Origin of the sequence: Burkholderia sp. BCC1644, assembly GCF_902833225.1 — a bacterium.
Lineage (GTDB): Bacteria > Pseudomonadota > Gammaproteobacteria > Burkholderiales > Burkholderiaceae > Burkholderia.
This window is the reverse complement of sequence record NZ_CADFEI010000009.1, coordinates 287,232-338,389: the sequence shown is the minus strand read 5'-3', so window position 1 is coordinate 338,389 and position 51,158 is coordinate 287,232. Positions and strand designations below refer to the sequence as shown.

The 51,158-nt window shown below is 66.0% G+C and carries 55 protein-coding genes and 2 pseudogenes; 24 read left to right on the top strand and 33 right to left on the bottom strand.

Translation table 11 applies throughout. The features are described from left to right. Both HWX87_RS20450 and HWX87_RS20445 read right to left on the bottom strand, forming a co-directional pair. Positions 1 to 221: SDR family NAD(P)-dependent oxidoreductase (locus HWX87_RS20450; protein WP_176048807.1), on the bottom strand; the 221-nt coding region annotated here is incomplete at its 3' end. A gap of 51 nt (positions 222 to 272) precedes the next feature. Continuing rightward, positions 273 to 1,013 (bottom strand): acetoacetate decarboxylase, encoded by a 741-nt coding sequence (locus tag HWX87_RS20445; protein ID WP_124456771.1) that lies wholly within the window; start codon positions 1,011 to 1,013, stop codon positions 273 to 275. A 440-nt stretch (positions 1,014 to 1,453) separates the two neighbouring features. Here HWX87_RS20445 and HWX87_RS20440 point away from each other — a divergent pair, with 440 nt between their 5' ends. Continuing rightward, a complete protein-coding gene (locus HWX87_RS20440; protein WP_176048805.1) occupies positions 1,454 to 2,035 on the top strand; it encodes an undecaprenyl-diphosphatase in 582 nt (193 codons plus the stop codon). 26 nt (positions 2,036 to 2,061) lie between these two features. On the opposite strand, the gene HWX87_RS20435 is transcribed toward HWX87_RS20440, so the two are convergent. The 6 genes from HWX87_RS20435 to HWX87_RS20410 form a co-directional block, all read right to left on the bottom strand. Then, positions 2,062 to 2,286, bottom strand: a complete 225-nt coding sequence (locus HWX87_RS20435; protein ID WP_176048803.1) for a hypothetical protein — start codon at positions 2,284 to 2,286, stop codon at positions 2,062 to 2,064. Positions 2,287 to 2,453: 167 nt separating this feature from the next. After that, positions 2,454 to 3,275: a siderophore-interacting protein gene (locus tag HWX87_RS20430; protein WP_176048802.1), complete on the bottom strand. Its 822-nt coding sequence runs from the start codon at positions 3,273 to 3,275 to the stop codon at positions 2,454 to 2,456. Positions 3,276 to 3,313: 38 nt separating this feature from the next. Further along, positions 3,314 to 4,024 carry a PadR family transcriptional regulator gene (locus tag HWX87_RS20425; protein ID WP_176048800.1) on the bottom strand — a complete coding sequence of 237 codons (711 nt, stop codon included), beginning with the start codon at positions 4,022 to 4,024 and terminating at the stop codon, positions 3,314 to 3,316. Between the two features lie 662 nt (positions 4,025 to 4,686). Next, positions 4,687 to 5,130 carry a methylated-DNA--[protein]-cysteine S-methyltransferase gene (locus HWX87_RS20420; RefSeq protein ID WP_176048799.1) on the bottom strand — a complete coding sequence of 148 codons (444 nt, stop codon included), beginning with the start codon at positions 5,128 to 5,130 and terminating at the stop codon, positions 4,687 to 4,689. Between the two features lie 84 nt (positions 5,131 to 5,214). After that, positions 5,215 to 5,865 (bottom strand): alpha-ketoglutarate-dependent dioxygenase AlkB, encoded by a 651-nt coding sequence (locus tag HWX87_RS20415; RefSeq protein WP_176048798.1) that lies wholly within the window; start codon positions 5,863 to 5,865, stop codon positions 5,215 to 5,217. A 68-nt stretch (positions 5,866 to 5,933) separates the two neighbouring features. Further along, a complete protein-coding gene (locus HWX87_RS20410) occupies positions 5,934 to 7,442 on the bottom strand; it encodes an AlkA N-terminal domain-containing protein (protein WP_176048797.1) in 1,509 nt (502 codons plus the stop codon). Here HWX87_RS20410 and HWX87_RS20405 point away from each other — a divergent pair. Then, positions 7,441 to 7,836 carry a hypothetical protein gene (locus HWX87_RS20405; protein ID WP_176048796.1) on the top strand — a complete coding sequence of 132 codons (396 nt, stop codon included), beginning with the start codon at positions 7,441 to 7,443 and terminating at the stop codon, positions 7,834 to 7,836. The two genes, HWX87_RS20410 and HWX87_RS20405, sit on opposite strands and share 2 nt — an antisense overlap. A 64-nt stretch (positions 7,837 to 7,900) precedes the next feature. Here the strand turns inward: HWX87_RS20405 and HWX87_RS20400 are convergent, their stop codons facing one another. Further along, positions 7,901 to 8,581: a hypothetical protein gene (locus tag HWX87_RS20400; RefSeq protein WP_176048795.1), complete on the bottom strand. Its 681-nt coding sequence runs from the start codon at positions 8,579 to 8,581 to the stop codon at positions 7,901 to 7,903. 39 nt (positions 8,582 to 8,620) lie between these two features. After that, the gene (locus HWX87_RS20395) at positions 8,621 to 9,070 is read right to left on the bottom strand and encodes an ester cyclase (RefSeq protein WP_176048794.1); all 450 of its coding nucleotides are present in this window, start codon (positions 9,068 to 9,070) and stop codon (positions 8,621 to 8,623) included. A gap of 231 nt (positions 9,071 to 9,301) precedes the next feature. On the opposite strand from HWX87_RS20395, the pseudogene HWX87_RS38340 reads away from it, so the two are divergent. The 4 genes and pseudogenes from HWX87_RS38340 to HWX87_RS20375 all read left to right on the top strand — a co-directional run. Next, positions 9,302 to 9,565, top strand: a pseudogene (locus tag HWX87_RS38340) (adenylyltransferase/cytidyltransferase family protein); the annotation flags it as partial. A gap of 28 nt (positions 9,566 to 9,593) precedes the next feature. Further along, a pseudogene (locus HWX87_RS38335) lies at positions 9,594 to 9,914 on the top strand (methylated-DNA--[protein]-cysteine S-methyltransferase); the annotation flags it as partial. A 238-nt stretch (positions 9,915 to 10,152) separates the two neighbouring features. Continuing rightward, positions 10,153 to 10,356: a hypothetical protein gene (locus HWX87_RS20380; protein WP_176048543.1), complete on the top strand. Its 204-nt coding sequence runs from the start codon at positions 10,153 to 10,155 to the stop codon at positions 10,354 to 10,356. 13 nt (positions 10,357 to 10,369) lie between these two features. Then, a complete protein-coding gene (locus tag HWX87_RS20375) occupies positions 10,370 to 10,858 on the top strand; it encodes a hypothetical protein (RefSeq protein ID WP_176048793.1) in 489 nt (162 codons plus the stop codon). A 48-nt stretch (positions 10,859 to 10,906) separates the two neighbouring features. Here the strand turns inward: HWX87_RS20375 and HWX87_RS20370 are convergent, their stop codons facing one another. Together HWX87_RS20370 and HWX87_RS20365 are read right to left on the bottom strand one after the other, a co-directional pair. Then, a complete protein-coding gene (locus HWX87_RS20370) occupies positions 10,907 to 11,446 on the bottom strand; it encodes a cytochrome b/b6 domain-containing protein (RefSeq protein ID WP_176048792.1) in 540 nt (179 codons plus the stop codon). A gap of 184 nt (positions 11,447 to 11,630) precedes the next feature. Beyond that, on the bottom strand, positions 11,631 to 12,581 hold the full coding sequence (locus tag HWX87_RS20365) for a helix-turn-helix domain-containing protein (RefSeq protein WP_176048791.1): 951 nt from the start codon (positions 12,579 to 12,581) through the stop codon (positions 11,631 to 11,633). A 343-nt stretch (positions 12,582 to 12,924) separates the two neighbouring features. On the opposite strand from HWX87_RS20365, the gene HWX87_RS20360 reads away from it, so the two are divergent. Together HWX87_RS20360 and HWX87_RS20355 are read left to right on the top strand one after the other, a co-directional pair. After that, a complete protein-coding gene (locus tag HWX87_RS20360) occupies positions 12,925 to 14,523 on the top strand; it encodes a GMC family oxidoreductase N-terminal domain-containing protein (protein WP_176048790.1) in 1,599 nt (532 codons plus the stop codon). A gap of 39 nt (positions 14,524 to 14,562) precedes the next feature. Then, the gene (locus tag HWX87_RS20355; protein ID WP_176048789.1) at positions 14,563 to 16,053 is read left to right on the top strand and encodes an aldehyde dehydrogenase family protein; all 1,491 of its coding nucleotides are present in this window, start codon (positions 14,563 to 14,565) and stop codon (positions 16,051 to 16,053) included. Positions 16,054 to 16,146: 93 nt separating this feature from the next. Here HWX87_RS20355 and HWX87_RS20350 read toward each other — a convergent pair whose 3' ends face one another. Continuing rightward, the gene (locus HWX87_RS20350; protein ID WP_176048788.1) at positions 16,147 to 17,238 is read right to left on the bottom strand and encodes a porin; all 1,092 of its coding nucleotides are present in this window, start codon (positions 17,236 to 17,238) and stop codon (positions 16,147 to 16,149) included. A gap of 45 nt (positions 17,239 to 17,283) precedes the next feature. Between HWX87_RS20350 and HWX87_RS38245 the strand changes: the two genes are divergently transcribed. Then, positions 17,284 to 17,418, top strand: a complete 135-nt coding sequence (locus HWX87_RS38245; RefSeq protein WP_279612970.1) for a hypothetical protein — start codon at positions 17,284 to 17,286, stop codon at positions 17,416 to 17,418. Here the strand turns inward: HWX87_RS38245 and HWX87_RS20345 are convergent. From HWX87_RS20345 to HWX87_RS20330, 4 genes are read right to left on the bottom strand one after another with little or no spacing between them, the layout of a single operon-like run. Next, positions 17,415 to 18,137: an SDR family NAD(P)-dependent oxidoreductase gene (locus HWX87_RS20345; RefSeq protein WP_176048787.1), complete on the bottom strand. Its 723-nt coding sequence runs from the start codon at positions 18,135 to 18,137 to the stop codon at positions 17,415 to 17,417. The two genes, HWX87_RS38245 and HWX87_RS20345, sit on opposite strands and share 4 nt — an antisense overlap. After that, positions 18,115 to 19,236, bottom strand: coding sequence for a 2,3-butanediol dehydrogenase (locus tag HWX87_RS20340; RefSeq protein WP_176048786.1), 1,122 nt, complete (start codon positions 19,234 to 19,236; stop codon positions 18,115 to 18,117). Before HWX87_RS20340 ends, HWX87_RS20345 begins: the two co-directional genes overlap by 23 nt. Position 19,237: 1 nt before the next feature. Next, entirely contained in the window at positions 19,238 to 20,542 is a 1,305-nt protein-coding gene (locus tag HWX87_RS20335; protein ID WP_176048785.1) for an MFS transporter, read from the bottom strand. A gap of 18 nt (positions 20,543 to 20,560) precedes the next feature. After that, a complete protein-coding gene (locus tag HWX87_RS20330) occupies positions 20,561 to 21,094 on the bottom strand; it encodes a 2,4'-dihydroxyacetophenone dioxygenase family protein (RefSeq protein WP_176048784.1) in 534 nt (177 codons plus the stop codon). A gap of 176 nt (positions 21,095 to 21,270) precedes the next feature. On the opposite strand from HWX87_RS20330, the gene HWX87_RS20325 reads away from it, so the two are divergent. Next, a complete protein-coding gene (locus tag HWX87_RS20325) occupies positions 21,271 to 22,248 on the top strand; it encodes a helix-turn-helix domain-containing protein (protein WP_176048783.1) in 978 nt (325 codons plus the stop codon). 72 nt (positions 22,249 to 22,320) lie between these two features. On the opposite strand, the gene HWX87_RS20320 is transcribed toward HWX87_RS20325, so the two are convergent. The 4 genes from HWX87_RS20320 to HWX87_RS20305 form a co-directional block, all read right to left on the bottom strand. Continuing rightward, on the bottom strand, positions 22,321 to 23,886 hold the full coding sequence (locus HWX87_RS20320) for a GMC family oxidoreductase N-terminal domain-containing protein (protein ID WP_176048782.1): 1,566 nt from the start codon (positions 23,884 to 23,886) through the stop codon (positions 22,321 to 22,323). Positions 23,887 to 24,044: 158 nt separating this feature from the next. Next, entirely contained in the window at positions 24,045 to 25,013 is a 969-nt protein-coding gene (locus HWX87_RS20315; protein ID WP_176048781.1) for a helix-turn-helix domain-containing protein, read from the bottom strand. 262 nt (positions 25,014 to 25,275) lie between these two features. After that, positions 25,276 to 26,223: an aldo/keto reductase gene (locus tag HWX87_RS20310; RefSeq protein WP_176048780.1), complete on the bottom strand. Its 948-nt coding sequence runs from the start codon at positions 26,221 to 26,223 to the stop codon at positions 25,276 to 25,278. Between the two features lie 344 nt (positions 26,224 to 26,567). After that, positions 26,568 to 27,188, bottom strand: a complete 621-nt coding sequence (locus HWX87_RS20305) for a LysE/ArgO family amino acid transporter (protein WP_176048779.1) — start codon at positions 27,186 to 27,188, stop codon at positions 26,568 to 26,570. Positions 27,189 to 27,298: 110 nt separating this feature from the next. Here HWX87_RS20305 and HWX87_RS20300 point away from each other — a divergent pair, with 110 nt between their 5' ends. Beyond that, the gene (locus HWX87_RS20300; RefSeq protein ID WP_176048778.1) at positions 27,299 to 28,192 is read left to right on the top strand and encodes a LysR family transcriptional regulator ArgP; all 894 of its coding nucleotides are present in this window, start codon (positions 27,299 to 27,301) and stop codon (positions 28,190 to 28,192) included. Between the two features lie 48 nt (positions 28,193 to 28,240). Here HWX87_RS20300 and fnr read toward each other — a convergent pair whose 3' ends face one another. Both fnr and HWX87_RS20290 read right to left on the bottom strand, forming a co-directional pair. After that, positions 28,241 to 28,987: a fumarate/nitrate reduction transcriptional regulator Fnr gene (gene fnr, locus HWX87_RS20295; protein ID WP_176048777.1), complete on the bottom strand. Its 747-nt coding sequence runs from the start codon at positions 28,985 to 28,987 to the stop codon at positions 28,241 to 28,243. A 103-nt stretch (positions 28,988 to 29,090) separates the two neighbouring features. Then, entirely contained in the window at positions 29,091 to 29,558 is a 468-nt protein-coding gene (locus tag HWX87_RS20290) for a universal stress protein (RefSeq protein ID WP_176048776.1), read from the bottom strand. Positions 29,559 to 29,829: 271 nt separating this feature from the next. Here HWX87_RS20290 and HWX87_RS20285 point away from each other — a divergent pair, with 271 nt between their 5' ends. Further along, complete coding sequence (locus HWX87_RS20285; RefSeq protein ID WP_176048775.1) at positions 29,830 to 30,099, top strand: hypothetical protein; 270 nt, start codon at positions 29,830 to 29,832, stop codon at positions 30,097 to 30,099. On the opposite strand, the gene HWX87_RS20280 is transcribed toward HWX87_RS20285, so the two are convergent. Then, the gene (locus tag HWX87_RS20280) at positions 30,096 to 30,503 is read right to left on the bottom strand and encodes a DUF3005 domain-containing protein (protein WP_176048774.1); all 408 of its coding nucleotides are present in this window, start codon (positions 30,501 to 30,503) and stop codon (positions 30,096 to 30,098) included. The two genes, HWX87_RS20285 and HWX87_RS20280, sit on opposite strands and share 4 nt — an antisense overlap. Before the next feature lie 278 nt (positions 30,504 to 30,781). Between HWX87_RS20280 and HWX87_RS20275 the strand changes: the two genes are divergently transcribed. Further along, positions 30,782 to 31,015 (top strand): hypothetical protein, encoded by a 234-nt coding sequence (locus HWX87_RS20275; protein ID WP_034189753.1) that lies wholly within the window; start codon positions 30,782 to 30,784, stop codon positions 31,013 to 31,015. Between the two features lie 137 nt (positions 31,016 to 31,152). Next, entirely contained in the window at positions 31,153 to 32,073 is a 921-nt protein-coding gene (gene epsC / locus HWX87_RS20270) for a serine O-acetyltransferase EpsC (RefSeq protein WP_176048773.1), read from the top strand. Between the two features lie 49 nt (positions 32,074 to 32,122). On the opposite strand, the gene HWX87_RS20265 is transcribed toward epsC, so the two are convergent. The 3 genes from HWX87_RS20265 to HWX87_RS20255 form a co-directional block, all read right to left on the bottom strand. After that, positions 32,123 to 32,926, bottom strand: a complete 804-nt coding sequence (locus tag HWX87_RS20265) for an SDR family oxidoreductase (RefSeq protein WP_176048772.1) — start codon at positions 32,924 to 32,926, stop codon at positions 32,123 to 32,125. Beyond that, a complete protein-coding gene (gene folE, locus HWX87_RS20260) occupies positions 32,926 to 33,561 on the bottom strand; it encodes a GTP cyclohydrolase I FolE (protein WP_176048771.1) in 636 nt (211 codons plus the stop codon). The genes HWX87_RS20265 and folE overlap by 1 nt, the downstream gene beginning before the upstream one ends. Before the next feature lie 96 nt (positions 33,562 to 33,657). After that, complete coding sequence (locus HWX87_RS20255; protein WP_176048770.1) at positions 33,658 to 34,584, bottom strand: LysR family transcriptional regulator; 927 nt, start codon at positions 34,582 to 34,584, stop codon at positions 33,658 to 33,660. A gap of 116 nt (positions 34,585 to 34,700) precedes the next feature. On the opposite strand from HWX87_RS20255, the gene pobA reads away from it, so the two are divergent. From pobA to HWX87_RS20220, 7 genes are all read left to right on the top strand, one after another. Next, positions 34,701 to 35,933 carry a 4-hydroxybenzoate 3-monooxygenase gene (pobA, locus tag HWX87_RS20250; protein ID WP_176048769.1) on the top strand — a complete coding sequence of 411 codons (1,233 nt, stop codon included), beginning with the start codon at positions 34,701 to 34,703 and terminating at the stop codon, positions 35,931 to 35,933. A gap of 143 nt (positions 35,934 to 36,076) precedes the next feature. Further along, positions 36,077 to 36,793: a 3-oxoacid CoA-transferase subunit A gene (locus HWX87_RS20245; RefSeq protein WP_176048768.1), complete on the top strand. Its 717-nt coding sequence runs from the start codon at positions 36,077 to 36,079 to the stop codon at positions 36,791 to 36,793. 13 nt (positions 36,794 to 36,806) lie between these two features. Then, a complete protein-coding gene (locus tag HWX87_RS20240) occupies positions 36,807 to 37,463 on the top strand; it encodes a CoA transferase subunit B (RefSeq protein ID WP_006482308.1) in 657 nt (218 codons plus the stop codon). Between the two features lie 88 nt (positions 37,464 to 37,551). Continuing rightward, a complete protein-coding gene (locus HWX87_RS20235) occupies positions 37,552 to 38,925 on the top strand; it encodes a 3-carboxy-cis,cis-muconate cycloisomerase (RefSeq protein ID WP_176048767.1) in 1,374 nt (457 codons plus the stop codon). Further along, positions 38,925 to 39,710: a 3-oxoadipate enol-lactonase gene (pcaD, locus tag HWX87_RS20230; protein WP_176048766.1), complete on the top strand. Its 786-nt coding sequence runs from the start codon at positions 38,925 to 38,927 to the stop codon at positions 39,708 to 39,710. The genes HWX87_RS20235 and pcaD overlap by 1 nt, the downstream gene beginning before the upstream one ends. A 10-nt stretch (positions 39,711 to 39,720) precedes the next feature. Continuing rightward, positions 39,721 to 40,107 carry a 4-carboxymuconolactone decarboxylase gene (gene pcaC, locus HWX87_RS20225; RefSeq protein ID WP_006480129.1) on the top strand — a complete coding sequence of 129 codons (387 nt, stop codon included), beginning with the start codon at positions 39,721 to 39,723 and terminating at the stop codon, positions 40,105 to 40,107. A 149-nt stretch (positions 40,108 to 40,256) separates the two neighbouring features. Continuing rightward, the gene (locus HWX87_RS20220; protein WP_176048765.1) at positions 40,257 to 41,615 is read left to right on the top strand and encodes an MFS transporter; all 1,359 of its coding nucleotides are present in this window, start codon (positions 40,257 to 40,259) and stop codon (positions 41,613 to 41,615) included. Between the two features lie 57 nt (positions 41,616 to 41,672). Here the strand turns inward: HWX87_RS20220 and HWX87_RS20215 are convergent, their stop codons facing one another. The 5 genes from HWX87_RS20215 to HWX87_RS20195 all read right to left on the bottom strand — a co-directional run bounded on the left by HWX87_RS20215 (position 41,673) and on the right by HWX87_RS20195 (position 45,247). After that, a complete protein-coding gene (locus HWX87_RS20215) occupies positions 41,673 to 41,921 on the bottom strand; it encodes a hypothetical protein (protein ID WP_176048764.1) in 249 nt (82 codons plus the stop codon). A gap of 107 nt (positions 41,922 to 42,028) precedes the next feature. Continuing rightward, positions 42,029 to 42,646 carry a LysE family translocator gene (locus tag HWX87_RS20210; RefSeq protein WP_176048763.1) on the bottom strand — a complete coding sequence of 206 codons (618 nt, stop codon included), beginning with the start codon at positions 42,644 to 42,646 and terminating at the stop codon, positions 42,029 to 42,031. A 130-nt stretch (positions 42,647 to 42,776) separates the two neighbouring features. Continuing rightward, the gene (locus tag HWX87_RS20205; protein WP_176048762.1) at positions 42,777 to 43,511 is read right to left on the bottom strand and encodes a polysaccharide deacetylase family protein; all 735 of its coding nucleotides are present in this window, start codon (positions 43,509 to 43,511) and stop codon (positions 42,777 to 42,779) included. Positions 43,512 to 43,535: 24 nt separating this feature from the next. After that, positions 43,536 to 44,096, bottom strand: coding sequence for a hypothetical protein (locus tag HWX87_RS20200; protein ID WP_176048835.1), 561 nt, complete (start codon positions 44,094 to 44,096; stop codon positions 43,536 to 43,538). Positions 44,097 to 44,101: 5 nt separating this feature from the next. Next, the gene (locus HWX87_RS20195) at positions 44,102 to 45,247 is read right to left on the bottom strand and encodes a glycosyltransferase (RefSeq protein WP_176048833.1); all 1,146 of its coding nucleotides are present in this window, start codon (positions 45,245 to 45,247) and stop codon (positions 44,102 to 44,104) included. A gap of 593 nt (positions 45,248 to 45,840) precedes the next feature. On the opposite strand from HWX87_RS20195, the gene HWX87_RS20190 reads away from it, so the two are divergent. From HWX87_RS20190 to HWX87_RS20180, 3 genes are all read left to right on the top strand, one after another. Continuing rightward, a complete protein-coding gene (locus HWX87_RS20190; RefSeq protein WP_176048761.1) occupies positions 45,841 to 47,139 on the top strand; it encodes a dicarboxylate/amino acid:cation symporter in 1,299 nt (432 codons plus the stop codon). Positions 47,140 to 47,604: 465 nt separating this feature from the next. Further along, positions 47,605 to 49,539, top strand: coding sequence for an SMP-30/gluconolactonase/LRE family protein (locus HWX87_RS20185; RefSeq protein ID WP_176048760.1), 1,935 nt, complete (start codon positions 47,605 to 47,607; stop codon positions 49,537 to 49,539). 277 nt (positions 49,540 to 49,816) lie between these two features. Beyond that, positions 49,817 to 50,647, top strand: coding sequence for a peptidyl-prolyl cis-trans isomerase (locus HWX87_RS20180; RefSeq protein WP_176048759.1), 831 nt, complete (start codon positions 49,817 to 49,819; stop codon positions 50,645 to 50,647). A 31-nt stretch (positions 50,648 to 50,678) separates the two neighbouring features. Here HWX87_RS20180 and HWX87_RS20175 read toward each other — a convergent pair whose 3' ends face one another. Further along, positions 50,679 to 51,116: a GNAT family N-acetyltransferase gene (locus HWX87_RS20175; RefSeq protein WP_176048758.1), complete on the bottom strand. Its 438-nt coding sequence runs from the start codon at positions 51,114 to 51,116 to the stop codon at positions 50,679 to 50,681. Between the last annotated feature and the right edge of the window lie 42 nt (positions 51,117 to 51,158).

The window sequence follows — 51,158 nt, the reverse complement described above, 5'->3', positions numbered from 1 at the left end:
ATGCCGCTGTTCACGGCTTCCTCGTTCGTCACGTCCATCGCGACGCCGATCGCCTTGCCGCCTGCCTTGATGATCTCGTCGGCGACCGCGTTCGCGCCGTCCTGGTTCAGGTCGGCGATCGCGACGGCCGCGCCTGCCTTGGCGAGCTCGAGTGCGATTTCCTTGCCGATGCCGCTCGCGGCGCCCGTGACGACTGCGGTCTTGCCATTCAGGTTGCTCATTTCGAATTCCCGTGGTGAAAGGATTGACAGGGAGAAAGGACTGCGGACGTGTTACTGAGCCAGGTAATCGTAGACGACTTCGCCGAGGCCCAGCGTCAAATCTGCGACCAGGTGCCGGGCTTCGACGATTTCGAGCACGGGCAGGTCGGCCACGGGCGCCAGTGCGTGCGGCGCCAGTTCGAGCGAGGCGGGGCCCGTCCACGCGCCCTTCATCTTGATGTCCTGCATGTAATAGCGCACCAGTTCGCAGACGCGCGCGGTGCCGTCGACGTGCGGGATGATCTTCAGCAGGAAATTGGGGCCGGCGAGACGCTTCGTCTGCTCGTCGATGTCGAGTTCCTTGTGCTTGTAGCCCATCGTGCCGGTGGCGACGCGCACCTTGCCGTAGTCGAGCGTGCCGAGGATGTGGTCGGTGTTCACGTGCAGCGTGGGCGACGCGAGCTTCTTCGGGAAGCCCCACAGCTCGCGGCCGCCGGCGATCGGCGGGTGATCGTCGAGATACATCGCGAGCGTGTAGCCGCCCGGCTGGCCGTTGTATTCGACCGGGATGACCTGGCCGCTTTCGGTGTAGTCGCCGAAGCCGGTCGAATCGGCCATGCGAATGAATTCGTAATGCACGAGCGGCTCGGTGACCTGCAGCGGCTCGGGGACAATTTCGCGGAGACGGTCCGGATCGGTGCGATACGTGATGATCAGAAACTCACGATCGACGAAACGGTACGGGCCCATCGGGAAGGCAGGGCTGGTCAACGGCATCGCAAACGCTTTCGATCGGACATCGCTGGCTTTCATGCGGACTCCTTGTTGTTGATCGCTTCGTGGATGAGTGCTCGTAAGCTCGTAATCCTATGCCTGTGCGTTGCCGTTGTGCGATGCCGCATATGGAATTAATTGTTGCCGATTTCGAAGAATTCGCGACGTAAATATTGAGATGAATAACGCAAACGGCAGGGATGGCGCCCGGCGGCGCGATGGTCGCACGCGTCGATGACGCCACGATGTGAAAAAGGTGAGTCTTTACGGGAAGCCGGGTGAGCCTTTACGGGAGACAGTTGCGCGGGAATATGACAATTGTGTGAACTTGTGTTGCAGTGCAGGCTCTAAGTGCGTTCGCCGCAGCGGGATTCGCGCCGGCGGCCGCATTAAGCATCGCTTAAGCGGGTGCGTCCTAGCATCGTTCGTATCAGGCCGGGCAACCGGTCGAATTTTTTACGCCCCACGCAACCGGATTCATGCAGAACCTCAATCTCACCCTCTTTTCCGCCATCAACGCCGGGGTTGCGCCGCAGCCGGGCGTCGCCCGCCTCGCGATCTTTGCCGCCGACTGGCTCGTCTACGCACTGCCGGCCATGCTGCTGCTGACCTGGATCTTCGGCGCGCGCTCGACGCGGCGCCAGGCGATCGAAGCCGGCGTCGGCGTATGCGTGGCGCTCGTGCTCGCGCAGGTGATCGGGCATGTCTGGTTCTCGCCGCGCCCGTTCATGGCCGGCGTCGGCACGCAACTGATTCCGCACGCGCCGGACAGTTCGTTTCCGAGCGATCACATGACGTTTGCGTGGAGCATGGCCGTCGGCCTGATGCTCGGCGGCTCGACGCGCGTGACCGGGTTCGTGATGGCCGCGATGGCCGTGGCGATTGCATGGGGGCGCGTCTATGCGGGCGTGCACTGGCCGTTCGACATGGCGGGCGGTGTGCTGGTCGGTACGGCCGGCGCGCTGGCCGCGCACCTGTACGGGCAACGCGCGATCGCGCTGCTCGAACGGCTCGGCGATGCGGTACACGCGGTCGTGATGGGGCGCCGGCACGCGCCCTGAGCGAAGGGAAACCGGGCAGGACGCCGTCAGCCGGGTGTCTTGGCCGATTCGGCCGATGCGGACGGGCCGCCGCCTGCATCGTGCAGTTCAGGCGTATCGGCCGGGTGCTGAGCGGCATCGCGATCGAGGGCGCTTTCCTTCAGGATCGCGCACATCGCGACGAACAGCGCGAGTACCACCGCGGCGAGGCCGCAATAGCCGACGATCTTCAGGTTGCGAAGGAACGGCGAAGCGTGGCTTTCTTTTGTCATGACCGGGCGCTCCTGGGCGGGCTGCGGCGGCTGTCGCCTGACAGCGGCGTCGCAGACACAGGTATATACCAGCCGCGATACCGGTGCCAAGCCCGCTGGTGCGCGGACGCCACGATTGTGTCATCCGCCGGCCAACCCGGGGCCCCTTTGCCGGGCGCCCGTATCCGTCAATCTTCCAGCGTTTCGTGCACGGCCGCCGCGCCGCGCTTCCAGTAGGCCGCCGCGCGGATGCGCGACTTGTCGACGCCGCGTTCGCCGGTCAGATGCTGGCGGACCGCGCGCATCGACAGCGCTTCGCCGGCCGCCCACACGTAGCCGTCGCCCGACGGCGGCAACGGCAGGTCACGAACGGCATTCAGCAGTGCATCGCCGTCTGCCGCGTCGGCTTCGGCGCGGAAGCGCCAGACTTCATGCACGTCGGCGCGCGTATCGAACGAGATTTGTGCGGCACGATCGGCGACTTCCAGCACGACGGCCGCGCGCGCACCGGCCGGCAATTCCTCGAGACGCCGCGCGATGGCCGGCAGCGCCGTATCGTCACCGATCAGCAGATGCCAGTCGAAACCGGTCGGGACGACGAACGAACCGCGCGGGCCGCCGATGCCGAGCCATTGGCCGACACGTGCCTGCGCAGCCCATTGCGACGCGGGGCCCGGATGATTCAGCACGAATTCCAGATCGAGTTCGCGGGCGGCGCGGTCGAAGCGGCGCGGCGTGAAGTCGCGCGCGACCGGCTTCGGTTCGCCTTCCGGAAACTCGGGGCCATTCGCGCCGAGCGTCGGCATCGCGGGCCGTTCGGCGCCGGGCGGCGGGAAAAACACTTTCACGTGATCGTCGAACGACGCGGATTCGAAATCCGCGAGATCGGGGCCGCCGAGCGTGACGCGCAGCAGGTGCGGCGTCACGGCATGCACGCGCAGGACCTGCAGCAGGCGGAATTTGAGGGTATGGCGCACGCGGGTCACGGTGCGCTCGGATGTGTTCTGCATCGATCCGTTCTCCTTGAATTGTGACGGGGCGGCGCGGATCACGCGCCGGAGCCGCCTTCGATTTCGGCCGTCGCGCGGCGCATGATGGCCGCGATGCGGCGTTGTTCGTCGGCATCGGCAGCGCTCTTGTGCAGCAGCGCACGCTTGAGCGCGAGGCGTGCCTCGACGAACTCCGGCAGCCAGCCGGCCTGCGATTCGTCCGGTGCTTCGTTGCCGGCCGATTCCCCGGCGAACGCGCGGCGCATGAATTCCATCTTGCGGGCGAGGTGCGTGAGACGGGCGAACAGCGTGTCGACGCGCTCGCGCTGCGCATCGAGATGCGCGCGGCCGGCGTCGGTCAGCGCGTAGCGCTTGCGGTTGCCTTCCGCCTGCGACGCGACGAAGCCGACTTCTTCCAGATACGTGAGCGCCGGATACACCATGCCGGGGCTCGGGCTGTAGAAACCGTTCGAACGCGTGTCGAGCGCCTTGATCAGCTCATAGCCGTGGCTCGGCTGCTCGGCGACCAGCGCGAGCAGCAGCAGCTGGAGATCGTCGGAACTGAACTGGCGGCCGCGCGGCATGCCGTCGTCGCCGAAATCGCCAAAGCCGCCGCGCCCGCCCCGGCCGCCGAACGGGCCGCCACCGAACATGTCGTGGCCGCGGCGATGGCGGCCGATCGCGTACCAGAGACCGCCGAACCAGTCGGGGCGGGCATGTGCACCATGACCGTCGCAACGGTCATGGCCGCGGAAGTGGTTGTGCCGCATGATCCTGTCCTATGTGTCGAAAAACATATCTAAAGATATATATCGAAAGATAGGTCGTCAAGGGGATTTATTTGGGGTTGGATGAAATGCGGCGGGAGATCGGTGCTGTCGTTTCGAGGATCCCGTTGGCCGCTCTTCTCGGCGATGTTGTCCGAGCCGCCATCAAGGGGGCGTCACGTTGGTTCCGCAAATTGGACGGAGGCGCTGTCGCGGGATCGCATTGCACGTCCCCTCGCAGCGTGCCTTCGAACGGCACCTTCGGCATGGCTTTCCGCGAACGTGACGTACCGGCTGAATGCTTACGGGGTGCGAAAGGTTCGATTGCGGCCACGTTTGCGGTGACTTGCAAGCAATCGTTGTCCTCTCTTAAAAATAAGGATATCGAAATTATTGGGATGTGGTTCCGACATGATCCAATTGATCACTGACCGAGGCCCGCGTTGGAGTCGGGAGGTGAGCTGGTAGACGCGGTTGCTTCCCAACTTCCGTGCATGTTGACGCTGACGGACGCCAGGTAACCCGATCGACCAATTCTCGAAGGAGCGGCGCAACCGGAAGCGGCTTTATCTGGCAAGCGAGGATTCACCGGCCGGCTGTTCGATAGGCCCTTGCTTGAGTGAGTACCGAAAGGCGAGTCGATATCACCCGCTCATTCCACATCTTTACGTCTGATCGCCCTGATCAGGGCGATCAGCCAGGCTGTCGCCGGCACGCGCCACGCGGTGACCGGGTGCAGCGATGCCGACGGGATTGCGGCCCATCGTTGCGCCCACGGCGCGCGCGACTGTCGCGCAGATGATCTGGTTCAAATCTCCATAGCTGATGGTTTCGCCACGAGGGATAGCCAACAGGGCGCTTCGGACCGCTTGTTGAAGAGGTGTTCCGCGCGATACCTCAAACGGCAGGTTAAGGCCGCGGCGTTGACCGTCGAGATCGGCGAACAACTGCCGGGCGGCCTCGCGCATCGGGTGACGGGCAGGGTCAGGTTGCCGATCCTCGGTGTCGGAGTTGCTCTTCTGGCCCTCGGAACACACGTTCGCCGGGCCCGATTCGGTCGCAGTCACGCGTACGCGGTCCAGTTGAATGTCGATGTGGATGGTCTTCATGTCGAGATGTGGTGATCGCCGGCCTGCCAGGCGCGTCATACCGCGTAATCGCTCCCGTGTCGCCAGATCCCGGCGGCGCCCTTGCTAATCCCGCACGCCTTGCGCCGAGCTCATGAAGTTGACGCTGATTCGCGCGCCCTCGATTTCCGGCTCCTTGGGCACACAGTGCACCCAGTCCTGCTGGGAGCGCCCGCCCATCACCACCAAATCGCCCGAGGAGGGTTTGAAGGTCATGGAGCGGCCGCCCTTGATCGGCTTGATCAGGAACCGGCGGGTCGTGCCGAGCGTCAGGACCGGTACGATGCAGTTCAGCTTCCGGCAGGAGCCGTGATCGCGGTGCCAGCCTGTACTGTCTTGCCCCTTGCGATAGAGGTTCATCCACAGGCCGTCGTATTCCACACCGTAGTGACGCGACAGCGCACGGACAACCTGCAGCAGGCGCGCGTCGGGCACGTCCGCAACGTTCTTGTAGACCGCCGTCATGCGTGGCTCGCGAAACACCTTGTTGAACATGCGCCGATCGTGCTCGAGCCACGGGACGCTATTGCGCAACTGCTCGTAGAGCTGCGAAGCTCCCGACATCCATTCGGGCACGATTTCGATCCAGGAATGAGCGTCGAGGTCGAAACGTCGTGCCGATCGAAAGGACTCGTCTATCGAGAACTCGGTGTCGCTGCTTCCAAATAAATCGCTCTGGGCATGTACCGTATCCAGGATCTGTGTGATTGAGTTCATCGTGCAAATTGATCGCTTCCGGTGGCGACGGGTCACGCGACCCGGAGGGGCGTTGATATAAGTAGTATTCAGATCGAAGCGCTGCGATCCATGGCATGCCATGCACGCAGCACCGAATAGCCGCGCCAGGGCCGCCATTTCTCGGCAGCCTGTGCCGCGGCACGGGCGCTACCCACACCCAGGGCCTTTTGGAGCGCGACGTCGCCGGCCGGAAAGGCGTCAGGCCAGCGCAGCGCACGCATGGCGATGTACTGCGCGGTCCAGTCGCCGATGCCGGGCAGCGCACATAATTCGGCGCAGGTCGCCGCGACGTCCACGCCTGGATGCAAAGCGATGCGCCCCTCCAGTACGGCGTGAGACAACGCATGCAGCGCGGCCTGACGTTGTCGCGTGATGCCCAAGCGGCCGAGCTCGTCGCCCGTGGCAGCGGCCAGAGCCGCCGGAGTGGGAAAGAGACGATCCAGGCCCGCGACAGGCGTTTCGATCGGGTCGCCGAAGGCTGCGACCAGGCGTGCGCCCAGCGTACGCGCAGCTGCCACGGTGATCTGCTGACCCAACACAGCGCGCACCGCCAGCTCGAAGCCGTCGAGTGTGCCCGGCACGCGCAAGCCTTCACCCAACGGGAAGGTGGCGTGCAGAGCAGCATGAATGGCGATCGGGTCGGCGTCCAGATCGAACGCGGCACGTACGCGATTGATCACGGCCGGCAGGGCGGTGGCCAATGAGTCGCTGATCGTCAACACGGCCTGAGCGCGATCTTCGTCGAAGCGCGCGCGCAACCAGCCGCTGCGAGCCTGCGTGCCTTGCAACAGCCGCAACGTTCGCGTGTATTCCAGACCCGCGACCTGCTCCACGCCGGGCAAGGCACGCAGGCGCAAAAAGCCCAACATTGCCTCCACGTCATAAGGAGGCCGCCAGCCCAGTCTCACGCTCACACCTTGGCCGTCGGATGTGGACTTGGCCCGGCGCAAGGCACTGGGATTCAGGCCGTAGTGGCGCGAGAAGGCATCGTTGAAGCGTCGCACGCTGGAAAAGCCGCTGGACGCCGCAACCTGGCTCATCGGCAGCTGGGTATCGGCGATCAGCTGCTTGGCTGCCAACAGCCGGCGTGTTTGGAGATACTGGAGCGGTGAGACACCAAAGTGCGCCTCGAAAATGCGACGCAAATGGCGGTCACTCACGCCCAGCCGTTGAGCAATTCGCGGCATCAAACCGCCGGCCGATTGACCGGAGGTCGGGAGCGCGGGCATGAATCTCCAGGCGTCCGGTTCATCCATCAAGCGCGCCGCCTGCAGGGCCAGGATGCGCGACGCGTCCTCCGTGCTCCAGGATGCCGCTCGCGGGGCCAATTCGGGGCGGCAACGCAGGCAAGGCCTGAAACCTGCCGCTTCGGCTTCTGCCGCATGACGATAGAAGCGGAGATTCTCGCGACGCGGCGTCTTCACACGACATACCGGACGACAGTAGATACCGGTGCTGGTGACGGCCGCGAAAAAAGAACCGTCGAAGCGCGCGTCGTGCGCCTTCAGCGCCAGATAGCAGGCGTCGCTGTCGGGGGTGTCGATGGGAGTAGGCATGAGTGAGATCGTATATCTTGGACGCCCACGAAGTGCGCCATTTTCGGACATCTGGTCTGGCCGCTCGGCGCCGACAAGCGTCCGGCAGCTTGCGCATCCGGGACGGCGGGAAATGATTGCGCAGTTCGGCCCCTCCAACTTCACGGAGCGCGATGTGCGCTTGACGGCTTGTCCGGCCGTGCAGCGCAAGATACCGATAGTCGCGAATGTGAAGGTGATCGACATGGTCATGATCACCACGCGCGCGCGGCATTTCGCAGTGAACACGTTGTGCAAGATGAGCACCCAGCGACGGGCAGCCACACGGACTACAACGATTCCTGCATGCCGATCGCCAACCGTGTCATGTATTGCAAATCGGCGCCTTGCCGAAGTGCTCGATCCGTACCGGTGAGTGCCCCTGTCTCGACGACTCGGGTACATGCCATTGCGTCATCCAGGTGCTTTCCGAGGGCCGTTCATATCGGTGCGGGCCCGCCGACCTCGCTGGCCAGAGTGCCTGAAAGATTGATGCAGGCGCGCAATGCCCCGTAAAGATTCATGGCGATGTACACAGGAAGCAAATCGCTGCGTTGTGATTCGTTCACGTAAGTGCACCTGATCTCGCAGGCGTCGCCCCGGTCAACCACCACCAGCGATTTCACGCGATGCCTTTCTAAACCAATTTGATAGTCGCGCTTGGTCAGTATCGGCCGCTCGTCAAGCATCGTGCGAACCGGATGCCGCGTCGGCAGCGTCGCGCCGAAAGAAGAATCGTCAGACATTCTCTGCAGATCCGAGCCGTAGTAATGGACCCCGCTGTAGTGCTCGATGCACTGGTACAGCGCCTGCAACTGCAGGGCTTCCCACTGGGACAATCGAAACGTTCCGTTGTACATCGCGAACTTGATGCATACGCTCGCGACCGGACCGGTGCCACTGAATGCGGCCGCGAAGCTGCTCACAAGATCCGGCTCATCGCTTGCGTTGAGTTTCGTGAGGGTCACGATGTGCTCCTGGATGACCTCGATATAAGACTGGCGCGAGGTCGACTGCGACGGATTCGCTGCGGATAGGGCTGTGAATTCAGACCCGTCCCAGCGCTTTACGCCGAAAGAAAAACGGACCGGCCTCAGCCGATCCGTGTTCAGGTCTTGCACCCGATAGGCGATCCGTTATGGTTCGGACCGTGCGCTCACTTACGCTTTCTTGATCAGCTCGAGTTGCGTCAGTGCCGTCACGCCATCGTCAAGGCCGAGTTCCTCGACGATCAGACCGTCCTTCAGACGAAGAACCGTGGTCCCGGTGAAGCGCATACGGCGGCCGGTTGCCGCGGGCAGCGAACCGATCAGGAAGTCGCTGAAAGCCGGGCCGGTGTGCGTGCCGCCACCTTCCCACTGACCGACCACGTAGTCGCCTTCGGCGATCAGGTCCGTGACACCCCAGAAGTTGAGATCCGGGAAGGCGGCACGGAAGTCGGTCATGAATGCCTTGATGTCCTCGCGGCCGCGACGCGGTTCATGCAACGAGTACTTCAGCAGCATGTCCGGTGCAGCGATTTCGTCGACGATGCTGAGGTCGCACTTCTCGCCCCAGAAACTCGTGAACCAGCGGCCGACGACTGCCTTGTTATCGTCTTCCTTCGACATGTTCGACTCCTTGATGATCTTGATTGATGGAGAGACGGAGTTGCTCCGCTCGGAACGAACAATAGCGATCAGGCATGCGCACTTCTACTCGTTTCTTGTGATGCAATTTAATAAATATTTGCCCGCTGTCTGTACGTCGATCAGTGAGAATTTGAAAGCAAGAAGCGGATCGAAAAATCAATCGCCGAGAGGTATCGTTCACCTCGAGAATACGAATCGCGAGAACTGCGGATGTCGCTCTCAAGCGTTCGATGGGTGCCGGGAATTGCCCTGATCGCTCGTCTCGAACTCGGTGAGGATGAAATGAAAATTGTCGGGTATCTCGCGGACATATTCGATCTGTTTCACGTTGGGCATCTCAACATGCTCGGCTATGCCCGCGATCGTTGTGACTATCTGATCGTCGGCGTGACGACAGACGAATCGGCTCGCCAAAGCAGGGGCATCAAGCCGGTGATTCCGTTCGCCGAACGAGTCGAGATCATGCGCAGCATTCGCTTTGTTGATCGAGCCGTTGCGGACAATCTCGAGTGCCCTCACGCGATACTTTTCAGGCGAACTGCAAGCTGTCAACGAACTATCGACCGCGACCGCCGGGACAGATCTGCAGTAGCGCGTGTGGCATGCATTGAGATCCGTTCCGCCGGGCACAACTACGACGTACGGAAAGTTGGCGAAGGATCTGGGCTTTGACGATCCTCGCGCGGCGATTGACATCGGGGCGGCCAACGCAGCCAACCCCATCGCAATCGTGGTGCCATGCCACCGAGTGATCGCAAGCAACGGCGACCTGAGAGGGTACGCGTGGGGAGTCCACCGGAAACGCTGGCTTCTCGGGCACGAGAAGGTCCCGGCATTCGCCAACCGCGTCCGGTATGCGATGTCGCTACCCGGGTTCCAAGGCCGCCCGGATGGAGAAGTATCAAGGACACACGCTAGCCGTAAGGGTGCCCATGTCAACAATGGTCAATTCCGATCCCGGCGTATTGTCGTCCGCGCACTCAGTGGCGACAATCGGTCCGCTCGCCCGGGCGAGCGCGCTTGCGAAGCGGCTCTCGCTTTTCGCGCCTTGGAAAATTCGAATGACGTTCATCCTGCCGCACAATCCCCGCCAAGACCGGCGTCAACGCGCCGACGCGCTGCTTCTCGAAGCGACGGCGGATGACGGATTCGTCCGCGAATCGCTGCGTATCGTCGCCGAGGCCAGGCAGCGCATCGAGGATTCCCGTGGGTTGACAACGGATGCGGGACGGCGTGACATGCACGATATCGCCGATATCTCGTAACAGGTCACCGACCATGGGATCGAAGGCCGCGAACCGCACATGGAAGATCGCGCTGGCGCTGATTGCGCTGACGGGCGTCGCATTGTTCGCGCTCGGCACGCGCATTCATTTCGGCTACTACGCCGACGACAGGCAGGCCGCGCTTCGGGCGGAGGCGTTGGTGATGCAGCGCTTCAACGCACAAGCGTTCGACGCGATCTACGACGATGCGTCCGACGCGATGCACGCTGCCGTGTCACGAACGCAGGCTGCCGACGCGATGCGTGCGACGCTGAAAGCGTACGGGACCATCGTCGAGGACAACGAAGGCGCGACGACCTGCTTCCCGGATCAGGTCCGCATGGTGCGCTGGCTGAAGTCGTCGAACGGGACCGACCTGACGCAGATGAGTTTGTGGTCCACGCCGGGCGGCGACGCAAAGCTGGTGATGATGCGGATTTCGCCGGGGCATGCGAGCGTCGACCCCGAGATCGTCCACCGGAACCGCTGCGGTTCGCGGTGAGTGCCCGATGAACGACGCGCCGCGTGCCGGCGCGCGTTCCCGTTTCCTTCAGATCCCCATCCGTTCCGCCACCGCGTCGCGATCGACGAACTTGTGTTTCACCACGGCGCCGACGTGCATGGCCAGCAGCAAGCCGAGCGTCAGCACCAGTGCGCGATGCAGCGTATCGGTGAGGAGTCTCAACGGTTCGTCGCGACCGACGAGCACCGGCAGTTCCGTGATGCCGAAGAAGCTGACCGCATGTGCGCCTGCGAGGCGGTGCACGTAGCCGGTCAGCGGCACGAGAAACAGCAGCAGGTACAGCAAGCCGTGCAACGCGCCGGCGATTCGCGCCTGCCAGGCCGGAACGCTGTCGGGCAGCGGCGGCGGCGTGTGCGTTGCGCGCCAGACGAGGCGCGGCACGGTCAGCATGAAGATCAGGCTGCCGATCGACGCGTGATAGAACAGGATGCCGTTGAACTGCGACGAGTTGTGCGGATACGTATCCATGTAGAGCCCGATCGACAGGTTCAACAGGATCAGGATCGCGATCGACCAGTGCATGGCGATGGCGAAGCGCGCGTAGGCGGCGTGGTTGGGCTGTGGCATGAGCGGTCTCGCTGATTCGGGTGGGGCGTCGCGCACCCGCACGTCCGGTGCGGCGAACGGCGTGGCGACACCCGATGTACCGGTGCCGCGCCGGATTTATTCCCGAGGCATGCGTCGCTCGCTGTCGAAGCGGAATCGTTACGGTATCCGGAAAGGCGGTCGAAACACCGCCGGACGCCGCGCTTCAAGACCCCGGAATGGCACGATGCGCGAGCCGGTAAGCGCCCGGGCTGCACCCGAACCGCGCCTTGAATGCGCGGCCGAAATGCGTGATGTCCGAGAAACCGCATGCAATCGCAAGTTCCAGCAGATTCCGGTGGGTATCGGCCGGATCCTCCAGCGCGCGCCGGCTTGCCTGCAGCCGGTATTCCTGGATCAGGCTCTGCGGCGTCTGGTCGGTCGCGGCGAGCGCGCTGTAGAGCGTGCGTCTCGATACGTTCAGCGCACTGGCGAGCCGGTCCGGCGAGAGGTCGGGATCGTGGTAGTGATGCGCGAGATGGATTTCGGCATTCATGCGCAGCGCCGCGCTGCGTGCGTCGGCGCCGGTGAGCGAATCGCCGGCTTCGCGGCGGATCACCGAATCGAGCAGCATCAGCGTCGACTGCTCGAAGCCGAACAGGCTTTCCGGATCGTTCGGCACCTGCCCGTCCATCAGGTAGTGGATCGACTGCAGCGCGAGCCGCGCATTGCCGACGGTCTGCCGAACCTGGACACCCGCGCGTTCGACGAACCACCGCCACATCGTGCTGCTGCGCGGCGGCGTCAGCGCGGCGACGAAGCGCGACGCATGCGCGGATTCGATCCGGTACGGCTGCGTGGCGTCGTAGATCACCCATTCGCCGGGATTGACGGTCGATGTCGTGTTGCGCTGCGTGATGCGGCTTTGCCCGGCGATCTGGAACAGGATCTTGTAGCAGTCGCTTTCGGTACGCGCGGCCAGCGCGCGGTCGCGGTCGACCCGGACGGCCGTGGTGTCGACCTCCGCCATGCGCAGCCCGCCCACCGACGCGACGCGCACCGACATCTGGAAAAGAGGGCCGGTGTCGTGAAAAACCAGCGGCAGGAAACTGTCTGCGACGAGTTCTCGCAGGTTTGCGCTGCCGTTGCTCGCGCTGACGACGAGTTCATGTGCCATGGCCGGGGAAGGGAGGGTGCCGGGAACGCCCCAAGATTAATGCAAACGAAAAAAGCCGGTACGGTGGCCGCGCGGTTCTGCACGCTGAAGCCAAAAGTGTGCACGGAACGCCGAGGTGTGCCGGCGGCGCGCTTCTAGAATCGGAACGCGGTCGACGAATCATCCGGGCGTATCGGGCTTCTGCCACGGCGAATCCCGCTGCGCCGCAACGCACCGCACGGGCTGGCTCGCGCCATCAGGAACCACCACCGATTTTAAGGAGACACCGCCGAAGGCAGGCGACGCACGCGGCGGCGGCACGCGCCGGCGAACGTTGCGCGGACAACGGCGGGCGCATATCAGGATGTCCGATAGAACTTTCGACTACATCGTCATTGGCGCCGGGTCGGCGGGCTGCACCATTGCGACCCACCTCGTCGAGCGCCGCAAGGGCACCGTGCTGCTGCTGGAAGCGGGCGGGCACGACAAGGACCTGTTCATCCACATGCCGGGCGGGCTCGCCAAGGCCATCCCGCGCCACACCTGGCCGTATGCGGCCGACCCGTCGGACGACGTGAAGGGCCGGTCGATCGCGGTGCCGCAAGGGCGCGTGCTCGGCGGATCGAGTTCGGTCAACGGGATGCTGTACGTGCGCGGGCACCGCAACGACTACGACCGTTGGGAGAACGAATTCGGCTGCAAGGGCTGGGGCGCCGACGAGATGCTGCGCTACTTCGCGAAGGCCGAGAACAACGAGTCGCTGACGGCGCCTTATCACGGCAACAAAGGGCATCTGCAGGTCACCGAGATCCGCTACCGGCATCCGCTGTCGCAGGCGTTCGTACGGGCCGGCCAGCAGATGGGTCTCGATTACCTGGTCGACTACAACGGCGAGCGGCAGGAGGGTGTCGGGTTCTATCAGGCAACGATCTTCAACGGCGAGCGCGGCTCGACCGCGGCCACCTATCTGAAGGCGATCCGGAACCGTCCTGAATTCAGCCTCGAAGTCGACGCGCTGGTCGAGCGCGTCGAGATCGAGGGTGGCCGCGCGACCGGCGTCACCTATCGCCAGGGCAGCCGCCGCGTGACGGCGAAGGCGCGTGCGGAAATCATCGTGACGGCCGGCGCGATCGGTTCGCCGAAGATCCTGCAGTTGTCCGGCATCGGGCCGCGCAGCGTGCTCGAAGGCGCGGGCGTGCCGGTCCGGCACGTGCTGCCGGTCGGCGAGAATTTTCACGATCACATGCACATGTCGGTCAACGCGACGATCCGCACGCCGGTGTCGCTCTACGGTCAGGACAAGGGATGGCGCGCGCTCAAGCACGGCATCGAATGGAAGTTCTTCCGCTCCGGCATCCTGACTTCGCCGGTGCTCGAAGGGTTCGCGTTCGTCGATACCTGCGGGCAGGGGCAGCCGGACGTGCAGTTCCACTTCCTGCCGACGATCGATTCGTTCGACGACCCGATCGGCGTGACGCAGGGCAGGACGCACGGCATCACGATCAAGACGGGCCACCTGCAGCCGCATTCGCGCGGTCGCGTGATGATCCGTTCGTCGAATCCGGCCGACCTGCCGCGGATCGACGGCCGTTATCTGGCCGATCGCCGCGACGTCGACGGCCAGATTCGCGCGGCGAAGCTGGCGCTGAAGATCCTGCGCCAGCCCGCGCTCGCGGAGCACGTCGACGAGATCTTCTCGCCGGATTGCCCGCCCGACGACGAAGCAGGCATCGAAGACTGGGTGCGCGGCGCGGCGAAGACGGTCTATCACCCGGTGGGCACGTGCCGGATGGGCACGGACGCGGCGTCGTCCGTCGTCGACCCGCAGTTGCGCGTGCACGGCATTGCCGGGCTGCGCGTGGCCGACAGTTCGACGATGCCGAGCATCCCGAGCGGCAACACGAACGCACCGACGATCGCGCTCGCCGAAAAGGCGTCGGACCTGATCGCCGGCGCGGCCTGATCGGGCGTTTCATTCACATCGATTTCCGGAGGCAGGAAAATGGCATTGGTGCAGATGCTGGACGAGGTCAAACGGTTTCTCGCGCGCGAACATGGTCACTACATCGACGGCCGGGCCGTCGCCGGCAGCGGTGGCGAACGGATCGACGTGCGTAACCCGGCGACACGCGCGGTGACCGGTTCCGTCGCGCAGGCGACCGACGGCGAGATCGAGGCGGCGGTCGCGTCGTCGCATCGCGCGTTTCGCGGCGAGTGGGCGCAGGTGACGCCGGCCGAGCGCGAGCGCATCCTGCTGCGGTTCGCGGATCTGATCGAAGCACACGGCGAAGAGATCGCGCAGATCGAAACCGCGCAGTCGGGCAAGCTGATCGGCCTGTCGCGCGCGATCGAAGTGAGCTGGTCGGCGCGCTGGCTGCGTTATTACGCGGGCTGGGCCACCAAGATCGCGGGCGAAACGCTCGCGCCGTCGTTCCCGAGCATGAACGGTGAGCGGTACACGTCGTTCACGTTGCGCGAGCCGCTCGGCGTCGTCTTCGGCATCATCCCGTGGAATTTCCCGGTGATGATTCCCGTGTGGAAATTCGGCGCGGCGCTCGCGACCGGCAACACGGTGCTGATCAAGTCGTCGGAGTTCACGCCGCTCACGATGCTGCGGATCGCCGAGCTGGGCACCGAAGCCGGCTTGCCGCCGGGCACGCTGAACGTGATCAACGGCTCGGGCAAGGTCGGCGCTTCGGTGATCCGCGATCCGCGTATCGCGAAGGTGTCGTTCACGGGCTCGGTGCCGACCGGCCGCATCATCGGCGAGGAGGCCGTCAGAGCGAACTTCACGCGCTTCACGCTCGAACTGGGCGGCAAGAATGCGGCCGGCTTCTTGCCCGATACGCCGGTCGGGAAGATCGTCGACGGCGTGCTCGAGGCCGGGTTCCTGCACAGCGGGCAGGTGTGCGCATCGGCGGAGCGCTTCTTCGTGCATCGTTCGCAATTCGACGAGGTGGTCGAGAAGCTGAAGGCGCGGCTGGACAGCTTCCAGCCGTCCGACCCGATGGACGACGCGGGCATGATCGGCCCGGTGTGCAACGAGCCGCAGTTTCGCAAGTGCCTCGACGCGTTCGACCTGGCACGCGCGGACGGCGACACGATCGTCACGGGCGGCGGCGCCTATGCGCGCGACGGCTTTTACGTGAAGCCGACGATCGTGCTGCCGAAGTCGCTGCAATCGAGTGTGTACCGCAACGAAGTCTTCGGCCCGGTTGGCGCGTTCGTGCCGTTCGACGATGACGAGGAACTGATCGCGATGATGAACGACACGCCGTTCGGGCTGACCGCGAGCCTGTGGACGAACGATCTCGCGAAGGCGCTGCGCCATGTCCCGCGCATCGAGGCCGGTACCGTGTGGGTGAACATGCATACGCTCGTCGACCCGGCCGTGCCGTTCGGCGGCGCGAAAGGGTCCGGCATCGGCCGTGAATACGGCTCGTCGTTCATCGATGCCTATACGGAACCGAAATCCGTCACGATCCGCTTCTGAATCAAGTGCATGACGGGCGCGTTGCCGGCTGAAAGCCCGGCGGCGCGCCGGCTGGCGCCGGCCCGATATCACGGCCGGCGCCCTTTTTTCCCGTCAGAACCGCGTGCTGAACCCGATCCGCGCAATCGACTGCAGTGCGCCGCTCGATGCACCGTCCGCATCCATCACGCCGTTGATCTGCGCGTTGCTGCCGTGGCCGGTGCGCTGATGCACGCCGGCGACGTACACCATCGTGCGTTTCGACAGCCAGTACTGGACGGCGGCCAGGAATTGATGCGCATGCGCGTTGTCGAGCGTGTCGTTGCCCTTCATGTACGTGTAGCTCGCGCCGACGACCCATCCGGGCGACGGGTGCCATGCGGCGCCGGCTTCGGCCGACCACGCACCCGCGCCGTTCTGCGCGTTGTGCACGGTCGTGAAGAGCGCTTTCCCCGTGACCGTGCCGACCGTGTAATGCACGCCGGCGCCCCAGTTGCGCACGCTGGTGGGCGGCAGTCCGCCGGCCGCGCCGTATTTCTGGTTCGTATAGGCGGCACCTGCGCCGAACGGGCCGTTGTCGTAGCTCGCGCCGACGCTGACGGTGTTGTTCGCGCCAACCGACCCGGCGACGTTCCCGAAGCCGTACAGCGCGCCGAAGGTGAGGCCCGACAGCGACGGGCTCGTGTACTTGACGGAATTCGCGACGCGATTGCTGCCCGCGACGCGGTCCCAGTCGAATGCGCCGGTCGGGTTGTTCGGCAGCGCGAGCTTGTCGAACGGCCCGTTGCGGAAGCCGTACAGGCCGACGAGATCCTGCGCGATCTCGTTGCCGCTGGCGGCCAGCGAATCGACCATGAACTCGTACTGGTTGCCGAGCGTCAGCGTGCCGTACCGGTCGTTCTGCAGCCCGACGTAGGCCGTGCGCGCGAACAACCCGCCGCCGATGATCGAGCCGTTGCCGAGCGAATACTGGTTCACGAGCCGGAAGATCGCCCGCGTGCCCGCGCCGAGATCCTCCTTGCCCTCGAAGCCGAGCAGGTTCGGAAAGAAGATGTTGTCGTCGAATTTCGCGGCGCCGTGGCCGCTCTGGTTGCTGACATAGCTGATGCCGGCATCCATCAGCCCGAACATCGTCACGCTGCTCTGTGCGAACGCCGCAGCCGGAATCGTGCAGACCGCGAGTGTCAGGAAAGTCTTTTTCGTCATCTCCAATGTGCTCCTCACATGTTCCGATCGGATCGGATATTTTTGATGGGACTACTGATTGATATGAACAAACCGGAACCGGGCGAAACCCGGTTCGGTGGCGGCAGGCGGGAACCGCGCCGCGCAACGGGCATCGGCGGGTTTCGTGAATCCGCCGATGCCCTGCGCGCGGTGCGCTAGACCGTCGAGTACCCGCCGTCCACCGGTACGACCGCGCCGGTCACGAACGACGCGCCGGGCGAGCACAGGAACAGGATCACGTCCGCGACCTCGTCGGCCGTACCCCAGCGCCCGAGCGGCGTGCGCTCGAGGATGCGGCGCGACGCCTGCGCATCGGCCATCAGGCCGGTACTGAGCGGCGTGTCGATCCAGCCGGGCGCGACCGCGTTCACGCGGATGCCGCGATCGGCCCACGCCTGCGCGAGCGAGCGGGTGAGCTGCGCGATGCCGCCCTTGCTCGCGCTGTACGCGGGCCGGTCCTTGCTGCCGAAGTACGTGTACATCGACGCGACGTTGACGATGCTGCCGCCTTGTACGGACAGCGCCGGCAACGCGGCGTCGGACGCGCGCATCACCGACGTCAGGTTCACGTTCAGCACGAGCTCGAACTGGTCCATCCGGTATTCGTCCGAATGGCGGCTGATGCCGACGCCGTTGACGAGCACGTCCAGCCGCGGCAATGCGGCGATCGTGCGCGTCAGTGCATCGTTGTCGGTCACGTCGAGCTCGACGCACCGGACGCGCGGATGGACCGGTGCATGCGGGCCGGTTGCGTCGAGCCCGAGCGCAACGACCGATGCGCCCGCTTCCGCGAAACGCCACGCCGTGCTCGCGCCGATGCCCGACGTGCCGCCCGTTACGGCGACGGTCTTGCCCTCAAATAACCACTGGAGACTCATGTTCGACACTCTCGACGGCGGGGGTGGAGCGCGCGTGCCGCTGCGCGGGGGAAACCAGGATCTTGATTTGCGTACGGTCGGCGAGCAGCGCGTCGAAGCCGTCGGCGACGGCATCCTCCAACGACACCGTGCGCGTGACGATCGACGTGAGGTCGAGCCCACCCGACGCGACGATCCGCAGCAGGTCTTCGTACGCATGCCGGTAGCCGACGCTCGCCGTGAAGGTCAGCTCGTCGTTGACCGCGCGGAACGCGTCGAAGCCCGCCTGCGGCATCAGGCCGACCATCACGACGCGGCCGCCCTTGCGCAGCGCTTGCATCGCCGCCTCGAACGTGGCCGGCAACCCGGCCGCCTCGAAGCTCGCGTCGACGCCGAGCCCGCCCGATGCCTCATGGATCGCGTCGCGCAGCACGGACGCGTCGAGCGTGCGTGCATTGAACGCGTGCGTCGCGCCGAAGCGCGCGGCGGCCGCGAGACGCTCGGTCGACACGTCGACCGCGACGATGGTCGTCGCGCCCTGCAGCTTCGCGAGCTGGATCAGCAGCAGGCCGATCGGCCCGAGCCCGAATACCGCGCACGTGTCGCCGAGCCGGAGCTCGGCGCGGCGCAGCGCGTGCAGCGCGACGGCCGCGGGTTCCATCACGGCGGCCTGCTCGAGGCTCACGCCGTCGGGCAGCCGGTGCAGCATGTAGGCCGGCACGACCGCGAAGTCGGCCATCCCGCCGTCTCCCATCAGCCCGGCAAAGCCCATCGACACGCACAGGTTGTACGACCCCGAGCGGCAGTACGCACACTGGTGGCAACGATATTCAGGCTCGACGGCGACGCAATCGCCCGGGTTCAGCGTCGTCACGCCTTCGCCGACTTCGACCACGGTGCCGCAGAACTCGTGGCCGAGCGTCAGCGGTGCGGTGCGGCGCGACAGGGGATGCGGCGTGTCGACCGGAATCGCGTGCGGGCCGTCCGCGTATTCGTGCAGGTCGCTGCCGCAGATGCCGCAATACGCGACCGCGATGCGCACCTCGCCCGGTCCGACGCCCGGCGTAGCGATTTCCACGAGACGGACGTCACGCGGGCCATGCCATTGAAGTGCGCGCATGTCAGCGTCCTCCGAGGTTCTGCGCATCGAGACGGCCCGATGCGGCGCCGGCGAGCGCGCGCTTGCGCAGCACGGCCGGCGCGGTTTCGACGAGACCGAACGACAGCACGCACGCGAGGATCGCGCCGGTGGTCGACGTCCACATCGCGAACTGCAGGCCGTACTTGTCGGCCGCGAAACCGGCGACGGTCGGCGCGACGAAGCCGCCGATCAGCTCGCCCGCGCCCATGATCAGCCCGAGCGCGCTGGCGATCGCGCGCGGCGGCACCGTTTCGGCCGGGATCGTCGCCATGAACAGCGTGAAGCAGCCGAGGCCCGTGTATGTGACGAACACGAGCGTGCCGAGCGCCCAGACCGAGCCGACGTGGATCATCACCATCGGGCACACGGCCGCGATCAGCGCGAACACGATCATCGTCGGCTTGCGGCCGATCCGGTCGGAGATCGCCGGCACCGCGAAGCCCCAGAACACCCATGCGGCGCCGAGGCAGGTCATTACGACGCCCATGTCGGACGGCGACAGGTGGCGGTTTTCCACGAGGAAGACCGGCGCGAACGAGATGATCACGACGAACCACGTGAGGAAGCAGCAGCTGATCAGCACGCAGAGCAGGATGTTGCGTTCCTTCAGCAGCGCCCAGCGGTTGATGGCCGTGCCGCTCGCGGCCGGCACGCCGGTGCCGTCGGCCTGCGCGTACCGTACGCCGCCGGGCGGCACTTCGCGTACCCAGCGCCAGATGCAGAACGCGATCAGGAAGCCCGGAATGCACGACACGTAGAACGCCTCGCGCCAGCCGTACGTGGTCGCGATGCCGATCACGACCGGCGGCCCGATCATCGCGCCGAGCAGGCCGGCGGCCGAGCCTTGCAGCAGGCCCATGTTCAATCCGCGGCGGCTCGGCGTCGAGCTTTCGACCATCAGCGACTGCGACAGCGGCAGCACGGGGCCTTCGGCGATGCCCATCAGTGCGCGGAACGCGATCAGGCTCGCGAAGCCGCCGACGAGCCCGGACAGCGCCGAGCACACGGAGAAGCCGAGCACGGCCGCGATCAGCAGCGGCTTGCGCGTGCCGCGCGCATCGGACCACGCGCCGGTCGCGGCGCCGGACAGCGCCCAAGTGAGCGCGAGCGCGGACGACACCATGCCGAGCTGCGTGTTCGTCAGGTGCAGCTCGGCCGACATGAACGGGAACAGGAACGACAGCGCGAGGCGGTCGAAGAAGACGAAGCCGAACGTCATGAACAGGATCAGCAGCAGCCTGTTTTCGTACGTCCACGCGGATCTGGATGAAGAGGGAGATGTCATGGGGAGCCTCGTCGTGCGTCAGCGGAACAGCTTCTCGATCGCTTGCGCGCCGAGGCCGACCTTCTCGTAATGCGCCTTGCACATCGCGATGTACGAATGCACGTCGAAGTAGCCGTCGGGGTTGCCGTCTTCGTCGAGCCAGATCAGCGGCCCCTTGACGATGAAGAACGCGCGCATCGGCTCGGGATGATCGAACGCGACCAGCGTGTGGCCTTCGCCGGGTGTCTCGTACACGAAATCGCCGCGCGTCGCGGTCCATTCGTGCTCCAGGTAGCCCCATTTGCCGGACAGCGTGTACGCGAACACCTCGTGCGGGTGATAGTGCCGGTTCACGAGCCCCGCTTCCTTCGCCATCAGGATGTCGCACCATTTGTTCTGCGACGGCGAGATCCACAGCGGCCGCGACGAAACCGTTTCGGTGAACGGAACGTAATAGCGCTCGTCGTCGGTGGCCGCGTTCGGGATGTACGCTTCGGGCAGCGCATCGGGCTTGAACGGATTGGCAATCGCCGGGATGTTTTGCCAGAATTCGGATACGGCTTTGTCGACCACGGGTTGTCTCCTTGCATGAGTTGTCGTGGGCTCGACTTTAGCCAGCCGGTGCGCGCCGCTCTTGACTGGGCTGGACGAATTGCTTGACCGCGCCGGACATTGCGTTGCACCAAAATCCAGACGAACCATCCCCCAATCCGTGCCGCTCCGCACGACAGGCGCCCGCAGGAGGCGACGTGACGAATTCGACCGTTTTTTCATGCACGCGAGGCTCGACGGCCGACGTGCCGGCGCGCGACAGGATGGCGTACTGGGATGCGTTCAATGCGGCGACGCTGGTCGGGCTGCGCTGCTCGTCTCTGTCGCCGGCCGGGCTCGAAGTCGAGAAGACCGACATCGCGCTGCCGGGCCTCGGCATCGCCGACATCAGCGGGCAGGACCACGTGATCGAGCGCAGCCCCGCACTGGTGCGCCAGTTGCCGAAGGAATCGCTGTTCGCGTGCCAGATCCTGAGCGGGCGCGCATATTTCATCCAGCGCGACCGGTGCCTGCTCGCGGAAGCCGGCGATGTCGTCGTCTACGACACGCGCGTGCCTTATCTGTTCGGATTCCTGACGCCGATGCGCCAGCTGCTGATCGACATTCCGGTCACGTCGTTCGACGACCGGCTCGATGCGGAGCTGGCCGCGCTGCCGCTGCGGATCGCGCCGAAGCCGGGCGCGGGTGCGATGCTCGGCGCGACGTTGCGCGCAAGCGTCGAGCGGTTCATGAAGGATCCAGTCGAGCGCGATGCCGCGCGGTTTGCCGAGCACACGCGCACGCTGATCGCGGAGCTCATCGACACGGAAGTGAATGGCGCGGGCGCGTCGCGCGCGTCGCTGTCATACCTGCTGACCGCGAAGCAGTACATCGCGACGCATCTCGGCGAGCCGGAGCTCGGGCCGCAGGCCGTCGCCGATGCGGTCGGGTTGTCGCTGCGGCATCTGGGCCGGCTCTTCGCGGCCGAAGGCGAGTCGATCACGCAGCACATCTGGTCGGAGCGGCTGTCGCACGCGCATCGTGAGCTGACCGACGCACGGCTGCGCAAGACGAGCATCGGCGAGATCGCGTTTCGCTGGGGTTTTTCGAGCCAGGCACACTTCAGCCGCGCGATTCGCGAGCGCTACGGCGCGTCTCCGATGGCGCTGCGCGATGCGGCGCGGGCGGGCGGGTGACGTCGCCGCTCTCCGCTCTCCTGATGGTTCGGCGGCGCGTGTGTCACGCGCCGCTTTTGTGTCCACGGCGCGTCACTCCGCCAGCATGAACTCGGCGCAGCGCTCCGCGATCATGATCGTCGGCGCGTTCGTGTTGCCGGACACGATGCGCGGCATCACCGATGCATCGCAGATCCGCAATCCATCCATGCCTTGCACCTCGAGGCGCGGCGTTACGACCGCATGCGCGTCGTTGCCCATGCGGCAGGTGCCGGCCGGGTGATAGACGGTTTTCGCGCGGTGCCGCACGTAGTCGGCGAGTGCCGCGTCGGTCAACGTCTCGGCTTCGCGGACGATGCGTGCGAGCGACGGCGCGCGGATGACCCGCCGTGCGAGCGCGACGCCGCGCACGAGGCCGTCGACGTCGGCCGGATCGGACAGCGCGCCGCTGTCGAACAGGATCGGCGCGGCCGGATCGTTGCCGCGCAGTTGCACGGAGCCGCGTGAACGCGGCCTGAGCAGGCACGGGTTGATCGACAGGCCGTGGCCGGGCAGCGGTTCGCGATCGACGTCGCCGACGAGGATCGGCAGCACGTGGAACTGGATGTCCGGGCGGCCGCTGCCGGTCGTATCGACGAACGCGCCCGATTCGACGACGTTCGACGTCAGCAGGCCCGTGCGGCACAGCATCCACTGCAGCCCGTGACGCAGCGCCTTCAGCCCGCGATCCTCGCCGAGCAGGCTGACCGGTGCGTGGCTGCGGCCGTAGATCGATACCTCGAGGTGGTCCTGGTAGTTCGCGCCGACGTCGCGGCTGTCGTGCAGCACGTCGATGCCGTGCGCATGCAGGTGCGCGCCGGGCCCGATGCCCGACAGCATCAGCAGCTTCGGCGTGCTCAGCGCGCCGGCCGCGAGCACGATGTCGGCGCGCGCGGCAGCCGACCCCGTTGCGCCGCTTTCGATGCGCCATTCGACGCCCGTTGCGCGCCGCCCGTCGAACCGGATGCGCGTTACACGGCAGCCGGTCAGCACGCGCAGGTTCGGATGAGCGATCGCTTCGGCGAGATAGGTGGCCGCGGTGCTGCCGCGCTGCCCGTCGAAGATCGTCGTGTGATAGAAGCCGACCCCGTGCTGCGTGGCGCCGTTGAAATCGTCGTTGTACGCAATGCCGGCCTCCTGTGCGGCCTTCACGAACGCGAGGCTCAGCGGATGCCGGAAGCGCGTGTCGCCGACTTTCAACGGGCCGTCGGTGCCGTGGAACGGCTCCGACAGCCGCAGATGCGATTCGGCGCGCTTGAACACGGGCAGCACGTCGTCCCAGCCCCATCCGGTGCAGCCGAGCGCGGCCCAGTCGTCGTAGTCGTCGCGCGTGCCGCGCACGTACAGCATCGCGTTGACGGAACTGCCGCCGCCGAGCGTGCGACCCTGCGGCACATAGGTCTTGCGGCCCGCCGCGCCGGGCTGCGGCTCGCTCTCGAACGTGACCGTGCGCCGCGTGCCGAGCACGCGGATGAACGTCGCCGGAATCCGGACGAACAGGCTGTCGTCCTTCGGTCCGTCCTCGAGCAGCAGTACACGCCTGCCGGCCTTCACCAGCCGATGCGCGACCGTACAGCCGGCCGACCCGCCACCGACGACGATATGGTCGTACGTCTCCATCCCGCTTCTTCTCCTTGCTGTCGGGCGGCGGAACGAGTGCCGCCGCGCAGGAAGCCAGCTTAGCGAGCGGGTTGCGGCCCCATTTGACCGGGACGGACGCCGCGCTTGCCTCGCCCGGACACGGCGGCGAGTGGCGGCGGGTGGCGGCGCGAACGGCCCTAGCGCGCGTCGGCAGGCGCCCGCGACTCGCTCGGCGTCTCGCCGAACCGCGCGCGATAGCTGCGGCTGAAATGCGCGCTGTTGTTGAAGCCCCAGCGGAACGCGATCTCGCTGACCGTCAGGTGCTTCAGCGACCGGTCGCGCAGGTCGGCGCGGCAGCGTTCGAGCCGCCGCGCGAGGATGTAGCGCGTGAGCGGCATCCCTTCGATCTCGAACACGCGCGCCAGCTGCCGCGGCGACAGGTTGATCGCGCGGCTCACCGACTGGCTGTCGAGATCGTCGTCGGCGAGATGGCTGTCGATGAACGCCTTCGCGCGCGACAGCGTGTGGACGGTCGACTTCGTCGGCGACGCGTCGCCGTCGCGCAGCCGCAGCATCGACTGCACGAGGTCGAGGATCGCGGCGGCGCGCCGTTCGCGCGCGTCGGGCGTCGGCTCCTGCGGCGCGGCGAGCAGCGCATGGACCTGTCGCACGGCCCACGACGTCACGCCGTCGTCGCGATCGATCTTGACGAGGCTGCGATAGCGCCACGGGCCGACGCGCGCTTCGAACGTGTCGCGCGGCACGTCGAGCACGGTCATCGCCATGTCGGCCGGGAAGCCGTGACCGTACGGCATCGACGTGTCGTACAGCACGAGATCGCCGGGCGCATGCTGCATGCAGTCGACATCCTGGAACGTATAGCCCTGCCCTTCGTGCATCAGGCAGATGAACACGGCGTCGCGCTGGTCCGCGTGGATGTTGTGCGGCGTGCGCACGACCGCATGCCGGTTCGCGACGATGTCGCATGCGCTGAACAGGCCGAGATCGCGCTTGCGCATCGACGCGTCGATGCCTTCGGACGACTTGCCGCTGCATTCGATCCGCACGAGCGTGCGCGCGACATGGTCGACCCAGAAGTCGACGCGCTCGGCGCCGCGTACGGCGCGCGTCGAGACCGTGGCGATCTCCGTGCTGATGTCCGGCATGACGTTCTCCCAATGACCGCCTGAGCGGCGCAGTCTCGGGCACGTCGAATGGCGCGGTCAATCCGTGAAAGACCCGGGACGGGCGCGTGACGCGCTTGCAGCGGGGCGCGGCGGGCGGTGACGCGATCGATGTCCGGCTGAGTCAACGGAAGCGGCCGTGCGAGTCAAAACACGTGCGTGGTTTTCGGCTAGACGATGCAGGCCGGTCGACAAACCACGTGGCTCGCGCGATTTCCCCACCGGCCTGCTGCCGTCGCGGACTTCAGGTCGCGCTGGCCTCGTCGATCTGGCGGATATCGTCCTGATCGAGTTGAACGCGGATCGCTTCGCCGAGCAGTTCGAGCTGCGCGAGCGACGTCGCGCTGGCGATCGGCGCGGTGATCGTCGGTCGCGCGATCTGCCACGCGAGCGCGATCGCGGCCGGCTGCGTGCGGTGCTTTGCCGACACGGCGTCGAGCGCCGCGAGGATGCGCAGGCCGCGTTCGTTGAGATAGCCGGCGACGCGATCGCCGCGCACGCTCTTCTTCAGGTCCGCTTCGCCGCGGTACTTGCCCGACAGGAAGCCGCTCGCGAGCGCATAGTAGTTGACGACGCCGAGCTTCAGGTCGCGCACGACCGGCTCGAGATCGCGTTCGTAGTCGGCTCGGTCGATCAGGTTGTACTCGGGCTGGATGACCTGGTACGCGGGCAGCCCGTCGCGCTGGCTGATGGCGGCGGCTTCGCGCAGGCGCGCGCCGCTGTAGTTCGACGCGCCGATGATGCGCACCTTGCCGGCGTCGATCAGCGTTTGATACGCGCCGAGCGTTTCTTCGAGCGGGGCCGTGTCGGCGAGATCGCGATGCGAGAAATACAGGTCGATGTAGTCGGTCTGCAGGCGGCCGAGCGAATCGTCGACGGCCTTCAGGATGTTGTCCTTCTTCAGTCCCGCGCGTGCGGCCAGCAGGCCGACCTTGGTCGCGATCACGACCTGCTCGCGCTTGCCGGAGCGCTTGAGCCACTTGCCGATGATGGTTTCCGATTCGCCGCCGCTGTTGCCGGGCACCCAGGCCGAATAGACGTCGGCCGTGTCGATGAAGTTGATGCCGGTGTCGGCAAGCGCGTCGAGCAGCGAAAACGACGCGTTCTCGTCGACGGTCCAGCCGAAGACGTTGCCGCCGAACGCGAGCGGTGAAACCTGGATGGTCGATGTGCCGAGGGTGCGGTGTGCCATGTTCCTCTCCGATAACTGCAGGTGACGGGATTGAACTGCGGGGTGGGGCGATACGAATGCGGCGGGACGGCGGTGTGCGCGGTGCGGTTCCGCCGTTGTCGCGGGACTCCGGCCATTCTCGCCGATCGCTCCGATTCGTGCAGCCGGCACGTTGCCGCGATGACGGATGGCTTGCAGCAGATGGCGGACGATTCGTCCGTTACGTGAGTGTCTCGTATGGCTGCGTTCGATCGGGAGCGATTTTTTGCAGCGGGGAGCGCGATGAGGGGAGGCGGGTTGCCCCGGCGTTGCGCCGGCGCGGAAGGGGAGACGGGCGGCAGTCGGCCGCCCGTACGAGGGGGCGGTCAGCGCAACTGCACCGCCGCGAGAAACAGCACCATGCTGCCGATCGCGCCATCCAGCACGCGCCACGCAACGGCCTTGCGGAACCACGGCGCCAGCAGTCGCGCGCCGTAGCCGAGCCCGAGGAACCACACGACGCTGACCGTCATCGCGCCGATCGCGAACGCGAGCCGTGCGCCTTCCGGCTCGCGTGCGCCGGCCGTGCCGATCAGCAGGAACGTGTCGAGATACACGTGCGGATTGAGCCACGTGAACGCGAGCGTCATCAGCACGATCGACAGCCCGCTCTGCGACTGCGGCGCGACCGCGTCGCCGCGCACGTCGAGCGTTTCGTGGCCCGGCTTGAACGCGCGACGCAGCGCGTTGATGCCGAACCATGCGAGATACGCGAGGCCGACGTACAGCACCGCATGGATGAAGATCGGATAGCGTTCGACGAGCACCGACGCGCCGCCGACGCCCGCGCCGATCAGGATCATGTCGGACACCGCGCACAGCAGCACGATCTTGCCGACATGCGCGCGCATGATGCCTTGGCGGAGCACGAATGCGTTCTGCGCGCCGATGGTGACGATGAGCGATCCGCACAGGGCGGCGCCGTGGGAAAAAGCGAGCCAGTTCATGATGGTGGGCAGCGGTGGAAGCAGTAGACGAATGATTCGGGTAGCGCTAGTCTGCGGTCAGCATGAAAATAAGAGAAGCTAATTCACCTAATGCAGATTAAGGAAATCTAATGCTCGACTATGCGTTGCTCGATGCCCTTGCGGCCGTGATCCGGCACGGTTCGTTCGAGCGGGCGGCCAAGGAGCTGAATGTCACGCCGTCGGCCGTGTCGCAGCGCGTGAAGCTGCTGGAGGAGCGCGTCGGCAGCGTGCTCGTCAAGCGCGGGCAGCCGTGTGTTGCGACGACGTCGGGCGCGCTGCTGTGCCGGCATACCGAGCGCGTGCAGCTGCTGGAAGCCGAACTGGGCGGCCGGATGCCGGCGCTGCCGGGCCAGATCGCGAGCGCATGGCCGACGTTGCGTGTGGCCGTCAACGACGACAGCGTCGCGACGTGGTTCATCGACGCGGTCGGGCCGTTCTGCACGGAGCGCGAGACGTTGCTCGACCTCGTGATCGACGACCAGGATTACACGGCGTCGCGCATTCGCGACGGCAGCGTGCAGGGCGCCGTGACCGCGCAGGCCGAGCCGATTCAGGGGTGCCGGTCGGAGCGGCTCGGGCGCATCCGCTATCGCGCGGTGTGCTCGCCGGCGTTCTACGAACGCTATTTCAGTGCGGGCATCACGCGCGAGGCGCTGCGCCGCGCGCCGTGCGTGATGTTCAATCCGAAGGACGGTCTGCAGTCGCGTTTCATCCGGCGCGTGACACACGCGGATCTCGATCCGCCGCAGCACTGGATACCGCACGTCGCAGGCTATCTGCGCGCATGCGAAACGGGATTGGGATGGGGGATGTGTCCGGACCGGATGGTCGATCGCCAACTGGCGGCGGGCGAGCTCGTGGACATGTCGCGCGGGCGGACCATCGACATCGATCTCTACTGGCAGAGCTGGCGTCTGTCGATCGGCTGGCTCGACGATTTCAGCGCGGCGCTGAAGACGCGCGCCGCGCTGTTTCTCGATTGATTCGGGGTGCGATGCAGGCGGCGCGCGAGCCGTGCGCGCCGTGAGGGATCAGACCTGCTGGAGGCCGTCGAAGTCGACGATCTGCACGTGGCGGCCCTGCATTTCGATCAGGCCGCGCTTCTGGAACTTCGACAGCGTGCGGCTGACCGTTTCGAGCGTCATGCCGAGATAGCTGCCGATGTCTTCGCGCGTCATGCGCAGGTTGAATTCCGACGGCGAGTAACCGCGCTTCAGGTAACGCGACGAGACGTCGAGCAGGAAGGCCGCGACGCGCTCTTCGGCATTCAGCGAGCCGAGCAGCATCGTTTGCGACGTTTCGCGCACGATCTGTTCACTCATCAGCTTGTGCATGCGCAGCTGCATCGAACCGGCTTCGGAGCACAGTGTCTTCAGCGCGCTGTACGGGATCACGCAGACGGAACTGTCTTCCAGCGCGACCGCGGTGCGCGGGTGGCTATCGTCGCAGATGCCGTCGAGACCGAGCGCCTCACCGGCGAGATGCAGGCCCGTGACCTGTTCGCGGCCGTCATGGCGCGTCGCGACGGTTTTCAGCGAACCCGAGCGTACTGCGTACAGGTTGTCGAATGCGTCGCCTTCGCGGAACAGCGCTTCGCCGCGCTTGACGGGGCGAGCCGCGCAGATGACCGACTCGAGGCGACTGAGTGCTTCGGGCGCCAGGCCCTGCGGCATGCACAGGTGCCGCATTGCGCACGACGAGCAGTGCGCGGCCTGGCGAGGAGCCCAGCTACCGGCATGAGGCGTGGCGGCGGGACGTGTGGCGACGGGCGTCAGCATGATCGTTTACTCCGGCGTTGAATCGACGGAATCATTGTCCCACCGCAAGTTGCCGCTGTCGGGTGACAAAACGTCGCGACCGGCCGCGCCCGCCGGATGGCGTTCAGGCGGCCTGTTCGTCGACGTTCGCAGCGGCCGGAATCAGCAGCACGGGCAGCGTGGCGTGCCGCACGCATTGTTCGGCGATGCTGCCGAGCACGAGGCGGCGGAAACCGCGGCGGCCATGCGTGCCGAGCACGAGCAGATCGGCGCCGAACGCCTTCGCGCCGTCGAGGATCAGCGACGACACATCGTTGAGCGACGTCGCTTCGTTCAGCCGCGTTTCGCCTTTCACGCCGGCTGCCTGCATCAGCTTGGTGAATTCCTGCGCGAGTTCGTTGCCCTGTGCGACGAGCTGATCGCGCAGCACGGACGGATCGTAGCCGGGCACGTTGTAGTAGATCGCGGCGTTCTCGACGACGTAGAACGGCTGCAGCTCGGCGCCGTGTGCTTTCGCGAGCGCCAGCGCGGCATCGAATGCGTGGCGGGACGTGTCGCTGCCGTCGACGGCAACCAGAATACGCTTGTACATAGTGTCTCCGAGTGGCGGGTTGAAACGAAGTCGGCCGGATGGCCGATCGGGCTGGGCAATGCGCAATGCTGCGAGGCAGAGTAAACCAACGGCGGGGACTTTGCAGTGCGGTGCCCGTCGGGTCGGGCCGCCGCGCCGCGTCTGTCGCCGTGGCGAATGGCCATGCGCGCGGCGCATGCTGCATCGCGCGAGGGGTGGCGCGTGGCCCGGTCGTAGCCGCTGTTCGCGCCGGTGGCGGAACGCATGCGCATGCAGCGGCGTGATGCGTTGCATGGGTACGCACGTCGATCGTGCGCGACAGGCAGATCGATGCACCGCACGCATCGCCATTCAATCGCAACTGCGCCGTTTCGACATGACTTCGATCAACGCATGTGCATCGGCACGATTCGCGGTACGCATGAAACCGCCGACGCCGATGCGTGAAATCGTTCACTCGAGCATCGATCGCGCGCGCCGATCCGCCGCCATCGATCTGCGACCGATGCCGTTCCGCAAACTTCCGCAAACGAACGATCGATTCAAACGCCGCGCCGGCTAGCGCGGTACGGCTGTCAGCTCGATGATGCGTTCCGGCCGCCGTCCGTGGCCGGGCCAGTACGCGCTGCCGTACATCCGGTGGACGGGACCGAACAGCGCGTCACTCGGAGCCGGCGCGTCGAAGCCTTTCTCGATCACCATGTAACCCGCGCGCAGCGCGAACGCCGGATGGTTGCCGCCGGGGCGGCTGTCGAAACCGGCGAAGCCGTCGCCGGCTTCCGGCATCGCATTGACGAGCGACGCGTTGCTGCGCGTGATCTGGTCGGGCGAGATCGGTCCGGCGCCGGCGAGGCGCGCCGCCTCGCGGTTCTTGCCGTCGGTGTCGACCGTGCTGTCGTGCGTGTCGTCGTTGTCGAGTTCGACGCTGCGCGGGTGCACACGACCTGTTTGACCGGATGATTCCATCGCGGCTCTCCTGGCGGCGAAACGCTCCGGATCGAAGCAAATCCCGTTCCGGGCACGACGGGAAAAGGCGCGCGGGCGATCGCCGCGGTCGCGCGACGCGCACTGATTTGTCATGATTTATTTCAGCTAGAAGACGCGTTTTCTACAGAGTATGATTCTTTTCCTGCGAAGCGGCGACAGGGGATGAAGTCTCGCCGCCTCTGCCCGCGCCGGGGCGCCGCAGCACCCTTAAAGACGGGTAGTGAACAACAAAGCAAGGGACTAGAGGTGGCGGATTCATGCAAGCGACTACTGCCTTCACGCACCGCGGTTATCTGTTGAACTGCGCGCCCGCGCGCGCCAGCGATGGTTCGTTCAAGCCCTACGTCGTGATCTCCCGATCGAGCGACGGGGAGCTGGTTGCGAACCGTTTTTTTCCGATCGAGCTCCAGTTCAACGACGAAGGCGACGCGATCGCGCACGCGCGCGACTGGGCCGTGCGCTGGATCGACGCGAGCAGCGTCACGATGTGACGCCGCCGCGCTCGCGCGTCGCCGGCCGTCCGGCCGATCCCCGGTGTGCCGCTCCCGGACAAAAAACGCGGTAATCTTGTGGAACCCGTCACTTTATTAGCGGCCGTGCGACCGAGCGCGGCCGCCTGCATTGGCATATGTCGACATCACCCGTCCGTCAGTGGGGCCTCGAAGAAATCGTCGCCGGCTTGCGCGAGTCGCGCGAAGAACTCCATCGCACGCGCCATCCGCGCGGCATTCGTGAACTGCCGTCGCGCGATGCGATCTGCAAGATTGTGACCGGCCTGCGCGCGTCGATGTTTCCGACGCATTACGGCGCGCCGGACCTCACCGACGAAAGCGTCGACTACTACGTCGGCCATACGCTCGAAAGCACGCTGCGCATTCTGTCCGAACAGATCCGCCGTGCGCTGCCGTTCCTGCCCGAGCATGCCGATACGCCGTTCGCGGAACTCGACGAACGCGCGTTCGAAATCGCGCGCGAATTCGGCCGGCAGTTGCCGGCGGTGCGCGCGCTGCTCGTCAGCGACATCCAGGCCGCGTACGCGGGCGATCCGGCCGCGCAGCACATCACCGAGATCCTGCTGTGCTACCCCGGCGTGCTCGCGATGATGCACCATCGGCTCGCCCACGCGCTGCACCAGCTCGGCGTGCCGCTACTCGCGCGATTCATCAATGAAATCGCCCACTCGGCCACCGGCATCGACATCCATCCGGGCGCGCAGATCGGCCCGAGCTTCTTCATCGACCACGGCACCGGTGTCGTGATCGGCGAAACCGCGATCATCGGCGAGCGCGTGCGCGTGTACCAGGCCGTCACGCTCGGCGCGAAGAGTTTCCCGGCCGATGGCGAAGGCGCGCTGGTCAAGGGCAATGCGCGGCACCCGATCGTCGAGGACGACGTGGTGATCTACGCGGGCGCGACGATTCTCGGCCGCGTGACGATCGGGCGTGGCTCGGTGATCGGCGGCAACGTGTGGCTCACGCACAGCGTGCCGGCCGGCACGAGTGTCGCGCAGGGCAAGGTTCGCGAAGGCGGGAGCGCCGAGAAGCCGTAACGCGGCGGGCGGCGGCGCGCCCGATTCGCACGGGCGCGTGCCGTGTGCGTCAGTGCTTGCCGTCCGGCGAGCGGTGCTTGTACAGCACGTCCTGGTCGACGCGGATCAGGTTCTGCCCCGCATCGACGACGAAATCCACGCCGTTGTACGCATTGCCGGTCAGCAGCAGGATCGCGCTCGCGACGTCGTCGGGGCCGGCGATGCGCGCGAGCGGCGTCGACGCGCGGCTCGCGTGCTCGAAGTCGGCCTGGGTCTGGTCGTCGCTCGGCAGCATCAGCCCCGGGAACACCGCGTTCACGCGCAGCACCGGCGCGGACGACAGCGCGAGCATCTGCGTGAGGTTGCCGAGCGCGGCCTTCGCGACCGTGTAGCTGAAGTGGTCGCGGTGAAAGTTTTCCTTGATCTTCTGGTCGACCACGTTCACGACGACGCCCTGCGTGCCGGCGGCGCGCGCGCGTTCGTAGAACGCCCGCGTGAGCAGGATCGGCGCGCGGCAGTTGACGGCCCACGCCAGGTCGAAGGCCGCGAGGTCGAAGCTCGGGAAGTGGTCCTGCCAGAACACCGACGCGTTGTTGACCAGCACGTCGAGGCGCCCGAAGCGCGCATACACCTGGTCGATCAGCCTGGTGATCTGCGCGGCATCCGACAGGTCGGCCTGCAGCGCGACCGAGTCGTGCCCGCGGTCGGCGATTGCGCGGGCGGCTGCCTGCGCGGCGTCGGCGGAACGGTCGTAATGCACCGCGGTGCGATAGCCATGCTTCGCGAAATACTCGGCGAACGCGCGCCCGGCCCGGCGCGCGGCGCCGGTCACGAGCACGACGGGCGCGTGTGCCGCTTGCTTCGTCTGCTCCATCAGGTATTCGTCAGGTTGACTGAAGAAGGATTCGCGACGATCGACAGGAATTCGCGCCGCGTCGACGGATCGGTGCGGAACGTGCCGAGCATGCGCGACGTCACCATCTCGACGCCCGGCTTGTGCACGCCGCGCGTCGAGATGCACTGGTGCGCGGCTTCGAGGATCACGCCGACGCCCTTCGGCTGCAGCACGTCGAACAGCGTGTCGGCGATCTGCACGGTCATCTTTTCCTGGATCTGCAGGCGCTTCGCGAATGCGTCGACGAGGCGCGCGAGCTTCGAGATGCCGACCACGCGATGGTTCGGCAGATACGCGACGTGCGCGCGGCCGATGATCGGCACCATGTGGTGCTCGCAGTAGCTCTCGAAGCGGATGTCCTTCAGCACGATCATCTCGTCGTAGCCGTCGACTTCGCTGAAGGTGCGCGCGAGGATGTCGCGCGGCTCCAGCGCATAGCCGGCGAAGAACTGCTCGTACGCCCGCACGACGCGCGCGGGCGTATCGAGCAGCCCTTCGCGTGCGGGATCGTCGCCGGCCCAGCGCAACAGCACGCGGACGGCGTCTTCTGCTTCTTCACGGCTCGGCCGGGAGGCGGCCGGCCCGGCCTGCGCGGTTTTCTTTCCCTTACCCATGTAGTGGCTCCATCGAAGGCCGCCAGCGGCGGCCGATATCCGGCCATTGTTTCATGCTTTCGCGGGTCGTGTGTGCGGCCCGCCGCTCACCCTCCGTCACTTCGGCCATTCGTCCTGCTCGTCGTTGAACAGCGACGCGACGACGCCGCGCAGCCACTCGGTGCGCGGATCGTTGTGGTACTTGCGGTGCCAATGCTGCTTCAGGTCGAAGCGCGGCAGTGCGAGCGGCGGCTCGACGGGCACGATGAACGCGTGCTCGGCCGCATACGCATAGCCGATCGCATGCGGCACCGTCGCGATCAGGTCGGTCCGGCTCAGGATGAACGGCAGGCTCATGAAGTGCGGCGTCTCGAGCACCGCACGGCGCTGCATGCGCTGCTTCGCGAGATATTTCTCGAGCACCTCCTGGCTGCGGCCTTCGGCGCGCACCACCGCGTGCCCGCACGCGAGGAACTGCTCGACCGTGAACGGCGGCGCCTGCTCGAACGGATGGCCGCGCCGCATCAGGCACACGAACCGGTGCGTGAACAACCGCTGCTGGAAGAAGTTGTTGCCGTCGAGATCGGGGAAGTAGCCGACCGCGAGATCGATCGACCCGGCTTCGAGGCCACGCCCGACTTCGTCGTGCGCGAGCGAAACCGAGCGCAGGTTCGCGTGCGGCGCGCGCGTCGCGAAGGCCTGCAGCAGCTTCGGCAGGAACACGATCTCGCCGACGTCCGACAGCGCGATCGAGAACGTATGCGTGCTCGCGGCCGGATCGAAGTCGTGCGGCGCGACGAGGCCGCGCTCGATCTGCGCGAGCGCATCGCGGGCGGCCGGCAGCAGCGCGAGCGCGCGCGGCGTCGGCTCCATCCCGCGCGACGTGCGCACGAACAGCGGATCGCCGAAATACTCGCGCAGCCGGCCGAGCGCGGTGCTCACGCGCGGCTGGCTCACGCCGAGCAGGTCGCCCGCGCGACTTACGTTGCGCGTGTCGTCGAGCGCGACGAGGTAGGGAATCAGGTTCAGATCGAGCGCATCCATCGCCGGGCCAGTATCGTCAAAACGTATACAACATATCTCCTGAATCGCGTTGCCGCATAGTCGGGAAAGCGCTCAAATGTGTTCCATTACTCGAACCAATGTTCAGGAGACGAACAATGCGCACCCAGGTCGCCATCATCGGCGCCGGTCCGTCCGGCCTTTTGCTTTCCCATCTGCTGCGCCTGCAAGGCGTCGATTCCATCCTCGTCGAAGCGCGTTCGCGCGAATACTGCGAGAACCGCATCCGCGCCGGCGTGCTGGAGCAGGGCACGGTCGACACGCTGAACGAAGCCGGTCTCGGCGACCGGATGCGCCGCGAAGGGCTCGAACACCACGGCATCGAGCTGCTGTTCTCGGGTCAGCGCCATCGCATCGACCTGTCCGAACTGACCGGCGGGCGCGCGATTACCGTCTACAGCCAGCACGAAGTCGTGCGCGACCTGATCGCAGCCGGCGTCGAGCATGGTCATCAGATGCATTTCGAAGTGAGCGACGTCGCGCTGCACGACGTCGAAGGCGAGCACCCGTTCGTCACGTTCAAGCATGCCGATGGCCGCGAAGACCGCATCGACTGCGACTACATCGCCGGCTGCGACGGCTTCCACGGCATCGCGCGCCAGACGATCCCGGCCGAGCGGCTGAACACGTTCGAGCGCGTGTACCCGTTCGCGTGGCTCGGCATCCTCGCCGATGCGGCGCCGTCGCTCGACGAGCTCGTCTACGCGCATCACGACAACGGCTTCGCGCTGTTCTCGATGCGCTCGCCGACGGTCACGCGCCTCTATCTGCAGTGCAAGCCCGACGAAGACCTCACCGAGTGGTCCGACACGCGGATCTGGGACGAACTGCACACGCGCTTCTCGAACGACACGGGCTGGACGCCGACCGAGGGCCGGATCACGCAGAAGAGCGTGACGCCGATGCGCAGCTTCGTGTCGGAGACGATGCAGCACGGGCGCCTGTTCCTTGCCGGCGACGCCGCGCACATCGTGCCGCCGACCGGCGCGAAGGGGATGAACCTCGCGGTGGCCGACGTCCGCGCGCTGTCCCGCGCGCTCGGCGCGCGCTACCGGACGGGCGACTCGACGCCGCTCGACACGTATTCGGCGACTTGCCTCGAACGCGTGTGGCGCGCCGAGCACTTCTCGTACTTCATGACGAACATGCTGCATTCGTCGCCGGAGGACTCGCCGTTCGTCAATCGCCTGAAGTTTGCCGAACTGAAATACGTGACGCGCTCGCGGGCCGCCGCGCAGTCGCTCGCCGAAAACTACGTCGGGTTGCCGTTCGACGACGCGACGGCCCCCGAGGGAACCCGCCTTGACAACGCGCTGTGCGCGACTCTATGATCGGCCCATCGTTCGCTAATCGAATCTAGGTTCGAATAGCGAACAAACACCGGGATCGACATCGGCCCCGGCGCGGCACGCGGCACGCGCGTGTCCCCTCGACAGGCCGCGCATCGAGCCGCGGGTTCGTATCAGGAAGAGACATGGTCAACAAGATTTTCGAATCGCTTCAGTCGGCGGTGGCCGACATCCACGATGGCGCGACAATCATGATCGGCGGCTTCGGCACGGCCGGCATGCCGTCCGAGCTGATCGACGCGCTGATCGAACAGGGCGCGCGCGACCTGACGATCGTCAACAACAACGCGGGCAACGGCGAGACGGGCCTCGCGGCGCTGCTGAAGGCGAAGCAGGTGCGCAAGATCATCTGCTCGTTCCCGCGCCAGAGCGATTCGCAAGTGTTCGACGGGCTGTACCGCGCAGGCGAGATCGAGCTGGAACTCGTGCCGCAGGGCAACCTCGCGGAGCGGATCCGCGCGGCGGGCGCCGGCATCGGCGGCTTCTTCACGCCGACGGGCTTCGGCACCAAGCTCGCGGAAGGCAAGGAAACGCGTGTGATCGACGGCAAGCAGTACGTGTTCGAGACGCCGATCCACGCCGATTTCGCGCTCGTGAAGGCGTACAAGGGCGATCGCTGGGGCAACCTCGTGTATCGCAAGACCGCGCGCAACTTCGGGCCGATCATGGCCAGCGCCGCGAAGGTCGCGATCGTGCAGGTGTCGGAAGTCGTGCCGCTCGGCGCGCTGAACCCGGAGCATATCGTGACGCCGGGCATTTTCGTCCAGCGCGTCGTCGAGGTGCCGCAGGCCGCGCACGCGGCCGAGCTGGCCGCCGAACACGCTGCATCACAAGCTGCTTGAGGGAGACATCCAGATGAAACGACTGACCCGCGATGAAATGGCCAAGCGCGTCGCCCAGGACATCCCCGAAGGCGCGTACGTGAACCTCGGCATCGGCGTGCCGACGCTGGTGGCGAACCACCTCGACCCGAGCAAGGAAATCTTCCTGCACAGCGAGAACGGCCTGCTCGGCATGGGCCCCGCGCCCGCGCCCGGCGAGGAAGACGACGAACTGATCAACGCCGGCAAGCAGCATGTGACGCTGCTCACCGGCGGCGCGTATTTCCATCATTCGGATTCGTTCGCGATGATGCGCGGCGGCCACCTCGATTACTGCGTGCTCGGCGCGTTCCAGGTGTCGGCGAACGGCGACCTCGCGAACTGGCATACGGGCGCACCCGATGCGATTCCGGCCGTCGGCGGCGCGATGGATCTCGCGATCGGCGCGAAGCAGGTGTTCGTGATGATGGAGCACCTGACGAAGCAGGGCGAAAGCAAGATCGTCGCGCAATGCTCGTACCCGGTCACCGGTGTGCAATGCGTAAGCCGTATCTATACCGATCTGGCGGTGCTCGACGTGACGGCCGACGGCCTCGCGGTGAGCGAGATCTTCACCGACCTGTCGTTCGACGAACTGCAGAAGCTGACCGGCGTGCCGCTGATCGACGCGACGCAGAAGGCAGCTGCCTGAACCACCGACGTGCCGGCGCGTGCGCTTGCGCGCAGGCCGGCACGCTTGGGTGGACAATAGGCGCACGCCGTTTCCCCTATCTGATGCCATGCTCGAAGACAGCGCCCGCCTGACCTCCCTGATCTGCGGCACCGAGCCGCTCAACCGGATCTGGTCGCCCCGCGCGACGATCCAGCGGATGCTCGACGTCGAGGCCGCGCTTGCGCGTGCGCTTGCCGCGCAGCAGGTGATTCCCGCCGCCGCGGTCGCGCCGATCGAGCGCGCGTGCGACGCCGGCCGGCTCGACGCCGACGCGCTCGCGCACGGCGCGGCGCTCGGCGGCAATCTCGCGATTCCACTCGTCAAGCAGCTCACCGCGCAGGTGAAGGCCGACGACCCCGAGGCCGCGAAGTTCGTGCATTGGGGCGCGACGAGCCAGGACATCATCGATACCGCGACCGTGCTGCAACTGCGCGACACGCTCGACGTGCTCGAACCGATGCTCGACGAAGCGTGTGCGACGCTCGCGGCGCTCGCGCGCACGCATCGCGCGACGCCGATGATCGGCCGCACGTGGCTGCAGCAGGCGCTGCCGATCACGCTCGGCCTGAAATTCGCCCAATGGCTCGATGCGCTGCTGCGCCACCGCGCGCGCTTCGCCGAATTGCGCGAGCGTGCGCTCGTGCTGCAGTTCGGCGGCGCGGCCGGCACGCTCGCGAGCCTGCGCGAGCAGGCGGCGGGCGTCACGGCCGCGCTCGCGGCCGACCTGAAGCTCGCCGCGCCGGCCGTGCCGTGGCATACGCAGCGCGACCGCATCGCGGAAGCCGCGTCCTGTTTCGGGATGCTGACGGGTACGCTCGGCAAGATCGCGCGCGACGTGTCGCTGCAGATGCAGACCGAAGTCGGCGAGCTTGGCGAACCGGCCGCCGCCGGCAAGGGCGGCTCGTCGACGATGCCGCACAAGCGCAACCCGGTTGGCTGCGCAGCCGTGCTGACGGCCGCCGTGCGTGCGCCTGGCCTCGTCGCGACCGTGTTCGCGGGGATGGTGCAGGAGCACGAGCGCGCGCTCGGCGGCTGGCAGGCCGAATGGGATGCACTGCCCGACCTCGCGCGCCTGACGGGCGGTGCGCTCGCGCAGGTCGCCCAGATCGTCGCGGGCCTCGACGTCAATACCGAACGCCTCGCCGCGAACCTCGACCTGACGCACGGGCTGATCCTCGGCGAAGCCGTGATGCTCGCGCTTGGCGACCGGATCGGCCGGCTCGACGCGCACCACGTCGTCGAACACGCGTCGAAGGAAGCCTTGCGCACCGGCGCGACGCTGTTCGACGTGCTCGCCGCCGACGCGACCGTGTCGGCCCACTTGTCGCGCGACGCGCTCGCGCGGCTGCTCGATCCCGCACATTACGTCGGCGAGGCGCAGGCCTATGTCGACGCCGTGCTCGCGCTGCATGCGGGCACGATCCAACCAGGAGAACATTGATGCCTTTCGCCACTGTCAACGGCGTGAAACTGCATTACCGGATCGACCGTGCCGCGCGCGCCGACGCGCCGTGGCTCGTTTTCTCGAACTCGCTCGGCGCCGACCTGCAGATGTGGGCGCCGCAGATCCGTCCGCTCACGCAGCACTTCAACATCCTGCGCTACGACACGCGCGGTCACGGCCATTCCGACGCGCCGGCCGGTTCGTACACGATCGAGCAGCTCGCCGGCGACGTGATCGGCCTGCTCGACCACGTCGGCATCGACTGCGCGCATTTCTGCGGGATCTCGATGGGCGGGCTGACGGGCGCCGCGCTCGCCGCGCGCTATCCGTCGCGCATCGTGCGCGCGGTGCTGTCGAATACCGCCGCGAAGATCGGCTCGCCGGAAGTGTGGGCGCCGCGTGCGCAGAAGGCGCGCGCCGAAGGGATGGCCGCGCTCGCCGACGCCGTGCTGCCGCGCTGGTTCACCGACGCATTCGTCGAACGCGAGCCGCGCCTGTTCGACGCGATCCGCGACACCTTCGTGCATACCGACAAGGACGGCTACGCGGCGAACTGCGACGCGCTGAACGCGGCCGACCTGCGCGAGGAAGTGAAGGGCATCACGCTGCCGGTGCTCGTCGTGACCGGCGCGAAGGACATGTCGACGCCGCCCGATCAGGGCCGCGCGCTTGCTGCCGCGATTCCCGGTGCGTTGCATGTCGAATTCGACGCCGCGCACATTTCGAACATCGAGTGCACCGACGGCTTCAACCGTGCGTTGCTCGATTTCCTGAACGCGTGAGGCAAAGGCGATGGACGACCAGGAACGTTACGAAGCAGGGATGAAGGTGCGTCGCGCGGTGCTCGGCGACGCGCACGTCGACCGTTCGATCGAGAACCGCACCGAGGTGACCGACGAATTCCAGAACCTGATCACGCGCTATGCATGGGGCGAGATCTGGACGCGCGACGGCCTGCCGCGCCATACGCGCAGCCTGCTGACCATCGCGATGATGGTCGCGCTGAACCGCGGCGAGGAACTGGCGCTGCACCTGCGCGCTGCGCGCAACAACGGCGTGACGCGCGACGAGATCAAGGAAGTGCTGCTGCAGACCGCGATCTACTGCGGCGTGCCGGCCGCGAATTCCGCATTCCATCTCGCCGACAAGATTTTCAAGGAACAGGATGCGGCCGGTTAAGCGCCGGCGGTGATCCGATCGCGCGGCCCGCCGAGGTTGGCGGGCCGTCGACGATGAAAGAACGCACCGGCAGTGAATCGGTGCGCGAAGAAAGGAAAAAGCGCGGCCCTGAAGCCGCGTTTCTTGCATAACCATCCAGGAGACTCGCGATGAATCGCGCACCCGTGGTCGATGTCCAGACCTTCATCAACGAGCAGCCGTTCGGCGGCTTTCAATGGCTCGTGTTCCTCATGTGTTTCGTGATCGTGCTGCTCGACGGCTTCGATACGGCCGCGATCGGCTTCATCGCGCCGTCGCTGCTCGGCGAATGGAACCTCACCAAGCCCGATCTCGCGCCGGTGCTGAGCGCCGCACTGTTCGGCCTCGCGTGCGGCGCGCTCGTGTCGGGCCCGCTGTCCGACCGGCTCGGGCGTCGCTCGCTGCTGCTCGGCTCGGTGTTCCTGTTCGGCGTCGCGTGCCTGATGTCCGCTTTCTCGAATACGATCGGGCACCTGACGATCCTGCGCTTCATCACCGGCGTCGGGCTCGGTGCGGCGATGCCGAACGCGGTCACGATGATGGGCGAGTTCTGCCCGGACAAGCGCCGCGCGACCGTGATCAACCTGATGTTCTGCGGCTTCCCGCTCGGCGCGGCGTTCGGCGGTTTCCTCGCCGCATGGATGATTCCGCATTTCGGCTGGCGCAGCGTGCTGATGCTCGGCGGCGTGACGCCGCTGCTGCTCGGCGTGCTGTTGCTGCTGAAGATGCCGGAATCGGTGCGCTTCATGGTCGCGAGCGGCCAGCAGGTCGACAAGATCCGCGCAACGCTTGCGCGCATCTCGCGCGACGCGCTGAACGCCGGCTCGTTCGCGATGACCGAAGCCGTGCCTCAGACGGGCAGCAAGGGCCTTGGCGTCGTGCTGTCGCGCTCGTACATCGTCGGCTCGGTGATGTTGTGGCTCGCGTACTTCATGGGGCTCGTGATCTTCTACGCGTCGATCAACTGGATGCCGATCCTGCTGAAGGACGCGGGGCTGACGCCGAAGAGCGCGACGCTGATCTCGGCGCTGTTCCCGCTCGGCGGCGTGGGCGCCGTGCTGTGCGGCGTGCTGATGGACCGTTTCAACGCGAACCGCGTGATTGCCGTGTGCTACGCGCTGACGGCGGTGAGCGTGTATGCGATCGGGCAGGCGGCCGGCAACGTCGGGCTGCTCGTGCTGGTCGTGTTCGTGGCCGGCGTGCTGATGAACACCGCGCAATCGTCGATGCCGGCGCTGGCCGCGGCGTTCTATCCGACGGAGGGGCGCGGCACGGGCGTGGCGTGGATGCTCGGCGTCGGCCGCTTCGGCGGGATCGCGGGGTCGTTCCTCGTCGCCGAACTGACGCGCCGGCACTTTTCGTTCGCGGGTGTGTTCGCGACGATCGCCGTCGCGGGCGTGCTTGCGTGCATCGCGCTGTTGATCAAGCAGATGGCGCGGCCGCATGGCGTCGCGCAGCCGGCAGGCAAGATCGAGTCGCTCGGGCATTGAGCGACGTGCGGGCCGGTGCGCTGCGCCGGCCCTTTTTGAGCGGCACCGTTCGGGCCGCTATTCTTCCGCGTCGTGTTCCTTGACGAAGTTGCGCAGATACGCGCGCAGCGCGGCCTCCCGGCTGCGATGATCGGCGAGGTTCGCGGCGCCCATGTCTTCCTCTTCCCCGAACATCGTCGGCGGCGCGCAGTAGATACCGATCTCGATGTCTTCGCGCAGCACACGAATCTCGTGCGTGAGCGGATGATACTCGGCGATCCAGTGCATCCCCTCGATGTGTTCGCCCGTCCTCAGCAGTGGCTTCATCGGCACTCTCCCGGCAGCAGCGGCGCAACCGGCGAAGCGGTTGCGCGCGCCCGTGCCAAAAGGGTACGCCTGCATTGCATGAATCTCAACGGGCGCGCTGTGAGCGCTCACTGCTGCAGCAAGTGGGCGATGAGGGGGTACAGCGACAGGATCAGCAACACGGCCATCGTCACGTTGAAGATGCGCAGCGCGCGGGGATTCGACAGGAAGCGGCGCAGGCCGAGCCCGAACGCGGCCCAGAGGCTGATGCACGGGAAGCCGATCAGGATGAACACGACGGCCATCCACGCGGCGTTCATCCCGTAGTCGGCGGACAGGCGGATCGTCGTCGCGGCGGTCAGCACCATCATCCAGGCTTTCGGATTGATCCACTGGAACGCAGCGGCTTCGATGAACGTCATCGGCCGCGGCTTGCCGCCGTGCGGCTTCACTTCACCCGACGTGCCGATGCGCCACGCGAGGTACAGCAGGTACGCGACGCTCGCGGCTTCGAGGATCGTATAGAGGAGCGGAACGCGCTTGAATACTTCGCCGAGGCCGAAGCCGACGCAGAGCATCAGGATCGCGACGCCGATGCTGATGCCGAACAGGTGCGGCATCGTGCGGCGGAAGCCGAAATTGACGCCGGACGCGAGCAGCATCGTGTTGTTCGGGCCGGGCGTGATCGTCGTGACGAGCGCAAACAGCATGCCGGCGGGCAGTGCGCTCAGGGTGAGGAATTCCATCGCGGATTCTCCATATCTATTCTGGACTGGGATGGAGATCAGTTTAGCGACGGTTTTCTGTACAGTACCGGTACAGTTGGTTTGACGAATGCCGGTACGGAGGGAGGGGAATTCTGCTTGGCTGGCTCGATTACCCGCGCGCCCGAACCCGCGCCTTCGTGCACTTGAACCACAACCGAACGGCCCCGACACCGCCCGCGACCGGAATCCGCGGCAGCAGAAACGGATCGTCGGCCGCACCGGCGCACCCGCGCCGGGTCGTCGTCGCATTACCGTAACCGGCGTCGGCGACCTGGTCGCGCACCCGCGCATCCAGGTCGCCGTACGGATAGCAGAACGATTCGACGCGCTGGCCGCTCAATGCCTCGAGCCGCCGCTTCGATTCGCTTACCTGATGATCCGACTCGTACCCGGGCACTTGCGACAGCGCGACGTGATCGAGCGTATGCGAGCCGATTTCATGGCCGTGATCGCGCCACACGAGCATGTCCTCGCAGGTCATCAGCGGTGAGCGCGCGGTGTCGGCACCTGCATCCCAGTCGTTCTCGCCGCCGAAGCGGCCAGCGACGAAATAGCAGGTCGCGGTGAACCCGAGCTCGTCCAGTACCGGCATCGCATGGGTCAGTACGTTGAGAAAACCGTCGTCGAACGAGATGCCGAAGACCTTCCCGCTGTGCTTGCCACGCAGATACGGCTGCAGTTCGCGCACGCTCAGCCCGCGGTAGCCGAGCCGCTTGAACAGCGACATCTGGCGGCGGAACGCATCGGGTGCGACGCTCAGGCTGCGCAGCCGGTCGGGCGGCGGCGGCAACGGGCGTACCTGGTGATACATCAGGATCGGATGGCGCGGGGTGGACAGAAACATCGGCGGACCAGGAAGAACGCGGAGTTACGCAGCCTTGCGGAAGATCCGCAGGGTCTTGAAGTCGCCGACTTCGACGAAATCGGCATTCGCCGCCCACTGCGCGATGATCGGCTCGGCTTTCCGGTACGCCGACGAGCCCTTGTAGAACAGCAGGTGGCCGTTGGCGACGGTGTGGCGTGCGAACAGGTCGAGCACCTCTTCGTCAGTGTTCGCGCCATAGCGGCTGTTCGATTCGTCGCGGAACTCGCACAGATGGAACAGCGTGACGACGTCGAACGCCGGCAACAGGCCCGAGTTGCTCGTATAGATGTCGCCGAAATACGCGAGGTAGGTCTTGCTGACTTCCGGTTGCCGCGTGACGAGATCGACGTACGACTTGTATTCCTTCGGCGACGCCGTTACGCCGAAGACGGTGTTGTTCAGGTGCGGCCGCGCGCATTCCACGCCGACATGGTGATGCCCGCCGGTGCCGAAGTGATAGATGCGCACGCCCCTGAGACGGACGGATTCCAGCCATTCGACGAAGTGCACGTCGCACGGGCATTCCTGCGTCCGCAAGTCCCAGTACTTCTTCCAGATATTCATTGCCATCAAACGGACCTCATGGATGTCACCCAACGGTAGGGGTTGTGTCGAATCGATTTCTGGTAGACGGACAACGTTGCGTCGACGAAGGTATCGAACGAGAACTCGCGCTTGCCCTTCAGGCGCGCGCTGCGTCCCATCGAACGGACGCAGCCGGGTTCGCGCGCGATCGCGCGCAGGATGGCCTCGATCGCCTCGGGCTCGCGCGGCGGGACGACCCAGCCGTCCACGCCCGGCTCGACGTTTTCGGGCAGCCCGCCCACGCGCGTGACGATCGCGGGGCAGCCGAGCGACATCGCTTCGCGGCACGCGTACGACAGGCTCTCGTGGTATGACAGCACGAACGACACGTCGATGATCGAGAACGGCGTCCGCACGTCGTCAAGGCGCCCGGTGAACGCGGTGCGCGACGCCATGCCGTGCCGCGCGATCTGTTCACGCTGTTCGTAAGACGGCTCCGCGCCGACCAGCAGCACACGAAACCGCTCGCGCTCGCCCTCGGGCAGGCCGCCCAGTGCCGCGATCAGGTCCATCCAGCCTTTCTCCGGCGCGGTGCCGGCGCTGCTGCCCAGCACGATCGCGTCCGCGCCGGAAGGCCCGAACAGCGCGATCTTGCGGCGGCGGATTTCGTCGATGGCCAGTCGTTCGGCGGCCGACCGCCGCACGCCGTGCTTCACGACCGTGACGTTTCCGTATGGCGAGCGCAGCGCGAGCATGCTCGCGACGTAGTCGCTGACCGCGATGGTGTGGTCGGTGGCGAGCCGTGCGCGCAGCAGGTTGCCGAAGCTGTCGGCGCGATACGTGTTGTGCTTGGTGAGTACGACCGCGGGCCGGTACCGGCACCCGAGCAGCGCGAGCATCACCTGCCGGTGGTCGGCGGACCCGTTCACATGGATGACGTCGAAGCGCTCGGCGGCGATCCGCCGGCGCAGCCGGACGATTTCCTGGCACAGCCGGTTCCAGCGCGGCTTGAATTCCATGTCGAAGATGGCCACGTCGGGGCTGTCCTTCAACAGGCGCGACAGGCGGCTTCCCTCCGGCGACGCGACGGTCACGCGATGATGCCGGCTCATCGCGGCGGCGAGATCGCGTACGTAAGTATCCTGGCCGCCGCCGTAGTCGCCGTGGAAATTGGTGTACAGAATGTTCATCACGATGCCGCTTTTCCTCGATCGTCCATCCAGAGGACTGCTTATGAATGAATGGCTCAACCCGTCGGGAGCAATGACTCGAACACGGCGCCGCGTTGCCGGCCCGCGATCGCGCATCGACGCCCGGGCATGGCGTCAACGCGAATCATTTCCAAATATTACATATCGTTTACGTATCGTAGTGTCGAGGTCTGCGCATCTTTGTGAGAATGTGTCGCGATCGCTTGACCGTGTCGGCGCCCTGTGCGGGCGGACCACTGATGCGCGTGTCCGCGCGAAACCCGTTTGCCGCAGTGGCGACGGCCGGTTTCGCATCGTCGGCCGGGCTGTTCCGTGGCGGCCGTTCCTGGCCAGGGTAGTGCTGGATCGCGACAAAACCTGTCTGCCCAGCGACATCCGGACACAGATCGACCGGCCTCGCTTTCAGATTTGAAAGCCGGTGCGCCATTTGCGTTAGAATGCCCCCCCTGTCCGCCAAGGCGACCGCCAAACGCGGACTGGTCGCCTGCCTGGCGACGTGGGTTCCGATTCGCAGCCGGACGCGAATGATTTGCCAGCCGTTAGCAACATACGTTTTGTGATTTGGATTACTAATGAAGAAGAAGCACAACATTACCAAGTACATCGTCGTCGCGATGATGCTGGGTATCGCCGTGGGTTACGCGTGTCATAGCGCGTTTCCCGACCCGAAGATGGCGAAGGAAGTCGCCGGTTACGTGTCGTTGCTGTCTGATGTATTCCTGCGATTGATCAAGATGATCATCGCGCCGCTGGTATTCGCGACGCTGACCGTCGGCATCGCGCAGATGGGCGACGGAGGCGCGGTGGGTCGCGTGGGCGTCAAGGCGTTCGGCTGGTTCTTCATTGCGTCGTTCACGTCGCTGCTGCTGGGTCTGCTGACCGCGACGATCCTGCAGCCGGGTAGCCACCTGAGCTTGCCGCTGCCGCCTGCCGATGCGGCCCTCAACCTGAAGACGGGCGCCTTCACACTGAAGGACTTCGTGGTCCACCTGGTGCCGAAGTCGATCGCCGAGGCGATGGCGAACAATGAAATCCTGCAGATCGTCGTGTTCTCGATCTTCTTCGGCACCGCGCTGTCGGCGCTCGGCGACGCGGGCAAGCGCCTGACCGGCGTGATCGAGGATCTCGCGCAGGTGATGCTGAAGGTGACGGGCGCGGTGATGTGGTTTGCGCCGATCGCGGTGTTCGCGGCGCTCGCGTCGACGATCACGACCGAAGGGCTCGGCATCCTGCTGACGTTTGCGAAGTTCATGGCGAGCTTCTATCTGGCGCTCGCGCTGCTGTGGGGCGTGCTGACGCTCGCCGGCGTGACGTTCCTCGGCAAGCGTGCGTTCACGCTGATCCGGCTGATTCGCGAGCCGTTCCTGCTGTCGTTCGCGACGGCGAGCTCCGAGGCCGCGTATCCGAAGCTGCTGGACGCGCTCGACCGCTTCGGCGTGAACCGCAAGATCTCGAGCTTCGTGCTGCCGATCGGGTACTCGTTCAACCTCGACGGCTCGATGATGTACTGCACGTTCGCGGTGCTGTTCATCGCGCAGGTGTACGGCATCCATCTGCCGCTCGGCACGCAGATCACGATGCTGCTGATGCTGATGGTGACGTCGAAGGGGATGGCCGGCGTACCGCGCGCGTCGCTGGTCGTGATCGCGGCGACGCTCAACCAGTTCAACATGCCCGAAGCCGGGTTGCTGCTGATCATGGGCGTCGACATGTTCCTCGACATGGGGCGCTCGGCCACCAACGCGGTCGGCAACTCGATCGCGGCTGCGGTGGTCGCGAAGTGGGAAGGGCAACTCGGTGATCCGCGCGACGACAACGATTCGGACGGCGGGCGCGTGGCCGAGGTGAAAGTGCGGGAGACAGCGGCATGACGCGTGGCAACGTGGCGACACGTTGCCTGTCCCGTAGTCGATGACGATCGCCGGCCTGGATTCGATACGGATTCAGGCCGGCGATTTGTTTTGTGCAGTGCCTTTGCACCGTATTCGGCGGATTTTTCCGATTCGCCGGTAAAAATGTTTGCCGTTTCAATCCGTCATCGCTGGACCTGCGGTGATATTCCCGCAGGCGAATGCCTGATTCCCGCTATTCCCGTGCCGGCGCGTAAGTGAACATTCACTGTCGCGCAATCGCGCTTGCCGCGAGCGCAAGCGGTTCGCAATTTTTTTCGATTTATATAACGCTATTCTCGCCCTGCTCATTATCGAAGGCATGCCGTACGTAATACCGACTGCGCCAGATGATTCAGGGGAAGAATTTACGCATTGCGGATTTCAAGCCATCTGGCCGGCCGACCCCTCATGTGAATGTTTGCATCATTCAGGAGAGCATCCGTCATGGTCGCCAGAAAACGAATCCAGGCTGCGCTTCTTGCCGCAGCGATCGCCGCGATCGCACCGGCCACGCACGCCGGCAATACCACCGACTGGCTGGCGAATACCTACGGCACGCTCGCGGCGCACGTCGGCAACGTCGCGCGTGCGATGTGGGTCGCGCCCGAAGGCGTGATCTACACGGCGTCGATGTGGGACGAGGATGAAGGCGGCGTGGCGATCTACCAGAACGGCAAGAGCATCGGCTCGATCGGCACGCATTCGGAATTCCAGGGCAGCGCGATCACCGGTAACGCGACCTCGCTGTTCGTCGCGCTGCAGCCCGGCAAGACGTACGGCAGCGGCGCGGTAGGGCGCTACAACCGCGCAACGAAGTATCGCGACCGCGTGATCCAGATCAGCGCGGCAACCAACCAGCCGCGCATCGACGTCGTCACCGGGCTCGCGACGGCCGGTTCGCTGCTCTACGCCAGCGACTTCTACGGCAATCGCGTGCGCGTATTCACCACCGACGGCGTGTGGCAGCGCGACATCAATGTGTCGGCGCCGGGCGCGCTCGCGGTGGACGGCGCGGGCAACGTGTGGGTCGCGCAGAAGGGCGCGGGCTCGATCGTCGGCTTCAGCCCGGCGGGCGCGCTGCTGAACACGATCCGGATGCCGGCCGGGTCGCAGCCGTCGGCGCTGTATTTCGATGCGGCGGCCGCGCAACTGCTGGTGGGCGATGAAGGCCCCGACCAGAACATCAAGCGTTATACGGTGGCGGGCCGGCCGGCGCTCGCCGGCACGTTCGGCGTGCGCGGCGGTTATCTCGACACGACGACGGGCATCAAGGGGCAGGTCGGCGCGCAACGCTTCACGCGGATCGTCGGGATCGGCAAGGACACCGGCGGCAACCTTTATGTGCTCAACAATCCGTGGGGCGGCAGCTGGGATCTCGGCCGCAACGGCGCGACCGACATTCATGCGTACAGCAGCACCGGAAGCCTGCGCTATACGCTGCAGTCGCTGAACTTCGAAGGCATCGCGGCGCCGGACCCCGTCACGGACGGCGCGCTGTTCTATGGCGGCACGCATGTGTACAGCGGAACCGCGGGCGGCAAGTTCGTCGCCAACACCGTCGATCCGTTCGCGTACCCGTCGGACCCGCGCATCAACATGAGCGATACGCAGCGCGACGAGCACTTCGGGCTGCTCACGTCGGTGGGCGCGAACCGGATCCTCGTCGCGGCCGGCCAGAATCCGCCCGTCTTCTACTTCTACCATTTCAATGCGGCGAACGGCTATGTCGCGATTCCGGACGGATCGATTCCGGGCCCCGCGTTCAACACGACGCAGCGCGTGACGAGCGGCTTCAGCATCGACAGCAAGGGCGGCGTGTGGGCCGGCCTCGACAAGACCGGCGCGATCACGCACTACCCGCTGATCGGCTTCGACGCGAACGGCAAACCGTCGTGGGGGCCGGGTGTCGCGACCCGCATTCCGGCCAGCATCCTGCCGCTGACGCGCATCGTCTATCTCGCGGACAGCGACACGATGGTGCTCGCGCAGGGGGCGGTCGGCAGCAACGACTGGACGTCGATCGGCACGCGTATCGAGGTGTACCACGGCTGGAGCGCGGGCAACACGACGAAGCCCGATCCGGTGATCACGCTGCCGCACAGCGGCGCGAAATCGATCGATGCGGTCGGCAATCACCTGTTCGTCGGCTACTGGTTCAGCAGCAGCGGGCCGCTGTGGCCGAACGTCGACGCGTTCAACCTCACCACCGGCAATCTCGACACCACGCTGGTCAACGCGAGCCCCGCGACCGTCGATACGAGCAGCGCGATCGACGCGATGTACAGCATCCGCGCGTATCGCCGGTCGAATGGCGAGTACGTGGTGATGAAGAACAACGTGAAGGGCAACAGCATCACCGTGTACCGGTGGACGCCTTGACCCGCCGAACGGGCGGCCGCCTCGGGTAGCGGCCGGACTCGCGAAGTCGTGACGGCAATCGACGCGCTTTCGCGAGATGGCCACGCCACACGTTCGCAATGAACGGCGCGTGCAATGCGCGCCGTGCCGCGTTGCGCGGCGCGTCCCAACCTCCCGACGCGGAAATGCGGTTCCGTGCACAATGACAGCGGCACACGCGGACGCTGCGTGTGCGTGCACGATGAACTGGCGCGGCATGCTCCATGCCGCGCTTTTTACGCTCGAAGCGACGATAACGATGAAGATGAAGACGACACCGAACCGCCTGTTGCTGATTGCCGCGCTGGCCGGCGCACTGAGCGGTTCCGTTTACGCGCAGACGGCCGCGACCGTCGCGACCGTCAACGGCACGCCGATCACGCAGACCGACGTCGATACGCTGCTGCGCGCGTCCGGGCAGCCCGACTCGCCGCAGGTCCGCCAGGCGATCAAGAACCAGCTGATCACGCGCGTGCTGGTGCAGCAGGCGGCCGAGAAGGCGAACTACGGCGACAAGCCCGAAGTCAAGGCGGCGGTGCAGCAGGCGAAGGCGACGGCCGAGGTGCAGCTGTACCTGCGCGACAACGTGAAGCCCGAGCCGGTGACCGACGAGCAGGTGAAGGCGCGCTACGACGCACTCGTCGCGACGCTCGGCAAGAGCGAATACAAGCCGCGCGTGATCGTCGTCAAGGATCCGGTGACGGCCGCGACCGTGCTGAGCGAGCTGAAGGCCGGCAAGTCGTTCGACGGGCTCGCGCGGCAGTACAGCATGGCGCCGAGCCGCGACAGCGGCGGTGAGCTGCCGTGGGTGAGCTTCAACACGCCGGCGGCGGAAGGCAAGACGGGCGGGTTGCCGCTGCCGGTCGCGCAGGCGCTCGAGAAGCTGACCGTCGGCGCGGCGACGAAGGATTCGATTCCGGTCGATGGCGTGCGGGCGATCGTGAAGCTGGATGCGAAGCGGCCGACGCAGGTGCCGGGTTTCGAGGCCGCGAAGCCGGGGCTTCAGCAGCAGCTGCAGGCAATCGCGGTCGAGAAGGCGAGCGCGCAGATGATCGGCAATCTGCTGAAGGACGCGAAGATCACGCAGTAATCGTCATGCGGCGGCGTCGCAACGGCGCGCCTCACGCGCGCCAGATCATGCTCGCGCTCGTGTCGGTTTCCGACGCGAGCCGGAAGCCGAGCCGTTCGTAGAGCCGCCGCGCCGGGTTGCCGTGCAGCACGCTGAGCGATACCGGCACGTGCTCGCGCGCGGCGTCGGTCAGCAATGCGTTCAGCACGGCCTCGCCGATGCCGCGGCCCTGGTGCGCGGGGAGGATCTGGATCTGATGGACGTGCCATTCGCCGGCGGCGCGCGTCACCTTCAACAAGCCGATGGCCTCCGCGCCTTCGCAGACGATCATCGCGTCGTCGAAGTGCGCGCGGATGCGCTGGTCGTGCGCCGCGTCGTCGGTCGGCGCGCCGACGCGTTGCAGGTGCTCGGTCATCGTCAGTCGACGGAGCGTCAGCAGGAACGGGAGGTCGGTGGCGGAGGCAGGACGCAGATCGATCGCCGGTTTCATGATGGATGACGGGTTGCGTTGGGCATCGGGGCTTCGACGCGG

Bases quoted from the DNA above. Each gene is read 5' to 3' on its own strand.
- HWX87_RS20445 (WP_124456771.1), bottom strand. From the start codon at position 1,013: ATGAAAGCCAGCGATGTCCGATCGAAAGCGTTTGCGATGCCGTTGACC.
- HWX87_RS20440 (WP_176048805.1), top strand. From the start codon at position 1,454: ATGCAGAACCTCAATCTCACCCTCTTTTCCGCCATCAACGCCGGGGTT.
- HWX87_RS20435 (WP_176048803.1), bottom strand. From the start codon at position 2,286: ATGACAAAAGAAAGCCACGCTTCGCCGTTCCTTCGCAACCTGAAGATC.
- HWX87_RS20430 (WP_176048802.1), bottom strand. From the start codon at position 3,275: ATGCAGAACACATCCGAGCGCACCGTGACCCGCGTGCGCCATACCCTC.
- HWX87_RS20425 (WP_176048800.1), bottom strand. From the start codon at position 4,024: ATGCGGCACAACCACTTCCGCGGCCATGACCGTTGCGACGGTCATGGT.
- HWX87_RS20420 (WP_176048799.1), bottom strand. From the start codon at position 5,130: ATGAAGACCATCCACATCGACATTCAACTGGACCGCGTACGCGTGACT.
- HWX87_RS20415 (WP_176048798.1), bottom strand. From the start codon at position 5,865: ATGAACTCAATCACACAGATCCTGGATACGGTACATGCCCAGAGCGAT.
- HWX87_RS20405 (WP_176048796.1), top strand. From the start codon at position 7,441: ATGAGTGAGATCGTATATCTTGGACGCCCACGAAGTGCGCCATTTTCG.
- HWX87_RS20410 (WP_176048797.1), bottom strand. From the start codon at position 7,442: ATGCCTACTCCCATCGACACCCCCGACAGCGACGCCTGCTATCTGGCG.
- HWX87_RS20395 (WP_176048794.1), bottom strand. From the start codon at position 9,070: ATGTCGAAGGAAGACGATAACAAGGCAGTCGTCGGCCGCTGGTTCACG.
- HWX87_RS20380 (WP_176048543.1), top strand. From the start codon at position 10,153: ATGACGTTCATCCTGCCGCACAATCCCCGCCAAGACCGGCGTCAACGC.
- HWX87_RS20375 (WP_176048793.1), top strand. From the start codon at position 10,370: ATGGGATCGAAGGCCGCGAACCGCACATGGAAGATCGCGCTGGCGCTG.
- HWX87_RS20370 (WP_176048792.1), bottom strand. From the start codon at position 11,446: ATGCCACAGCCCAACCACGCCGCCTACGCGCGCTTCGCCATCGCCATG.
- HWX87_RS20365 (WP_176048791.1), bottom strand. From the start codon at position 12,581: ATGGCACATGAACTCGTCGTCAGCGCGAGCAACGGCAGCGCAAACCTG.
- HWX87_RS20360 (WP_176048790.1), top strand. From the start codon at position 12,925: ATGTCCGATAGAACTTTCGACTACATCGTCATTGGCGCCGGGTCGGCG.
- HWX87_RS20355 (WP_176048789.1), top strand. From the start codon at position 14,563: ATGGCATTGGTGCAGATGCTGGACGAGGTCAAACGGTTTCTCGCGCGC.
- HWX87_RS20350 (WP_176048788.1), bottom strand. From the start codon at position 17,238: ATGACGAAAAAGACTTTCCTGACACTCGCGGTCTGCACGATTCCGGCT.
- HWX87_RS38245 (WP_279612970.1), top strand. From the start codon at position 17,284: ATGGGACTACTGATTGATATGAACAAACCGGAACCGGGCGAAACCCGG.
- HWX87_RS20345 (WP_176048787.1), bottom strand. From the start codon at position 18,137: ATGAGTCTCCAGTGGTTATTTGAGGGCAAGACCGTCGCCGTAACGGGC.
- HWX87_RS20340 (WP_176048786.1), bottom strand. From the start codon at position 19,236: ATGCGCGCACTTCAATGGCATGGCCCGCGTGACGTCCGTCTCGTGGAA.
- HWX87_RS20335 (WP_176048785.1), bottom strand. From the start codon at position 20,542: ATGACATCTCCCTCTTCATCCAGATCCGCGTGGACGTACGAAAACAGG.
- HWX87_RS20320 (WP_176048782.1), bottom strand. From the start codon at position 23,886: ATGGAGACGTACGACCATATCGTCGTCGGTGGCGGGTCGGCCGGCTGT.
- HWX87_RS20315 (WP_176048781.1), bottom strand. From the start codon at position 25,013: ATGCCGGACATCAGCACGGAGATCGCCACGGTCTCGACGCGCGCCGTA.
- HWX87_RS20310 (WP_176048780.1), bottom strand. From the start codon at position 26,223: ATGGCACACCGCACCCTCGGCACATCGACCATCCAGGTTTCACCGCTC.
- HWX87_RS20305 (WP_176048779.1), bottom strand. From the start codon at position 27,188: ATGAACTGGCTCGCTTTTTCCCACGGCGCCGCCCTGTGCGGATCGCTC.
- HWX87_RS20300 (WP_176048778.1), top strand. From the start codon at position 27,299: ATGCTCGACTATGCGTTGCTCGATGCCCTTGCGGCCGTGATCCGGCAC.
- fnr (WP_176048777.1), bottom strand. From the start codon at position 28,987: ATGCTGACGCCCGTCGCCACACGTCCCGCCGCCACGCCTCATGCCGGT.
- HWX87_RS20290 (WP_176048776.1), bottom strand. From the start codon at position 29,558: ATGTACAAGCGTATTCTGGTTGCCGTCGACGGCAGCGACACGTCCCGC.
- HWX87_RS20285 (WP_176048775.1), top strand. From the start codon at position 29,830: ATGGGTACGCACGTCGATCGTGCGCGACAGGCAGATCGATGCACCGCA.
- HWX87_RS20280 (WP_176048774.1), bottom strand. From the start codon at position 30,503: ATGGAATCATCCGGTCAAACAGGTCGTGTGCACCCGCGCAGCGTCGAA.
- HWX87_RS20275 (WP_034189753.1), top strand. From the start codon at position 30,782: ATGCAAGCGACTACTGCCTTCACGCACCGCGGTTATCTGTTGAACTGC.
- epsC (WP_176048773.1), top strand. From the start codon at position 31,153: ATGTCGACATCACCCGTCCGTCAGTGGGGCCTCGAAGAAATCGTCGCC.
- HWX87_RS20265 (WP_176048772.1), bottom strand. From the start codon at position 32,926: ATGGAGCAGACGAAGCAAGCGGCACACGCGCCCGTCGTGCTCGTGACC.
- folE (WP_176048771.1), bottom strand. From the start codon at position 33,561: ATGGGTAAGGGAAAGAAAACCGCGCAGGCCGGGCCGGCCGCCTCCCGG.
- HWX87_RS20255 (WP_176048770.1), bottom strand. From the start codon at position 34,584: ATGGATGCGCTCGATCTGAACCTGATTCCCTACCTCGTCGCGCTCGAC.
- pobA (WP_176048769.1), top strand. From the start codon at position 34,701: ATGCGCACCCAGGTCGCCATCATCGGCGCCGGTCCGTCCGGCCTTTTG.
- HWX87_RS20245 (WP_176048768.1), top strand. From the start codon at position 36,077: ATGGTCAACAAGATTTTCGAATCGCTTCAGTCGGCGGTGGCCGACATC.
- HWX87_RS20240 (WP_006482308.1), top strand. From the start codon at position 36,807: ATGAAACGACTGACCCGCGATGAAATGGCCAAGCGCGTCGCCCAGGAC.
- HWX87_RS20235 (WP_176048767.1), top strand. From the start codon at position 37,552: ATGCTCGAAGACAGCGCCCGCCTGACCTCCCTGATCTGCGGCACCGAG.
- pcaD (WP_176048766.1), top strand. From the start codon at position 38,925: ATGCCTTTCGCCACTGTCAACGGCGTGAAACTGCATTACCGGATCGAC.
- pcaC (WP_006480129.1), top strand. From the start codon at position 39,721: ATGGACGACCAGGAACGTTACGAAGCAGGGATGAAGGTGCGTCGCGCG.
- HWX87_RS20220 (WP_176048765.1), top strand. From the start codon at position 40,257: ATGAATCGCGCACCCGTGGTCGATGTCCAGACCTTCATCAACGAGCAG.
- HWX87_RS20215 (WP_176048764.1), bottom strand. From the start codon at position 41,921: ATGAAGCCACTGCTGAGGACGGGCGAACACATCGAGGGGATGCACTGG.
- HWX87_RS20210 (WP_176048763.1), bottom strand. From the start codon at position 42,646: ATGGAATTCCTCACCCTGAGCGCACTGCCCGCCGGCATGCTGTTTGCG.
- HWX87_RS20205 (WP_176048762.1), bottom strand. From the start codon at position 43,511: ATGTTTCTGTCCACCCCGCGCCATCCGATCCTGATGTATCACCAGGTA.
- HWX87_RS20200 (WP_176048835.1), bottom strand. From the start codon at position 44,096: ATGAATATCTGGAAGAAGTACTGGGACTTGCGGACGCAGGAATGCCCG.
- HWX87_RS20195 (WP_176048833.1), bottom strand. From the start codon at position 45,247: ATGAACATTCTGTACACCAATTTCCACGGCGACTACGGCGGCGGCCAG.
- HWX87_RS20190 (WP_176048761.1), top strand. From the start codon at position 45,841: ATGAAGAAGAAGCACAACATTACCAAGTACATCGTCGTCGCGATGATG.
- HWX87_RS20185 (WP_176048760.1), top strand. From the start codon at position 47,605: ATGGTCGCCAGAAAACGAATCCAGGCTGCGCTTCTTGCCGCAGCGATC.
- HWX87_RS20180 (WP_176048759.1), top strand. From the start codon at position 49,817: ATGAAGATGAAGACGACACCGAACCGCCTGTTGCTGATTGCCGCGCTG.
- HWX87_RS20175 (WP_176048758.1), bottom strand. From the start codon at position 51,116: ATGAAACCGGCGATCGATCTGCGTCCTGCCTCCGCCACCGACCTCCCG.